The following is a 57,671-nucleotide window of genomic DNA, read 5'->3' on the forward strand; positions in this document are numbered from 1 at the left end:
AATTTCGTCAAAAAAGATCAAGCTGGCTGTCGTCCTTGGCTGGTTTTCCAGACCTGGAGTCCACTGGCTTTGCATGGGCCAGGACCATCTCATCTTCGCTGACAGGACGCTGCACGTCTTCATCGTCATTGACGACCTTGTTCACCCGCGTTGAAACAGGGTCAGCGACCAGAAAGTCATCCTCAACTGGAACCAGAAGTTTCTTTGCCTCACGCACATCCACATTTGCCGTATCAAGCCACACATCAAAAACTTCCGGTTTCAGAATGACCGGCATTCGATGATGAATGCCCGACATCATCCTATTGGACTGCATGGTCAGAATTGCACCGCTATCCATGTCGCCGCCATCAAGGTCTGACCAGGTATCCCAGAGGCCCGCAAATGCCATCAGATCACCGTTGGCAGGGTGGATCCAATAAGGTTGCTTGCCTTCCGGCGTCCGCCGCCATTCATAAAAACCCGACGCTGGAATGAGGCAGCGGTGATGCCTCATCGCTGCGCGGAACGAGGGTTTTTCAGCGGCTGTTTCCGCTCTTGCGTTGATCAGAAGCGTAAAACTGCCAGGGTCCTTGACCCAGGAAGGTATCAGCCCCCAGCGCAATAGGTGAAATCTGCGCTTACCGAAGTCCTGGCGAACGACTGCCAGGGGCTGTGTTGGTGCGATGTTGTATCTGGGCGGAAAGTTCGGCTGGTCCAGATATTCAAAAAACTCCGAACAGCGTCCGGCGGCGTAGTGAGGGCAAGTCGGCCGCACATTTTAGGTATCCCCTATCCGGAACCGGTTCGCGTTCAGAACTCGGCGCTACAAGCTGATGCCAAGTTAGGCAATTGGAAACAAAAAGAAGTAGTCTGATCATCAAGTCAATCACGGGGGACGGGTATGGAGTGTTTGGATCCAGTTTTGGGCGCCGGGGATCTGGCAGCCGAAAGGCTGGAGCAGGCGAATATCAATCCCCAGACTGGTCTGGCAACGGACTACCTCAATCATTTCAACGAAGTGATGATGCTGCTGGAAATGCTTCCGGCAATGCCTGATTGCGCAGAAGATGTTCTCGATTGGGAACCTCTGGACTATGAAGGTCATTTTGAAAATTCGACCTTCAAGGACAAGAATCTGGCCATTGCGGCTTATCACGCCGCGCCCAATTACTTGCGTGAACATCTGGAAGCCCAGGTTGCAGACATCAACAACCTGGTTGGTGAAATTCAGACGCAGCTTCGCGAAGCTGCCGACCCTGCCACCGTTGCTGCGGAAATCGCCGACAGAGCAACCCATGAGATCAAACCGTTGATTTCTGTTGCCGGTGCCGTGATCCACGGTCATGTTGAGCCAGAAGCAACGCAACATGAAGGCGATGGTGCCCAGGCGGAAATCGACGCCCTGTTCGCCTGATCCGAACTACTTTCCCAGGCCGGTATATGTCCCGTTTTTATCCAGATGCGCCCCGTGTCGGTGTCAGTGTACTGTGCGTTAAAGACAACAAGGCGCTCATGATCAAGCGCGGCAAGGAGCCTTACCTTGGTCATTGGAGTCTGCCCGGAGGCCTTGTTGAATTGGGTGAAACCCTGAAACAAGCTGCCGAAAGAGAGTTGCTTGAAGAAACCGGCGTTCAAGCCATTCTCGATGAACCGGTTGAAACCTTCGACTCCATAGTCCGGGACGAGCACGGAAAGGTAGTGACCCATTTCATCCTGACCGTCTTCCGGGGCAGTTATCTCTCCGGGTCGGCTCTGGCCGGCGATGACGCCGCTGATGTTGCGTGGGTTCACATCGACGATCTGGATGACCGACCGACAACGCCTGGTACACCAAAACGAATTCGGCGGCTCATGCAGGTCTGACAGTCGCCTATGCGCTTCACGCAGCTTTGCAAAGACTGTGATTCCATTTCCGCTGAAAAATGTTGGACGATGGCCCAGAAACAACTTGCGTCTCGGAGACACGACCATGTGGCCGTTAGGAACTACTGGAGCAGCGCTCCTGCGATCCATGACACTTGTCAGCCTTCTCGCCCTCGCCTTCTCCAGCTCAGGTCATGCCAGTCCCGAACGATGGCAGCGGGGCGGTTTCACCACTGATTTTTCAAAATCCACCGTCGACTTCAAAGATATTTTTTCCGGTGGCCCACCAAAGGACGGGATACCATCGATCGATGAGCCGCAATTTGAAACGGCCAGCACGATAACCTGGCTGGACGGCAGAGAACCGGTGATCCGTCTGGAACAAGGCGACGTTATCAAGGCCTATCCGCTACAGATCCTCATCTGGCACGAAATTGTCAACGATCGCATTGACGATCTCCCGGTCGCCGTTACCTATTGCCCGCTCTGCAACTCCTCCATCGTCTTCGACCGCAGGCTCGACAGCGAATTACTGGATTTCGGAACAACCGGACTTTTGCGCAACTCTGACCTTGTTATGTACGACCGCCAATCGGAGACCTGGTGGCAGCAGTTTACGGGTGAAGGCATTGTTGGAACGCATGCCGGCCGGGAGCTGAAAATGGTCCCGTCGAGGGTCGTTGCTTTTGCGGACTTCAAGAAAGCGCACCCAAATGCCGAGGTCCTTGCCCGGCCCGTGCCTGCAAGACGCAACTATGGTCACAATCCCTATCTCGGGTATGACAGTCGCTCCGCACCTTATCCACTCTATAAAGGCGATTTGCCGGACGATATCAATCCGATGGCAAGGGTAGTGATCCTACGCAATGGTGACACGCTCATTGCGGCAACGCTGGAACACATCCGCCAAAATGGCTCGCTTGAGCTTGAAGACGGCGTGTCGTTGCGCTGGACAGGTGAAATCTCCTCCATCCTGGACAAAGGCAAAACCGACGCAGGCCGCTCTATCGTGTCTGTCGACGCGGTGAAGACCTCGGGATCTGATGAAGTGCCGCTCGTTCATGACGTAACCTTCGCATTCGTGGTTCACGCCTTTCACCCTGAACTGCCAATTCTTGGGATCAAGTCACCATAGCGCTTGCAGCATGCAGCTCACTTGCGCATGATCCGCTCATGAAGAACGGATGCAAGCGATTTGCCTCGGCCCGCGCTGCCCTTTTTGCGATTCCAATGCTGTCGCTACCTGCACAAGTTGTATTGGCGCAGGAGAGTTCTGTGGACGAGCCGCCCTTTGAACAACAGCTGATGCGCTTGTCAGAAATCTTCGGTGCCCTTCATTTTCTCAGACCGCTATGCGGCGAAGATGACACCCCAAGCTGGCGGGACCAGATGGAAGACTTTCTGGACGCTGAAACACTGGACGAAAACCGGCGCCGACGTTTTATCGAACGTTTTAACCAAGGTTATCGTGGCTTTTCAGTTGCTTACCGGGACTGCACTGACGCGGCGCGTATCGCAATGGGACAGTACCTGAGCGAAGGCGAAACAATTATCACCGACGTCACCAGTCGATACGGCCGATAATTCCACAGAAAACTTTCAAAAGTTACGACTTCGTAAACCTTTTCCATCAAATTTGTGGGTGGACGTTAAGTTTGCGTTCACGGTTACTTATCAGCGCGGTACGCCGTGCTAGGATCGGACTACAAGATTCGGGGCAGGAACACGCTGGAGTTGTTACGCAGCGTACGGAGAGAACCGGTAAGGAAGCGAATGATAAACGACGATTATGCTGATGCGGCAATGGAAGCCGAATTTGCCGAAGACGAAGACATCAGGCGTGCTGCTCTGGGCTTCATCTCCGACGCATGGGCAGAAGCAATTGCCAATGGTGTCGACGCTGACGCAGTAGCGCATGCGGCAATGTTCACAGCTCTCGCGGATCTCGTAGCCGCCTATGGCGAAGACGCTGTTGCCAAGCTTGCCGAAGGACTGCCGGATCGCATCCTGCAAGGCGACTACACTGTGAACCGCGTTCTTCAATAGTCCGCCAGGAATTAGAAAATGAAAAAGGCCGGACAGTCCGGCCTTTTTTGATTCTGTCTTACCTGGCGAAAGGTCCCTATCCGAACGCGTCAAACGCCAGGTTCGCGTAAAGCAACAGACCGAAAGAGATCAGCAAGACACCCGCGATGTGGTTCACCCGATCAAGCCACTTGTCATCAATCGACTGTCTGAAGTGGGATACAGTTGCCGATATGAACACCCACCATGACGTTGCTCCCGCTGCAACGCCGGCGACCATAATCAATGCACCAATATGATCGCCGTGCTGCGGCCGCCAGTCACCCAGGCTGCCGAAGATAAAAATAAAAGCCAGAATCGCTCCCGGATTGGTGATTGCCATGAAAAACGCTGCCGCGGCATCTCCCAGGAACCCTCTTTCGAACCCATTGCCCTTGCCGTTCAGGTGCGGATGGGTGTGCCAGATCTTGAAGCCGAATATGATCAGCAGTGCTCCGCCGACAAGTTCGATCAAACCCGACTGACCCTTGATGAAATTTATGACCGCTGACACACCGAAAATGGCTGCGGCTGCATAAATCGTGTCGGCCACGACTGCGCCAAGACCAACAAAGACACCCTGGCGGAAACCGCTGTGAACGGCGTGCTGGATCGCCATGATGTTGACCGGGCCGACAGGCGCTGTTGTGAGTATGCCGACAACAAACCCGATCAGCGCATATTCAAAAAATGACACAACCGGTCTAACCCCCAGACCTCTGATCTCGCTATCGTGAAGATTGCACTTTTCGATAAACGTCCATCAGCTTGATGACAAGGCGCGAGAAATTCACATTGGCGCTGTTTCCACACTCGCATGAATTGTTTAATGAAAGGCCTATTCAATTCGGGCAGGGCGGCATCGGGAGACAGTCAAAAATGAGACGGATATTCTCGGCAACAGGTCTTGCCCTATTCGCCGCTTTGGGCGCGAACGGCGCCATGGCGGCCAAGGCGCTCACAGTGCAGACGGAAACCATACCGGTCACATCCGGCATTCAGTCGGACACGGCACCGCTTTCTGAAGACGACGTTAAGGTTCCGCAGTCGAGTAGCCCGCCACCGTCCGACGATCCGAAGGTCAAATCAACCGATGCAGGTGCACAGGCCCCGCTGCCGGAAGTTCTCTACAGCACGGACTATCTGCCAAAGCCCGTCGCGCGCATGCATTCACAGTTGAAAGAAGCCGCACTGCTTGGCGACATGAAACGCTTGCGCATGGTTCTTGAAAGCAACGAACTGCCGCCGACATTATCCTTTGGCGAGATCGGTGATCCGATCGAGTTTTTGAAACAGAGTTCGGGCGACGGTGAGGGTTTTGAAATCCTGGCCATCCTGGCCGATGTTCTGGATGCCGGTTTCATTCACGTCGACAAGGGCACGCCCCAGGAAATGTATGTCTGGCCCTATTTTGCCCGCTTCCCGCTGCATGACCTGACAGCTGAACAGAAAGTCGAGCTGTTCCGCATCGTGACGGCTGGTGATTTTGCCGAGATGCAGGACTTCGGAGCCTGGAGCTTTTACCGTGTCGGCATCGGCCCTGACGGCACACTGCACTATTTCGTTGCAGGGGATTAACTGGGATATCCCCGGAAGGCTGACTTCAACACACGCTTTCCATGCACGTTGTCCTTGGTCATACTCGCGACCTTCCTGCTATCGGCCACGAGGCGCAGATTTGGCTATCGAAACCGCAGACTATGAGCCGCACGATCGCGCCTCGCTTGTTCCGATACTTTCAGTGAATTTTGTCGGCACGCTCGGATTTTCAATTGTTGTACCGTTCATGGTTTTTCTTGTGGCCCAATGGGGCGGCAATGCCATCATATATGGGGCGCTGGCTTCAACCTATTCCGTGTTCCAGCTGATCGGAGCCCCTATTCTTGGAAAATGGTCCGATCAGGTCGGCCGCCGAAAGGTCCTTCTGCTCAGTCAGCTTGGAACGATGCTGTCCTGGATCATTTTTCTAACTGCCTTCGCATTGCCGACCGACTCACTTCTTGATGTGGACAATGCCCTTCTTGGACAGTTCAGTCTGACATTGCCCCTGATCATCCTGTTTCTTGCAAGAGCCGCCGATGGCCTTACCGGAGGCAACGTTTCTGTTGCCAATGCCTATCTGGCCGACATTACCGATGACGCGCACCGCACCAAAGACTTCGGCAAGATGGCAATGTCGACAAATGCCGGTTTCATTCTGGGCCCCGCTCTGGCCGGTCTTCTGGGAGCAACCGTTCTTGGCGAGATCGTGCCCGTGGTCGCAGCGCTGGCAATCTCGATCATCGCCAGCGTCCTCATTCTTCTCGGGTTGAAGGAAAGCCATGCCGAGGTCCTGAAATCAAAGCCAGGCCTTCGCAATGCCTGCAAGGTGTTCGGACAGGACACAAAGGAAGTCTACCAACTAAAAGGCCGCGAGGAGACCTCGAACCAGGATATTCTTCGTCTACCGCTGATGCCCGCACTCCTGACCGTCAACTTTCTGGTCATGCTGGGGTTCAGTTTCTTCTATATCGCGTTTCCGGTTCACGCCGCGACACAGCTCGCCTGGACGGTGACCGAAACCGGGGTTTTCTTCGCTGTCCTCAGTTTGTGGATGATGCTCGTTCAGGGGCCCCTGCTCTCTCGGGTATCTGGATTGATACCCCAGCATATTCTGCTTCTGGCGGGCGGACTGATACTGAGCCTCGGATTTGTATGCCTGTTCTGGGAAAATCCAATCACGATTTATCTTGCCGCCCTTTTCATTGCCATTGGCAATGGGCTGATGTGGCCAACTTTCACCGCGGTTCTGTCCGAATTCGCCGGACGTTCGCTCCAGGGCGCTGTCCAGGGCTTTGCCAGCAGCCTCGGGGCCGCGGCCAGCATATTCGGCTTGCTTGCAGGTGGCCTGCTCTACAATTGGGCTGGTGCCTGGGTCTTCCCGCTTGCCGCTGTTGTTATTGCAAGTGCGGCCATGATTTCGGTCAGTTTCAGACGGACCAACGAAAGTGAGGCTGAGACTTCCGGTAAATGAAGCCAGGATTTTGGCCGTTTAGCTTATGGCAAGTCCGCAAAGCTAAGGGTGCCTCAGACCAATTCATGGCGTCATCATGACCCCGCTGCCGAGCCTTCAGTTTGCGCGCGGCGAGAACAGTAGCTTCAGGTAGGTGCGCAACAACATGATTTGTTCCGAAGCGCTGTTGTTCTCGCGAAGGGCCCGCTGAAGAACCAGCCCTCCTTCGACAACGCTTGAAACCATGTCGCCGAGAGCATCAAGATTCACATTCTCGTTTGGCTGGTAGACCAATGCGATCTCTTCAAACATGCCGCGGAAGCGCCGACGCCAGCTCAAGATTGCCTGGCGATTCAGCTCCCGGACACCGTTGTCGAACAGACGGTCTTGATAAGCGGTCGCGGCGATTACGCAGCCAGGATGGCCATTGGGCATATCGGCCAGCATCTCTGCCAGCATTTTCAGACCGATCAGCATTGAATGAAGCGGATCGTCGCTCAGTTCGCGCGCCCGGGCAAACAAATCGTCATAAAGTGCGTCTTCAACAGCGATGTATCGTTCAAGCATTGCGCGTGCCAACGCGTTCTTGTCCTTGAAGTGATAAAAGAAACCTCCGCGGGATATCTGTGCGCCGGCAACGATCTCGTCGATCGACGTCGCCTCGAAGCCTTTTTCAAGCACTGCTGCTTCTGCAATATCCAGGATCCGGGTACGTGTGTCGGATTTTTCGGTCATCTGCCCCTTCCCAACTGTACCGTGAGTCCAGTTCAAGCGTTTCCTACACCTATCGCTGTGACATCAATCTGCCTTAGCCATTGAAATTACTGCACAAAAATAATTTGAGCAACCTGACCACGCGACAACTACCGACGGATCGGCGTGCAGCATACTTCTTGTCCATCAAACAAAGGATGGAATAAATGCGAATTCAATTACTTGCCGAGGCGGATCGATTTTTCCTGACCGACGGCGGCCTTGAGACTTTCATGATTTTTGACAAGGGTCATGAGCTCCCCTGCTTCTCCGCTGCCGTGCTGTTGGATACCGAAACCGGTCGAAATGACCTGACCGCGTATTATGAGACTTTTATTGATCTGGCCCGGAAATCCGGTCGAGGGTTCGTTCTGGATGCCCCCACCTGGCGGGCGGGCCTGGCCTGGGCAGGCCCATTGCAAACTTCCGTGGCAGAAGTCATGGAGACCAATCGCCGTGCGGTTGAATTTGTGAGCGATATTCGCAACACGCACGAAACGGAAGCATTGCCAATTCTTATCAACGGTCTGATTGGCCCAAGCGGAGATGCCTACGCCACTTCGTCCGAACTCACGGCAGAAGATGCGTTCATGATCCATGCACCGCAGATCCATGCACTCGGGCGTGCCGGCGTGGACATGATCAGTGCAATGACACTCACGCACTCAAGCGAAGCAATCGGGATTGCCCGAGCCGCACAAGAGATCGACGTACCAGTTGCCATCGCTTTCACCCTGGAAACAGATGGCCGGTTGCCGTCTGGTCAACCTTTGGGAGAGGCCATCGAAGCTGTTGATCACGCTACCGATGCAGCACCGGTCTACTACATGATCAATTGCGCACATCCTGACCATTTTCAGCATGCACTCGACACCAAAGCCGCCTGGCTCGAGAGAATTGGCGGAGTTCGGGCGAATGCTTCGCGGCAAAGCCATGCAGAACTCGACGCAGCTGAAATTCTGGATGATGGCGACCCTGAGGAGCTTGGCCAGTTGAACCTTCAACTTCTCAAGACACTTCCAAATCTGTGCCTGATCGGAGGTTGCTGCGGCACCGACCATCGCCACGTCACCTGTATCTCGAAACAGGAACTACTTCCGCCGGCGGCTTGAATTCGAACCGAGCGAAACTGAATTTTTTCAGCAATTTCAACCAACACCGACATACGGACACAAAAACCATGATCGACTTGAAACAAATCATTGTTCGGCCTGCGACCTCATCTGACGCGCAGGACCTTGCCAAACTCGTTGATATCGCTGGCGAAGGCATTCCCCACTGGCTGTGGTCACAACATACAGCTGAGAACCGCACACCACTTGAGATTGGAACAGAGCGGGCGCAAAGAGAGAGCGGCGGGTTTTCATACAAAAACGCAATGGTGGCAGAGAATGCCGGACAAGTGCTCGGTATGGTGCTGAGTTACCCGATAGCTGAAGCCCCGGATGAAGACATTGATAGTCTGCCGGACCCAATCGCCCCATTTGTCGAACTTGAAATGAAGTCTGTCGAAACCTGGTACATCAACGCACTTGCCGTCTTTCCGGGTCATCGCTCATCCGGTCTCGGCTCTTTGTTGATGGAGGCAGTTGATACGGCCGCAAGCACATCAGGATTTTCGCGCTTGAGCATTCAAGTCTATAGGCAGAACTCGGGCGCAGCACGACTCTACAAGCGTCTTGGCTTTCGAGAAACCGCAAGATCCCGTGTGAGATTGCACCCGGTGCAACCCTATTACACAGGTGATGTTTTGCTTCTGGAAAAGAACCGATAGCAATTGCTGGGCCTGAAACCTCAAATTCAGACGTATTTCAGGCCCGGATCTGCTAGAACAGGTCGCGATGAGGACGAGCGGAAAAACGGCATGCGACGTCGGGAACTTCTCAAAACGAGTGCAATGCTGAGCACGATCGCATTAACAGGACAGCCACTCTTGGCAATGCAAAAACCCGATTTGTACGTGCCACCGGAAGAAGCGCCACATGAACTGACTTTCATGCAATGGCCAGTCAGCCGACGGGTACACCCGGATACGGCATTTCTGCGTGACCTCAAGCAAACTATTGCTGACATTGCCAATATGATCGCTGCGTTTGAGCCTGTCGTGATGTTGGCTGCAGCGGCAGACCACACAGAGGCTCGCAAGCTCCTGTCGTCGGCTGTTGAACTTTGGGATATTCCGACAGAGGATCTCTGGTGCAGAGATTCCGGTCCCCTATTTGCTTTCAATAGCACGCGGAAACGCGTTGTCAGTCACATCCAGTTCAATGGATGGGGCAACAAACAGGTTCATGAGAGTGATGGCCAAATTGCTTCCCGGGTCGCCGAGCGGCTGGCAATGGAGCTGGTTTCCAGCGGGGTGACCGGAGAGGCTGGTGGGATCGAACACGACGGTCACGGTTTGCTGATCGCCCATGAGAGTTCCTGGGTCAACAACAACAGAAACCCGGGGCTGCCCCGGACCGAGATTGAGAACCTGTTGTTGCAAGCCTATGGCGCAGAACGGTTCATCTGGTCACCTGGCGTCAGGGGCGAAGACATCACTGACTATCATATCGACAGCCTGGCCCGGTTCACTGGCCCTGGACGCGTACTGATCAATCTGCCTGACGAGCCGGATGAGGCCGATCCGTTTCATCAGGCTGCGCTTGATACTCACGACCGGCTTCTTGCGGCTCAGCTGCAGGTGGATGTCATGCCCGAGCCATATGACCATAGGGTACAAACTTTTGATTTCGTCGCCTCTTATGCAAATTATTACGTTTGCAACGGCGGCGTGATAGCCCCTCAATTTGGTGACGCGGAAACCGATGCAATCGCCGTCAAAGCGCTTGAGCGACACTATCCTGGCCGTCAAATTGTCGCGCTGAACGTTGATGCTCTGGGTGAGATCGGTGGTGGCATCCATTGTGCAACACAACAGTTGCCGTCGGCCTGACCCCATCAGTATCCGACCGCCCCGGCCTTCGCCATCCAAATGATGCGTAGATCCGTCATGCAACCTCAGATACATTCACGAAGAGTTGCATTATTCCAGTATCTTATTACAGTTTCCTTAGGGAAGGGATGTTATGGATAGCGCGCTTGCGCGTGCGACCAAGGAAGGAATGAAACATGTCAAAGTTACGAGCCGTTTTAGCGGTTCTGTTGCTAGCCGGCATCGCGTTCCTGGCATCGCCCGTTGTCCGTGCTCAGGCAGACGGAATATTCGATGACGGCTGGACGCTTCAACCCGACGCGTCGTCGCTCAGATTCCAGTCCGTCAAAAACCTTACGCAGGTTGAATCAAGCAGCTTTGCAGAGTTTGAAGGGAAGATCGAAGAGAATGGCGACGCTTCCGTTCGCATCTTTCTTGATTCAATCGATACCAAGATCGACCTTAGAAACGTGCGAATGCGTTTCCTTTTCTTTGAAACATTCGAGTTTCCCTCGGCGGTCATCTCAACAAATATCGATCCGACGGTGTTGAGCGATTTGCCCGAGCGCAAGCGCAAGATTATTCCGCTGACCTTTTCCCTAAAGCTTCACGGTGTCGAGAAGACCCTAACGAGCGAAGTCGCCGTTACGCTGATGAGCGACGATCTGGTCGCCGTGTCGAGTACAGCGCCGATCTCCGTCGCAGCTTCCGATTTTGGTCTGGATAGCGGTGTCAAGAAGCTGGAAGAAGCAGCAGATGTCGTGATCGTACCTTCGGCTACGGTTTCCTTCGATTTCGTCTTTGCCAAGAACCAGGATGATGACGAAGCTCGTACAGCTTCTGCCGAACCCGCCAAACAATCGGAGCTAGCAGCCGCCAAAGCGCTGGAACCAGAGGGCGACTTTGATCTTGAGGCATGCACCGGACGTTTTGAAATCCTGTCGCGCACTGACAACATCTACTTCACCAGCGGCAGTTCCGGTCTTGACCCGAGAAGTGAGCCTTTCCTGAACAGTCTTGTTGACATTGTCGCCCGCTGCCCAGGTCTCGTGATCGAAGTGGCCGGCCATACCGACAGCGTCGGCCGCGCAGCAGCCAATATGAGATTGTCACAACGCCGGGCAACAGCCGTCATGGACTATCTCGTCTCGAAGGACATTCCCGATAATCGGATCAGAAGCGTCGGCTATGGAGAAACCCAACCGGTCGCGTCCAACAACACGCCGGAAGGCAAACGTCGAAATCGCCGAATAGAGTTCTCCATTGTTGAATAGAAACAAAGTCAGCTCAGCTTCGCTAGTTTCGGCCACCTTGATGATCTTGCTGGCCCTGATCTTGCCTGCAAAGGCGGAAGAAAAACGCATTGCGCTTGTCATCGGCAACGCCGGCTACAGCAATGTGACGCCGCTGGACAATCCTCTCAACGATGCCGAGCTGATGGCGTCTTCGCTCGAAGCCGTCGGTTTCGAAGTCATTCTCGTCACCGAAGCAACACAGCTTGAAATGGTTCAGGCAATTGCAAGCTTCGGCAGTAAACTGCGAGACGCTGGCGAAGACGCGACGGGGCTGTTTTATTACGCAGGTCACGGCGTGCAATCTTTTGGCTCCAACTTTCTTCTACCGGTTGACATCGCGCTCAACGATGCCGCCGATCTCAGTCTCGTTGGCGTGCCTGCCCAAGCAGTGCTGTGGCAGATGTTTTCTGCAAAAAACCGAACGAACATCGTCATTCTCGACGCGTGTCGGAACAACCCGTTCACGACAATCGCGGATCTGAACGACAATGGTCTTGCGGAGATGAAAGCGCCCAAGGGCACGTTCCTTTCCTACTCGACCGCCCCAGGTGAAATTGCAATCGACGGTGTCGGTTCAAACAGCCCGTTCACCGAAGCGCTAGCAAAACGAATGACAGAACCGGGGCTCCCGGTCGAGGCACTTTTCAAGAAGGTGCGTGTCGACGTTCTCAGCGAAACCGGCGGGCTCCAGACCCCATGGGACACCTCTTCACTCACCACCGACTTTCAATTCGTCACCGCTGAAGCGCCACCGGCACAACTCCTGCAAATGCGCCAGCTTTGGGACTCGGTTCGTCTGAGCCGTGACCCTGTTCAAATTCTTCTGTTTTTGCGCGCAAATCCGGACAGCGTCTTCACGAAAGATGCCCGGGCACTGCTACAGGAATTGATGCTGGAGGAACTGCAGGCGGAAGCCGGGAAACCCGCACCGGAAACGGAAACTGCCGAGCAGTCGAAACCGGCCGAGCAGCCTGAACCGGTTTCGCCGGGCCAATCGGAGCGCGATCTTATCGAAGAAGCGCGCAAAACCGGCGACGCAAAAGCCTATGAGAACTATCTGAACGCTTACCCCGAGGGCGCGTTTGCCGAACTGGCCCGCCTGGAGTTGCAGTCAATTCAGACAAACGCTCAACGCACGGACCCGATCTCCAATCCTCAGCCTGTCGTGACACAAGAGCCTCAGCAGCCAGCGCCTGATCAGGAGACACGGATCACATTCAATGCTCCATTGGGCATTGGCGATGCCGAAATCGCCACCCGCAGCATAGCCCAGCTCATTCAGGGATCACCTCGCTTTCCACCGATCGAGGGCCTGCCGGAAGACGCCTGGAAAAACAAGAGTTGCGCTTCCTGCCACCAGTGGGAACAGGCCAACCTTTGCGAACAGGCCCAAACCTATTTGAAAGAAAACTCCGAGGCAGCCGACAAAGCTCACCCATATGGCGGCGGATTTAAGTCGGCACTTAGAGACTGGGCACGCAGCGGATGTGAATAGGCCTGTGCGAGAGCCATTCAGGATCGATTGATTGTTTTCTATTCGGCGCTTGTGATTACTGCATAATCTGCATATCCGCGATAGAGCTGGCGATATTCAAGGCCCGCACCTTTTCGTTCTGCAAGAGCCTCAAGTTCCGATTTCAGCTCGCTGCGCGGACTGACGTGGAATGACCGCAGCCACTTGAACAAGGCTTTCCGGAACCAGGCTGGAAGTCGTCCTTGTTGACCGAAATCGACCACGTGAATTCGCCCGCCTTCCGCGAGACACCTGATTCCGGCAGCAAGCGCTTCTCGCCAGACCGGGATCATCGACAGCGTATAAGAATAAATAATCCTGTCGAATGCCGGGATATCCAGACCTTCCGTAGCGAAAGGATCGGCAGCATCGCCTTCAATCAGGTGGACCTGATCGCCGATACCGGCTCTTTTAATGTTCTTCTCTGCGGTTTCCAGCATGTTTCTGGAAATATCGAGGCCGTAGAATCTCGCATCCGGATATCTCCGCGCAGCTGTCACCAGGTTCCGACCCGTGCCGCATCCCAGCTCCAATACCGTGCCGCCTCTCGGCGGTTGCAGATCGCTGATCAGCTGATCGCGCCCGAGAAGATAGTATTTTCGCGTCAGATCATAAAAGTGGCGCTGGTTACGATAGACAGCATCCATCAAACGGGCAGTTTCGACGGCTTCTCTCATTGTCATTTCCGGATCAGCTGACTACCCGTTGAACACATAAAGATGGAACCCGCCATAGATGGAGGAGCGATCCTGCCGACCGAGTTCAAGGCTTTCTCTTTCTTCATAGGTCCAACGATCAAGTATCGCATCAGCAACGCGGCCCGGCAGCAAAGAGGGTTCAGCAGCCGTGCGGAACACGACCCTGGCCCCAGGTCGAGCGGTGCGAGTGATCTCACTCCAAAGGGCATTCAATTGATGATCGGTCATCCAGTCCTGTGCATCGAGAAGCACATAAGCATCCAGCATGTCGTCATCGACGCCTTGCAAGTGCTCGGTGAAGTTCCGGTTCAGGACCCTCACCCTGCCGGCGCGTTCGCGAATTTCTTCAAAATGAGCTCGTTTCAGATAGGGCGGCAAGGGCCCCGATCCTCCAGTGGACCCATCTTTATCCGATGCATATCCGCGCCCGAATGCCTGCCAGGCAAAATAGTTGTCCTGCATGGAAAAATCACAGGCAAGCTTTTCGAGCCTCTGGCGCAGGACCGCTGACATGTCCCCTTCCGCATTGGCTGAGACAAGCGCGTCATACTGTGCCGGTGGAATACCCAGCCCGTAAAGGGACATTTTTTTCGAGGTCGCCCAACGGACAAGTCGCTTGTCAAAGAGGGGCGCCAGCGCCGTATCGAAGAACGAACGTTGCTCCTCAAGCGATTTGGCCTTGACCATGTGCTTGGGGTCGATGCCGTATAGCCGTGCCACAAGGTGACCCAAGCCGATGCAGTATCCGAGGAGACCGTGATGATAGAGATCACGGGAAAAAAGCGTAATGCGTTTCCGGCCCCAATTGGCCAGGTCGCGTCCTTCCCAGTAAGCGATGGTTTCCGGATCAAGGTTGTCTTTGAGGAAACGACGATATGCCGCCACGTTGGCTTTTTCGTCCGCTTCGCCGAAGAAACGGTAGAACGTTTCGTAGTTCGGGAAATACTTGGCTGCGGCCAGTTTCAACCGGCCGAGAGCCACGTGAGCGCGGTTGAGGTCAACCGCGGTGATTTCAGCCGGATTGGCAGTCAGGTAGGACATGACATTACAGCCACCCGAAGCGATTGTGATCATTCTGCTATCAGGGGTCAGTCGCAGAGCCTTCATGTCCACGTCCGGATCTTCCCAGATCTGAGGATAGACAAGGCCCTTGAAAGCGAAGGTGAACAGGCGCTCAAGCATTCCCTCGCGAGAGGTTACCCCGGATCGGTGAACCGCGTTCTTTAGCCGTTTCTTGGACGCCGATAGCGTGCCATTCGCCATTGCCCTCTCCCGAGTCGCCTGTGAAATGAACCTGCTTTCCGATACGGCAGAGACACGACAGTTTGGTGACGTTCCTGGAGAATTATTCGATTGTCCGGGCAATAAAAAATCCCCGCCGGAGCGGGGATCTTCGGTTTCGGATCTGATCGGACAGCCGACTAGCGGGTGACTACGACAAAGTCTGTGCCCAGGCCCGTGTTTCGCTTGAAAGTCCGGTCGGTGATGGTCAGGGATGTCCCTGGCGTCAGCATCTTGGAGATCTCGAGCGCGACCTTTTCCGGCATCACGACCCGGTCAAGCAAGTCTTTTGAGTCGCCGCCGCGGTCGCCTTCTGCTGAGACAGCCATCCAGTCAACAGTCTGGTCGCCCTTTTCAAAATCAAGCGCGGTATAGACGTGCGTACCGATATCCTTGTCTATGTTCTTCAGTGTTACAGGCGCTGAATACACATCACGGAACTTGCGGCGTACGCGAAGCATCGCATTCTGCGGCTTTTCATATCCGGCCTCTGCGTAGATCTTTGCCACAAGCGCATCGGTCACATTGCCGGTCACGGGCAGTTCGGCACCTTCCTGATAAAGGCTCAAAGCAGCCCGTGTCTTGCGGCCGAAGATACCATCGACCGGACCTGCGTCGTAGCCCATCTCATTCAGAAGACGCTGCAGTACTCTCGTGCGGCTCGGCGTTTTCTGAGGTGTAATGATCATCCTCAAAGGCTTGTCAAAATACGGATTTTCCAGCTCGGCAACAGGCAAAGAAGCCTGCAGGTTCGCGGGCTGAATAGCGCCCCGCAGGGCGGGGTCTGCCTGAATGTTCTTGCCGGACAGACTTGCAACCTTGGTCTCGGGAACGAAGGGCTGCGGCAGGACGCTGTGACGGACGCTTTGCGGCTTTGCCGGATCCCTGGTGACGACGACATGCATGCCTCTGTCCGTCATGCTGTAAAGCGACTTGGCAAAGGGACGTGGCATTCGAATGCAGCCATGCGAAGCCGGATAACCGGGCAGCCTTCCCACATGCAGCGCAATACCTGACCAGGTCAGACGCTGCATGAATGGCATTGGCGCATTGTCATAAAGATTGGAAAAATGCTTGCGGCGCTTTTCCAGGATCGAAAAAACACCCGTGGGCGTGCTGTGCCCACGCTTCCCCGAAGAAATCGGCGACGTTTCGATCAGATCGAGCCCGCGATAAACCTGAATCTGCTGCTTGTTCAACGACACCAGCATATGCAACGGTGGCTCGGTTGCCGCTTTTTCGGCATCCTTTGCAGTATCGCGTGCCCATGCACCGGATACGGCGGTAGCTGACAGAAGTGCTGCACTTGCCAGACCCAGCAGAGCGCGTGTCCGCCTTCCGCGGCTATATTGACTAAAAGACGACATCCCAGAGCTCCCCAACGCAAAACCTATCAAGCTCGACCTAGTGTTTAACCGAGATCTTTTTAGATCGGGTTAGGAAACACGGTTACTTATTGGTTTCCTTCACCCTTTCCCCCAATCCGTCGCACACTATCGGGACTCGATCTGTTATTCACATCACAAATTGTACAGCTCTGACTCTAAGAGGTGGGGTTTGCCTCACCTGAGACGCGGGACTTCACGCGTTTCCGATCTATTTCCTGAGGCCGTCCTGAAAGACGACTGCTTCACCACGGGACGGTGTTGTGAGCTCATCTTCCCACATAACACGCTGTCCCCGCACAATGGTTCCAATGGGCCAGCCGGTTACTTCCTTACCGTCATAAGGTGTCCAACCACACTTTGAAGCGATCCATTCGTTCCTGATGGTTTTCTTGAGCTTCAGGTCCACGACAGTGAAGTCCGCATCGTAGCCGATCGCGATCCGACCCTTGCGGGCAGTCTGGAACAATCTAAGTGGGCCTGCGCTTGTCATGTCGACAAATCGGGCGAGGCTCAGTCGACCGGCGTTCACATGATCGAGCATGATGGGAACCAGGGTCTGAACACCTGTCATGCCCGACGGAGAGGCTGGATAAGGTTTCTGTTTTTCTTCCAGCAAATGCGGCGCATGATCAGACCCGAGGATATCGAGAATGCCTTGCTGCAGCCCCCACCACAGACGATCCGAATGATGCGGTGCGCGCACCGGCGGGTTCATTTGAACCAGTGAACCGAGGCGATGATAGGCCTCATCCGTCAATGTCAGATGATGCGGAGTTACCTCGATAGAAGCCACGTCCTTGTGCGCGATCAGATAGTCCACTTCCTCCGCTGTCGAAAGGTGCAGAACATGGATCTTTGCGCCTGTTTCCCGGGCGATCGTGACCAGGCGTTCGGTACACTTCAGGGCTGCAATTTCGTCCCGCCAGATGGGGTGCGAGCTCGGATCGCCTTCAACGCGTTCCCCCTGTCGCTCACGCAAGCGAAACTCGTCTTCGGAGTGAAACGCTGCACGGCGCCTTGTTACCGATAGAATGTCTCTGACACCCTGATCGTCTTCAACCAAGAGATCTCCGGTGGAGGACCCCATGAAGACCTTGATACCTGCTGCTGCCGGGAGCCGTTCAAGTTCGGGAATATCCTTCACGTTTTCGCGGGTACCGCCAACCCAGAACGCAAAGTCGCAATGCATGCGATGGTGCCCACGGCTGACCTTGTCGGCAAGGGCCGCTTCGCTTGTGGTCAAGGGGTTTGTATTGGGCATTTCGAAGACTGTTGTTACCCCGCCCATCGCGGCAGCGCGCGACCCGGTTTCAAGATCTTCCTTGTGCTCAAGACCGGGTTCGCGGAAATGAACCTGTGTGTCCATCACCCCTGGCAAGACATGTAATCCGGTACAGTCAATCACTTCTCCAGCCTGAGCGCTGTCGAATGAGCCGATGCCGGCGATGCGACCATTTCTAATCCCGACATCCCGAACCCCCTCGCCGTCCTGATTGACTACGGTTCCGCCTTGCAGGATCAGGTCATACGTCGCGCTCATTGAGCTCCTCCGGTATCGCGTTCGGGGCATTTTAACTGGTCTCATGGGGCTTATACGCGGACCCTATTAAAAGAGCCAGACACGGCGCCCGGTTTCCACTCTTGCCGGCACCATTGAGAGAGCCTATTTGGGGCAAGGGCGACTGTTCTAATTTCATGTCCGACAAAAGGAAGATGCCGTGCCGTCTGCAACGTATGCTCATCTGACCGATCGTTCGCTGATCAGGGTCGCCGGTGATGAGGCGACGCATTTTCTACAGAACCTGGTGACGTCGGACCTCGACAATCTGGGTCAGCTCGGTGCTGCTTCCGCCGCTCTGCTGACACCCCAGGGCAAGATCCTCTTCGACTTCCTGATCTACAAACTCGACGATGTTTTTTACGTAGACGCGCCAAGTTCCGTAGCCCCCGATCTGCTCAAGCGCCTGACTTTTTACCGTTTGCGGGCGAAAGTCGATCTTGAAGCTGTCGACGCAGAAATTGGCGTCTTCGCTGTTTGGGGAGATGGAAACACAACAAACGAAGGTCTCCTTACGGTCAACGATCCGCGTCTGGAGGACCTCGGTCAACGTGTCGTCGGTCAGGTCGACCTTCTATCGCAATCCCTTGACGGTGCTCCTGCCGATCTTGCTGCCTATGACACCCACCGGATCGCACTTGGCGTTCCGGAAGGGCTGAAAGACTATGACTATTCTGACATCTTTCCTCATGACGCCGACCTCGACCAGCTAAACGGCGTCTCATTTACAAAGGGCTGCTATGTCGGCCAGGAAGTTGTTTCAAGGGTCCAGCACCGTGGCACGGCGCGCAAGCGGTTCGTCAAGGTCGCCAGCGGCTCTGATCTTCCTGCCAAGGGAACAGACCTTACCGCCGCGGGCAAGAGTGTGGGAACGCTGGGGTCAACAGCCATTGGTCAGAATGGGTCGATTGGGTTGGCGCTGATCCGCCTTGACAAGGTTGCGCAGGCCAAGGACAACGGCAGCCCACTTCTATGCGGCGATGTGGAAGTCGGCGTGGCTTTGCCTGACTGGGCTCAATTCACGTGGCCTGAAACGAGCGCCGTGGACTGAAACCGCTCTTTGTCCAGAGGACCGATGCCCGCTGCCCGTTCCGATCAGCCCCCTCGTGCCTGGCAACGCATGTTGTCGGGAAGACGCCTTAATCTGTTGGACCCTTCACCCCTCGATGTCGAGATTGCAGACATTGCGCACGGCCTTGCCCGCGTCGCACGCTGGAACGGCCAAACCTTTGGCGATCATGCATTTTCAGTCGCCGAACACTCACTGATCGTAGAAGACATCGCGCGGCAACTCAGGCCCGACCTGACAGCGAACTGGCGGCTCGCCGTGTTGCTGCACGATGCACCGGAATACGTGATCGGGGACATGATATCACCGTTCAAAGCGGTTATCGGCGAAGCATACAAGGCCGTTGAAACCCGATTGCAAGGCGCAATTCACCTGCGCTTCGGACTGCCTGCTGTAATCCCTGTGACGGTCAAGAAACTCGCCAAACGGGCGGATATCATCAGCGCGTATTTCGAAGCTGTTGAACTTGCCGGTTTCGATGAACAGGAAGCAGCCAAGATCTTTGGACGGCCTCGTGGTTTTCCACTCAACAAGGATGGCAAGCTGCACTATGGACTGGAACCATTACCGGTGGCAAAAGCCCAGGAAAAATTCATGGAGCGTTTCAACGAGATCGAAGCCCTGCGTGAAGCTGGGAACAAACGGAGCGAACGCGAAGCAAACGGGTGACCTTGAGCGCGAATGACCCTAGTTTGTTGGCAGATACTAAAAAGGTTTTGCCATGCTTCACGTGTGCTCCTTATCCAAGTTGACGGATACGGTGAATAAGACCGGCGCAAAAACACTGGTCACGCTAATCAATGCGGAAATGGAAGTACCGACGCCGGCGGGCATTGATCCCGGCAAGCACCTCTTCCTGGCTTTCAATGACATTGTCGACCCTGTCGAAGGATTGATCCCGGCAAGCGAACGACATGTTGAAGACCTGATTGCTTTTGTCGGTTCCTGGGACAGGCAAGCGCCGCTGGTTATTCATTGCTGGGCCGGCATCAGCCGGTCAACGGCAGGTGCCTATGTTACGGCCTGCGCTCTCAATCCAACGGCAAACGAATATGCGCTCGCCGCATTGCTGCGGAAGCGCTCGCCGTCTGCAACGCCAAATGCACGCATCGTGGCCATGGCCGACAAGTTGTTGGGCCGGGACGGGCGCATGATCGACGCCATTCGTGGAATTGGACGAGGTGCCAACGCCTTTGAAGGAACACCGTTTCTCATGCCCATCGATTCTGAGGAGTAGCCATGCCGCACCGGCAAGCCAGCATCGAAATCGGATTGAACGCCGTCATCGTGTCGGTTTCCAACGGCATGCCTCAGATCGTCCATGTGAACGACACGGTGGGTTCACCCCTTAACGGACTACCCTTCGGACCGTTTGACCCGATACGGCATCGCACCTTTGACATCGGCCTGAGGGCCTGGGTGGAAGAGCAGACCGCGTTGCGGCTCGGCTATGTCGAACAACTCTACACTTTTGGCGACCGGGGCCGTCACCGCGTTGCCGGAGATGAAGGACCTCATGTTGTTTCCGTCGGGTACCTGGCCTTGACGCGTCAAACACCCGATTCTGAGGAAACACTGTCCAAGCACAACTCCGCCTGGCATTCCTGGTATGACTATTTTCCCTGGGAAGACTGGAGAAGCGGACGCCCTGCGCTGCTCGACAACGAAATTCTGCCAGCGCTCGACGCTTGGGCCCAGGAACCACCGGCGGCCGGAGAACCGCCAAGGCCACTTGCCCGCAGCGAGCGTATTCATCTTGCCTTCGGCACCGGCACGACAAGTTGGGACGAGGAACGTGCGCTCGAGCGTTACGAGCTGCTTTATGAAGCCGGATTGGTGCAAGAGGCCCGAACGGACGGTCGCGCCGCGGCGCAAGCCCGTGGCGATCTGCCTTTCCTTGGCGTGCCCATGAGGTTCGACCATCGACGCGTCCTGGCAACGGCAATCTCCCGCCTGCGTGGAAAGTTGAAATACCGACCGGTTATATTCGAGCTCATGCCGGAAACTTTTACTCTGACAGACCTGCAAACATCGGTTGAAGCAATTTCCGGGCGTCACCTGCACAAACAGAATTTCAGACGACTAGTAGAAAACGCCGATCTGGTTGAGCCAACCGGAGCAACCTCTACCGCGACCGGCGGGAGACCGGCTGCCTTGTTCCGTTTTCGACATCAATTGATGAGCGAGCGCCCTGCACCTGGATTGCGTGTTGGTGGCGGACGATAGCCGCCTTTTGATCGAATCGTATTTTCATTTGTGCCTAAGACTTTGACGGGTTGGGTCAATTTCCGACACTCAGCTCTGAAAACTACTTAGTAATATTAACCATAACTTCGCGCATTTGATTTCAAACGCCGAGATTTTCCGCGAATTCTTCGCTTATTAACGCTCTTTCAAGGTTAAGCAGACATCTTCAATTGCAGTATTGCCGTTTACACGGCGTTAGCACCATTCATCCGGTGAACCGGGATGATGTGTAACGAGTTGGAGTTGGCTGCGTATGTCTGGCCCAAAGTCCCGCAACAGTAAGCGGTTTTCTGCAAAAGTGATTCAGGAATACGGCCCGGTCCGTGCGCGCATGCGGCGGATCAAATATGTTCTTGTCGCCAGCCCGTTGTTGTTCATCGGGCTTGGCGGGTCGGTTGCCGAGCAGGACATCTTCGCACTCATCAATGCCCGCAACGAAGCCTCCCCACGCTGGATGATGGCTTTGGAACCGGGGAACTTCACCTCCAAGGTCTCACCGCAGCTGTCGCTGGCAACGACGCCTCCACCGAGCCACACCAGTGCGCCCGTTCTGACGCTGACATCAGCAGACAAGGAATTCGAGGCCAAACAGGTTATGGGTCTTGAAGAGGTTGCCAGAAGCGTGCAACCGACTGAAATTCCCGACCGGATTGAGACCAATGAGTCCTCCAAGGGTGACCGGCTGATCACCATGGCTCCCGATCGGCAAATGGTTGATCAGGCCGCCGGGAATGTCTTTGCGATGTCGAGCCTGATCTCGACCGAGAAAAAACACAAAGACCTGCCTCGCGTAGCCTTCGTCAAACCGGAACCGCTCGACAGCAAGGAAACCACCCGGCTGGCCAAGGCCAGCGAAGATGGGCTCCTGGAAGACGGACCGCTCGATCTGCAGCGTGTCATGATGGCACGCAATGCAGCCGCAGCCAGCTTCTCGCTCGTTTCTGCATACGCCCCGGACAGTGTCAAAGAGACCAAAGAACCCTTTAACGCCCTGTTTGGCGCGGCGAAATACGAGCAGGAACTCCCTCCTCCAGAAGACCCCGAAAACCCGCATTGGTGGGCCCAAAAGCCGTTGCCTCTTTCCGTCGGTCAACGCAAGGAGCAGCGCTGCCTAGCCGAGGCGATCTATTTCGAGGCCCGCGGCGAGTCCGAACAGGGACAGGTTGCAGTTGCTCAGGTTGTTCTGAACCGGGTCAAGAACCCGGCCTATCCGAATTCCATCTGTGGCGTGGTCTACCAGAACAAGCACAAGCGCAATCGTTGCCAGTTTTCCTTCGCCTGTGACGGGATCAAGGATCGAATCTCAAGTCCGGCTGCCTGGAAGACGGCACAGCGCCTGACCAAGGACGTTTTGAACGGCAAGCAGTACCTGAAGATGGTCGATGCCTCGACGCACTATCACGCAACTTACGTCAGTCCACGGTGGGCACGGTCCATGGCCAAACGCGGCCAGGTCGGACTGCACATTTTCTACAAGACCTATGCAGGCGGCTGGAACTGATACGGACGCTCAGCCTCGTCAGTCGTTTGACCGGAAAACATTTGTGACCACATAAGTGGCAAGCAAGACGATGTGAAAGCCGAGCAGCGCTGCAACTTGCAGCATGCTGATCTGCGAAAACTCCAGCAGTTCACTCAAGACGTGGATCGACGAGATAATGATGATCGTCGAGACGATCCGGTGTTTCATCCGCCGGTAGGCCCGCTCTCCCTGCTGAATGTAGTCGTCGCCGTGTACCGATTTCTTGAGCCGGTATGTGTTGTAGGTGTTCGTCGCGACCATGATCAGAAGATTGGCGATGAACACCATGTCGAGAAGATTGAGGATCAGCAGGATCGTCTTCTTGCGATCCAGAAACTCGTATGTCTCGACCGCGTGGTAGATGTCCACGAAGAACGTGATCAGAAACAGAACCATGCCGACCGCAAGGCCCAGAAGCATAGGGATCTGCGCATAACGTGTCAGCCGGATGACGAAGTCTTTTTCTACCGTGCTGTTGTTGTGATTATGCTCTTCGCTCATCATGCGCCCTGACGCAACGGATCTGACTTATTGCAACGCACGCTAGAGTGCTTTTTCAAGCCGATCAACCAGCGCCTGTCGGGATCAGGACAGCTCGATGTCCAACCCGAGGTCGAGGACCGGTGCTGAATGTGTGATCCAGCCTGAAGAAATCAAGTCGACACCGCTTTCTGCGACCGCCCTGACCGTGTCGAGTTCTATGCCGCCAGATGCTTCCAAAAGCACCTTGCCGTTTGCGATTCCGACGGCTTTTTCAAGCGTTTCGGGCGGCATGTTGTCGAGCATGACGACATCCGGCGCTGCAGCGAGGGCCTCTTCAAGCTGTTCCAGCGTATCGACTTCCACCTCGATTTTGACAAGGTGCCCGGCAAAGGCCTTGGCTGCTTTGATGGCGTTTGTCACCCCACCGGCAACCGCAATGTGGTTGTCCTTGATCAATACGGCATCATCCAAACCAAAACGGTGGTTGGCACCCCCGCCGCATTTGACCGCGTATTTTTCGAAGGCGCGTAGACCCGGCGTGGTCTTTCGTGTGCAAACAATATCGGCTTTCGTATGGGTGATCTGATCGGCAAACAAGGATGTTGCCGTTGCGATTCCTGACATATGCCCGAGGAAATTCAAGGCAACCCGTTCCGCGGCAAGCAGCCCCCGTGCGGGTCCTTCAATGCGCGCAACGATGTCTCCCGGAGCCAGCCGATCGCCGTCATTGCGGGCAATTTCAAACTGCAACGCTGCATCGGTTTGCCGAAACGCACTTTCTGAACATCCAACGCCTGCAAGCACACCTGGCTTTCGCGCTGCTATCACCGCGCGGGCTGTCGAGGTGGATGGCAGCGTCGCTTGACTGGTGACATCACCCGCCCTGCCCCAGTCTTCAAGCAGTGCGGATTTGACCGCCTCATCGATCATGAGACGCGGGAGTTCAGGCAGTGTGGCGCGAGACATGCGCTCCTCCGGTCAAACAGTTTCCAGAGCTTCGGCGGTCAAGGTCTCGACCTCGCTCAATGTGGTATAAGAGCGCTGGGCAAGATCCGGATTTTCCTGAGGGAAATCCTTGCGGAAATGGCCTCCCCGGCTCTCTTCCCGTTTCAGCGCCGCAGCCGCAATAATCTTTCCGGCGACCATCATGTTCCTGATCGATTGACGTACGCAGATCTTCTCGGCACGCACAATATCACTCAAGGCTTCTTTCAAGCTGCCGGCATCGCGAAGGACCCCGACATTCTTGGACAAGGTCGTTCGCAGAACGGTGATGGCGTCGCGTTCTTCAACGTTGCGCTGACTGGGAAGACCAGGAGCGTCGTCCATTTCGTTCCAATAAGCGCTTCGAGGCGTCGGCATCAATCCCTGGATGTCTTCTGCAATCCTGGCGGCGAACACCACGGCCTCGAGCAGAGAATTGGAAGCAAGACGATTGGCGCCGTGAGCACCGGTTGAGGCCACCTCACCGGCCGCCCACAGACCGTCAAGCGATGTCCGCCCATTTGCGTCTGTCAGGACGCCACCCATGTGATAGTGCTCCGCCGGCGCAACGGGTAGCAAATCTTTTGACGGGTCGATGCCGGCGGCCGCAGCCGCCTTGAAAACCGTTGGAAACTCTTCCTGAAACTTTGCACCGATCGCCTCGCGGCAGTCGAGAAACGCGCCTCGCCCAGCCGAAACTTCCTCATGGATTGCCCGGGCAACAATGTCGCGAGGGGCAAGTTCCAGGTTAGGGTGGACCTTTTCCATGAAACGCTCACCGGCCTTGTTCACAAGAATAGCGCCTTCTCCACGAAGGGCCTCCGTGGCAAGAGGGGCAGGATCTTTGCCGACATCAAGAGCAGTGGGGTGGAACTGAACGAATTCAGCGTCTGCAATAACGGCTCCAGCTCTTGCTGCCATCGCAAGTCCGTGCCCATTGGCCTCGTAAGGGTTTGTGGTCAGGCCGAACAGGTGACCGACCCCACCGGAGGCTAGCACCACCGCTTTGGCCGGGAAAGCCAAACGCTCAATGCCGCCGCGCCGACGTGCCAGGACACCGGTCACATAACGACCTTTGCCCAGAAAACTCTCGCCGATATAGCCTTCAAGAATACGGATGGACGGCGTCTTGCGTACGGCTGAAATGAGCGCATCCATGATTGCTCGGCCGGCCATATCCCCGCGAACCCGAACAACCCTGCTGTGGGAATGGGCCGCTTCGCGCGAAAACTTCAAACGTCCTTCCAAGTCCTTGTCGAATGGCACGCCATAGGAGAGCAGATCGTGGATACGGTCGCTGCCTTCACGGGTCATCTGTTCGACGATTTTCTCCTCGCAAATGCCGCAACCGGCCGCCAGCGTATCGTCGCGATGCTCTTCAACCGAATCCGGTTCTGATATTGCCGCGGCAATGCCACCCTGCGCCCAGGCAGACGAAGCGCCTTGCCCGATGGGGGCATTGGTGATGACGGTTACCGGGCGCGGGCTGAGTTTCAACGCACAAAACAAACCGGCTAGGCCGCCGCCGAGAATGACGACATCATCGACATCCTTGCCAATATAGGCAGGTGCAAAATCCTCAACCGACACTTCCATGGGAACTTCCTGGAACAAATTGGGCATGGCCCGAAAAGCTTCGGATCGGCCGTCGCTTGTTACGCCGGCCGATCCTGAGCAGAACGCTTTATGCGGTTTAGACCGAAGCGGGTCAGATTTTCAAGTTGATCATCCGCTCAACCGCAACCCGCGCTCTTTCCGCAATTGCCGGATCCACAACGACTTCTTCCTTCATCTCAAGCAAAGACTCCAGGATCTTGTCCAAAGTGATCCGTTTCATGTGTGGGCACAGGTTGCACGGGCGAATGAAATCCACATCGGGCGTTTCGCTGGCAACATTATCGGCCATGGAACACTCGGTGATCATCATGACCTTTTCCGGTTGCCTGGTTTTCACCCAGTCGATCATATGTGCCGTGGAACCTGCAAAATCGGCCTCGGCAACAACCTCCGGCGGGCATTCCGGGTGCGCGATGATCTTCACACCCGGCTCGATCTTGCGGTAGTCGCGCAGTTCCTCGGCAGTGAAGCGTTCATGGACTTCACAAGCGCCGTCCCAGATGAGGACTTCCACATCGGTCTTGTTACCGACATTGGCCGCCAGGTATTTGTCCGGGATCAGAAAAACCTTGTCGACACCAAAACTCTCGACGACCTGCAGTGCGTTGGAGGATGTGCAGCAAATGTCGCATTCGGCTTTCACGTCTGCGGACGTGTTCACGTAAGTGATGATCGGCACACCTGGATTTCGTTCCCGAAGCGCGCGCACATCCGCGCCGGTGATGGATTCGGCAAGCGAACAGCCGGCACGCATGTCCGGGATCAGTACGGTCTTTTCCGGGCTGAGGATCTTGGAAGTCTCGGCCATGAAATGCACACCGCATTGAACGATCACATCGGCGTCCGTCCGGGTTGCCTCGATCGCCAGCTGCAGGCTGTCACCCACAATGTCCGCGACCCCGTGAAAGATATCAGGCGTCATGTAGTTGTGTGCGAGAATGACGGCGTTGCGCTGCTTCTTAAGCTGATTGATCGCATGAATTGTCGGAGCCAGGGCCGGCCACTCAATGGCCGGGATGATGTGCTTGACTTTTTCATAGATCGGCGCGGTCGCTTCCGCGACTTCAGGTGTATAGCTCAAATCAGGGCGTTCGATCTTCCCGAAACGCTCCAATGCCGTCGTTCCATTTGCGATCGGTGTTCCGACCGGTGCAGATGTCTGGGCGATGGTCATGGCGACCTCCCTAATGCGCGGGTCTTGCATAAGCACTTTGCCCGCCTTCTATTATACTCAATATGAGCATATATCTCGCAAAAGAAAACGGGCACGGTGACCCTTACCCTTTTGCTCTTTCGGAGTTTATATAGGCCTGTTTTACTCTCAAATCCATCGTTTTTCCTCAAAAACCGGAACTAAATTTCATTCTTGTTAGATTTCAGAGCGTTATCAACAATTCTCCCGCTGCGACAAGTAGCCAGCTAAACACCTGACAGCCAAGTTGTATCCGTTTCAGAACACATTCGGCTCATTGATCAACCTATCAAAAATACGCGTTTTGCGATGACCAACCCCTCACTTATCCTATCGTAAACTCACGATATGAGGTGTCCATGTCTGCCACATCCAGCTTGCCCCGATCGGGTCCCAATATTCCCCTGATCATTGCCTGCGGTTGCCTGATTGCCCTGCTTTCCTTTGGTCCGCGTTCGGCCATGGGGCTCTTTTTCCAACCCATGACGGAAGCACGCGACTGGAGCAGGGAAATTTTTGCCCTGGCCATTGCAATTCAAAACCTCATGTGGGGCATCGCTCAACCGGTCGCGGGAATGGTATCCGATCGGTTTGGCACCTGGAAGACGATGGCATTCGGCTCACTGCTCTATGCCAGCGGATTGCTTATGATGATAGATGCTGAAAGCGCAGTCGCCCTTCATGTTTCTGCTGGTGTCCTGATCGGCCTTGGAATTGCGTTTTCGTCTTTCTCCCTTGTCCTGGCCGCATTTGGACGCGCGGTGTTACCCGAACAAAGATCTCTCGCATTCGGAATTGGAACGGCTTCCGGCTCGCTTGGACAGTTTCTGTTCGCACCTCTTGGAGGGGCGCTCATCGCAAATATCGGCTGGCAACAGACATTGCTTGTCTTCGCAGGCCTGGTTGCGCTTGTCCCGCTGCTGGCCATTGCCTTACGCGGCAAGTCAGATCCGCCACAAGAACAAAACCCGGCGAGTGATCAGAAGCTGAGCGCCGCGGTTGCCGAAGCATTCCGAACCCGCGGTTTCATCTTGTTGACCATCGGCTTCTTTGTTTGCGGCTTCCACGTTGCCTTCATCACCGTGCACCTGCCTCCCTATATTGCCGACCTTGGCCTGGATCCGGCGTGGGGCGCGACGGCCATTGCGTTGATTGGACTGTGCAACATCGTAGGGTCTTTGGCGGCCGGGTACATTGGCGGACGCTATTCGAAGCCGATCTTTCTATCGCTGATCTATATCGGTCGTTCCATTGCGATTTTCACTTTCATCATGCTGCCGATCACACCGTTTTCGGTTTTGGTCTTTGCGGGCGTCATGGGGCTGCTGTGGCTTTCAACGATCCCGCCGACATCCGGGCTGGTAGCCGTGATGTTCGGTCCCCGTTACATGGCGACCTTGTTCGGTTTTGTCTTCCTGTCTCACCAGATTGGCTCATTCCTGGGGGTTTGGCTGGGCGGCAAACTCTATGATGAGACTGGCTCATATGATGCAATCTGGTGGTGCGGTATCGCACTGGGTATTTTTGCGGCCATCGTCCATTGGCCCATCGAAGAAAAACCGGTGCAGCGTCTGGCACAGGAAGCCGCAGAATGAAAAAAGGCGGGCCTCGGCCCGCCTTTTCCAACAAAGGTATCGGAGATTTTATCCAGTTACTTTCGAAAAATCCGCGACAACGTGTGTCGCGTCCCTGATCTCGGCGAGCAACTGCAAACGGTTGGTTCTCAAGACCTGATCTTCCGCATTGACCAGAATATCCTCAAAGAACCTGTCTACCGGTGCGCGCAGCCGTGAAAGCGCTTCCATGGCACCTTCGAAATCCTCGTGTGCGACAGCTTCCGCCGCATCGGCGCGGGCCGTGTCGATGGCAGCAGCCAGGTCGATCTCGGCCTGCTCCTGAAGATGATCGGCATGAGGCTTTCCGGTAACCGGTGTTCCGTCCTTCTTCTCTTCCGCACGCAGAATGTTTACCGCGCGCTTATACCCGGCAAGCAGGTTGGTACCATCGTCGGATGAAATGAACTTACCCAGCGCGTCGACACGTTTTACCACCATCAGAAGATCGTCCCGGCCTTCCAACGCGAAAACCGCGTCGATCAAGTCATGTCGGGCCCCTTCGTCTTTCAAGTGAACTTTCAGTCTGTCGCCGAGAAACGCCAGCAGATCTTCCGTCATACCGTCAGGATCGCTGATCGGGACAGAATTCAAGCCAGCCGCTGACAGGATTGCTTCGCCAAGTCTGACACGAATACCATTCTCCAGCACAATTCTGATCACGCCAAGGGCGGCGCGCCGAAGTGCATAGGGATCCTTGGATCCGGTTGGCTTCTCATCGATCGCCCAGAAGCCGGCGAGCAGGTCGAGCTTTTCCGCCAGAGCGACAGCAATCGCCACCGGGTCCGTCGGCACTGTGTCGCTTGGACCCTGCGGCTTGTAGTGTTCCTCGATTGCCGCAGCGACCGATGCGTCCTCACCTTGCGCCTCCGCGTAGTAGCGCCCCATCAGACCTTGCAGCTCCGGAAACTCGAACACCATTTGCGAAACGAGATCGGCCTTCGCCAGTTCCGCACCCCGCCTTGCTTTGGCGTCGTCGGCGCCGACAATCGGTGCGAGTTGAGACGACAAAATCATCAGTCGATTGACCCGGTCTCCAACGCTGCCCAGCTTTTCGTGAAACTTGACTTCACCCAACTTCGGCAAATTATCCGAGAGCTTGGATTTCAAGTCCGTCTCCCAGAAGAACCTGGCATCCGACAAACGGGCCCGGATGACCTTTTCATTGCCCGCAACAATCAGTTTGCCGCCATCTTCCGCGACAATGTTGGAGACCAGAACAAATTGGTTCGCCAGTCGCCCCGTTCCCGGGTCCTTCATGACAAAGCACTTCTGGTTCACCTTGATCGTAAGCTGGATACACTCATCTGGGATTTCCAGAAATGCTTCATCGAAACTACCCGTCAAAACAACGGGCCACTCAACAAGCCCCGCGACTTCCTCTAGAAGTCCAGGATCTTCGACAAGATCAAGTCCCAGCGCCAGTGCCCGGTCCTTGGCATCGTTGAGAATAATTTCTTTGCGGCGGTCTGCCTCCAGAACCACTTTGTGCTTGTCAAGGCCGGTCGCATAGTCGTCGAACCTACGCACATCGAACGACCTGTCAGCCAGAAAACGATGGCCACGTGTGGTCTGACCTGACCGAATGCCGTCAAATTCAAAGCGAACGACATCCGGTTCTTCCGTTTCGGGACCAAATGTTGCAACGATCGAATGTAAAGGCCGGACCCAACGTGTCGGCCTAGTTCCCCAGCGCATGGATTTTGGCCACGGGAAATTTCTCAAGAGACCCGGCATGAATTCGCCAATGATATCGAGCGCGGTCCGGCCTGGTTTTTCAATGACGGCGACGTAAAAGTCGCCTTTCTTCGGGTCGTTATGAATTGAAGCTTGATCAATTGAAGACAGTCCTGCTCCGCGCAGGAAACCTTCCAATGCCTTTTCCGGTGCCCCGACGCGCGGACCCTTGCGTTCTTCACGCGTCGCCTTTGATCCGACCGGCACACCGGCCACATGCAATGCCAGGCGGCGTGGCGTCGAAAATGCCTTGGCGCCTTCATAGGGCAGACCGGCCTCCACCAGAGCGTTGGTCACAAGGGATTTCAGGTCTTCAGCCGCCTTACGCTGCATACGGGCTGGGATTTCTTCGCTGAAAAGCTCAAGCAGAAGATCGGGCATGGAATTTCGGACCTTTGGCATTGGTGAGACATCACCGGACATGTGTGAGCGTCCGTTAGCAAGACAGCAGCCTCTTGTCACCCCTTTTCCCGGCAAACGTATCCTAAGTACTTCTGACGAGCATTGGGTGTTTCCAGACAAATGCTTCATTCTTCTTCAAGAAATGCATGTGAAACTCGAGCTACATTAAATAATTTGATGTATTGAGGCTCCTCAAGTGATAAAACGAGAAGTTGCGAACAACCGTTACCTGGCACGATCAATGGTTGTATTACTTGCACTTGTACTTGCGAGTTTTATTTCCTTGCAAATTTTTCCTGATATTTTTTTCAATCTGGAAACAAACAACGATCAATTTCTCCTCAAGATCATCACCAGTTCCCTGTTGGCCGTCGCCTTTGTCGGACTTGCCGTTGGAACCTGGGCAACGCGCCGTCTGCGCAAAGAACTGAAAGCACGTTCCTCCGCACATAGTGAAGCCCTGGCTCTGGCGCAGCACGATCCCCTTACAGGGCTTCCCAACCGCCGCAGGTTGCTGGAGGCTTTCAGCGACCTCAGCAGAGACCTTAAACCGGACAGTTTCCGCGCGATCATGATGCTTGATCTGGATGGATTCAAACCGATCAACGATGTCTATGGTCATGCATTCGGCGACACGCTGTTGCGCAGCTTTGCGGACCGGCTGGCCGAAACGCTCGGCAAGGATGGGATTGTAGCCCGTATCGGCGGCGATGAGTTTGCAATTGTTTCGCCTGTCTTCAAGGACAAGTCGGAAGCAGCAGGCTTTGCCCGCCGGCTCCTGACGCGCATCAACGACCGGTTTGAATTCGGTGAACGACAGATTTCAATAGGGTCCGGCATCGGCATTGCACTTTATCCGCATGACGGGCACGCCATCACGGAATTGTTGCGCAGGGCCGACATCGCGCTCTACAGGGCCAAGTCCTCGGGCCGTTCGACCTATCGTTTCTTCGAAGTCGACATGGATGCATCCATCCTTCATCGGACACTCCTGGAACAGCGCTTGCGCAAGGCAATCGCCGACAAGGAAGTCAAAGTCCACTATCAGCCTATTCTGGAAATGACATCTGGTCGTATCGCAGGCTTTGAAGCCCTTGCCAGATGGACAGATGCGGACTTCGGACAAGTTCCGCCTCTGCAATTCATTCCTATTGCTGAAGACTGCGGAATCATCTCGGAGCTGACACAGCACTTGCTTGCTGAAGCCTGCAGTGTCGCAAAGACCTGGCCGGAAGACCTTTACCTGTCTTTCAACCTCTCTCCCGTGCAACTGCAAGACCCGGCCTTGCCAGACCAGATCCATTCGATCCTCCAGGCCTCGGATTATCCTCCCAAGAGCCTCGTTCTGGAAATCACGGAAACGTCCTTGGTGAAAAATCCTGAGTCTGCAAAGCGGATACTTGGAGAACTGACCGAGACCGGTGTCTCCATCGCCCTGGATGATTTTGGGGCCGGGCACTCCAGTCTGAGTTATTTGCGTGACTTCCCAATCCAGAAGGTGAAGATCGACAAGTCCTTCACGGAAAGGATGCTCGTCGACAAGCAGTGTGCGGCAATCGTTGAGGCAATCCTCGTGCTGTCAAAAGGGCTCGATATCGATGCGGTCGCCGAGGGCGTAGAGGAAAATGACGTCCACGAAGCCCTCAATTCCAATGGCTGTCACTATGGCCAGGGGTTTCTTTATGCAGCTGCAGTAACCGCCGAAAACGCTGCTTCGCTATTGGAATCACAGACCGATGGACGGTTGCCCTTCACCAGCAAAACAAGTGCGGCTTGAATCCAACTCCCTTTGACGCCTCAATGCACAGCCACCTCGGCGATCATCCGCCAAGAAACAGGATGATAATCGCCGCATTCGCAAGATCGACGAAGAAAGCCGACACAAGAGGCAAGATCAAGAACGCCTGTGTGGCCGGGCCATAGCGTTTGGTTACAGCTGTCATGTTGGCAATCGCCGTTGGAGTTGCGCCGAGGGCAAATCCGGCAAATCCTGCCCCCAGTACGGCTGCATTGTAGTTCCGCCCCATCATCGGATAGACCACCAGAACGATGAAGAGAGCAGCCACCACAATTTGCGTCGCGAGGATAAGCATCATGGGCCCGGCGAGACCTGCAATCGTCCAGAGCTGTAAACTCATGAGCGACATGGTCAGGAATATGCCCAGCGCTAGGTCCGAAAGGACGGCCAGCGACTGACTTCTGGCTGGCCAGGTCATTTTCTTGAATACCAATGGAACGGTGTTGGAAAGAACGATGCCGCAAAAAAGACAGCAAACAAAAATCGGCAAATCGAGACCGATCCCGGTCACCAGTGCCTCCTGAAGACCAACACCCAAGGCAATGGCGATATTCAGGACAAGCAATGAGCGCATAAGTCCGGTGTGAGTAACCTGCGCAACGGCTTCCCGCTCGGTTTCAATGCCGATCATCGGTGCTTCTTCCGGCCGGTCCGGATCTGGCTTTGCACCTTTTCGTTCAATCAGATAATTGCCGACCGGACCACCGAGCAAACTCGCTGCAATGAGACCGAGCGTAGCTGTCGCTGCACCTATTTCAACGGCGCCGACAACGCCATAGTCTTCAACCAGTTTCGGCCCCCAGGCGATGGCTGTGCCGTGACCTCCGACAAGCGAGATCGTTCCGCCAAGCAGCCCAAACCCGGTTGGCAGCCCGAGTGCGGCTGCAATCCCGGTCCCCACGGCATTTTGGAGCAACATGTAGCCGACGGTCAGGCAGAGCAAAATCAACAGCGGCTTGCCGCCTTTGGCCAGATCGGCAAATCGAGCATTCAGGCCAATTGCAGTGAAGAAGACAAACAGCAGATAATCTCTGGATTGCAGCGAAAACCCGATTGCCTTGTCGAAGGCGAGATAGACAATCAACGCCAATGCGGCGACCAGAAGTCCTCCAGAGACGGGTTCCGGTATGTTGTAGTGGCGCAGGAACGGGATTTTCTTGTTCAGTCTGACACCCAGGAAATAGACCAGGATAGCCAGATTGAAACTTACGAATTCGTCGAATGACAGTGCGTCGCCAGTCATTGCATTCCCTGCACAGCTAGTAGACCTGACGGCCCGAGATGTAATTTCATTCAAACCTCTGCGGAGGTGAAGTCAAGTTTGGCTACCAGCCACCGCCGCCGCCGCCGCCGCCACCGCCGCCAGACGACCCACCGGACGAACCGGAGCTCGACGAAGAAGGGGCAGGCAATGAGGACTGGAAGGACCCTGCCATTGCGCTTGCGGTAGCTCCGACGCTTCTAGAGATATCATGGGCGTCAAAGGATCTGCCGGAATACCAGTGAGGGTTATAGGACGCGGAAGTTGCTGAACCGGCGGCACTCGAAAGCCAGCGTTCAAACGCCTCGGCCCAGGGTTTTTCAACGTCCAGAGCAACTGCGTAGGGTAAGAGCGCTTCAAAGTGCACCGTGCTCATGTCCGGAACGCCTGACATGTTGAGGCGGTCTTTTTCAGCAACCGTCAGATAGAGCCGCAAGCCTTCAATTTCATCCAGCATGGAACGACCTTGCCGCGTTGGCGCACCGATTATGGAAAAGAAAAGAATATTTCCTGAAATCAAGAGTGCGACGACGACGGGAACGGCCTGCATGGTACCCAATGCGCCGGTCACAAGACCCGCCAAAAGCGATGCGCCCAATAGAGCCACGCCCAATATCGCGAAGGTGAGCATCAATCTCCAGATCAGCCGAGCCCCCTCCAAGACAAGAAGACCGATGACCGCGGCAAACGCCGTGGCAAATACGGAGAAGAAAAGGAGCATAATAAGGAATTCCCTTTCGTTCTCTGCAACCGGAACAAACACAAACAGGCCTGCAATGGTGAGAAGGCTCAAAAGAACACCGGGAAAAAGATAGCCACCATTATTCCTGAAGTAGACGTTGTGGTTCTCGGAGACGATAGCATTTGTAAATGTGCTGCCCAGCAACTGGATCGATTTGCCATTCCGCTCATTCAGCGCGAGTGGCGCGTCTCTGCGATGCAGCCATTTTTCAAGAGCAGCTTCCCCCTTTGGCAGTCCTTCGCCCGGCTTTCGGCCGTCCGGTCCCTCCGATATCAGAGAGATCGTCATGTCACCGTCGCTATCATCAAGCCGCAAACGCTTTTTCACAGCCAAGTTGAGACAGGCTGCAGACAGCGCCACCCAACCACCACCGAGACCACGCTTATAGACATATCTCATAAGTGCTGGAGACATTCCTGCCGGTGGCTTGAACCTGGGAAAGATAACGCCCTTAGCCGGGTCACGCCCAGCCCTGAACCAAGCCCAAAGGTAATAGATCCACACCAGAAATACGCCCGCACCGCCGATCAGCTCGGTCCTGAAGTCGCCGGCAATCTGCAGCAGTTTCCGGGTTCCGGTTGGTTGCGCTATAGACCCGACCGGCATGGTCACCACGACCGTCAGCCCTTCTTCAGGTGAAAGCGGGGCCGTCGTGCTGAAAACTATCTCATGGCCATTATCGCCTGGCTGTGCCGAATAGTCCTGTCCGGTTGCTCCGAAGAAACCGGTATACCCGGTCCAGTCGGTGGCCCTGACCCCTTCCGGCAAAACGACGCGTGCCGATGCCTCGTCAATTGGAAATGCCCATTCATTGCCGGTAACGTTCCAATAGAGCTCATCATGAGATGAGAAAAAGCGTATCTGCCGGTCGGTTTCGTACTGGATCGTATAGGTGTAGGTTCCAGGCCTTAGCAGGATGCTCTCTTCACCGATATAGATCCGGACCCCGGCTCCATTCTCCTTGGTAAAATGCGCTGCTGAACGTCCATCCTGCATAACGGAAAGCAGCTTGAAACCGACCCTGTAGCTGCGCCCTCCTGCGCTCTTGGCAGTCAGTGGGATGTCCCGGAAAATGCCGCGCTTGATCTGATCACCTTCCGCCCGAACCGTAATCGTTTCAGTCACGGTCAAGGTGCCGCTCGCTGCAACTTCTATGTCTGAGACATAATTCAGGATTCTTTCGTCCGCACCGGCACTCGCCATTGCAACAAGAAGCCCGACCCATGCAAGACCGGTAGCAATAAGGCTCTTCATCATCCTGTCCACGGTTCAGAAAGAAACCTTGGGAACCGCGCGTTCGGCGTCATCTTCGATCTCAAAATATTCAGCCTTGTCGAACTTGAATTGGCTGGCGATCAGGTTCGACGGGAAGCTTTCAACAGCGACATTCAATCCTCTGACCGCGCCGTTGTAATACCGGCGTGCCATTTGGATGGCATTCTCGATCTCATCCAGTGACTGATGCAAATCAGTGAAGTTCTGGCTCGCCTTCAGGTCAGGATAGGCTTCCGCAACAGCAAACAATCGCCCCAACGCTTTCGAAAGCTCGCCTTCCGCCTTTGCCCGGCCTGCTATGTTGCCCGCCGGAATTGAACTTATGCTCGTGCGCAATTGCGTCACGGTGTCGAGCGTTTCCTGTTCGTGGGATGCGTAGCCTTTGACCGTCTCAATAAGGTTTGGAATAAGATTGCTGCGGCGCTTGAGCTGGACTTCGATACCACTCCAGCCTTCCTCTACCATCTGACGCTTTTTCACGAGCGCGTTGTGGAGAAAGATGACAAGTACAGACAGCGCGATCAAAAGCGCCAGGAAAAACCAGGCCATATTCAAAACCTCCTAAAAAGTCTCGCGGAGGCTATCCGTTGCGACACGGATTGTCATCACGCAGAGTGAATGGACAGGGATGCAGCCGATGCATTCTGTTGCCAGCAAGAAGCCTCAATTCGGCATCGGCATATATCAATTGCCAACGAGCTGGCCAGAACGCGTGATCATTCGTCCACCCGCTCCGAAATCCCTGTCTTGCAGACGCAGAGAAATATTACTCAGCAGCCTGATTGTGATAGCCGACGCCACCGGCTTCTGTTTCCAGGAAGGCAGCACCGCATGCCTTGGCCAACTCGCGAACGCGCAAGATGTAACTTTGGCGCTCTGTTACGGAAATAACACCACGTGCGTCCAGAAGATTGAAGGCATGACTTGCCTTGATGCACTGATCATAGGCCGGTAGCACGACCTGATGAACATTGGCTCCAGCCACTTCACGGGCCTTCGCGCCCGCGTCGAGCAGCGACCGGCACTCCGTTTCCGCGTCCTTGAAGTGCCTAAACAACATTTCCGTATCAGCGTGTTCAAAATTATGCCGGGAATATTCCTGTTCCGCCTGCAGGAAGACATCCCCGTAGGTGACTTTTTGGTCGCCTTCCATGCCGTTGTAGTTCAGCTCGTAGACGTTATCGACGCCCTGGATATACATTGCGAGACGCTCAAGACCATAGGTCAGCTCCCCGGAAACAGGCGAGCATTCAAAACCGGCGACCTGTTGGAAATACGTGAATTGCGAGACTTCCATGCCGTCGCACCAGCATTCCCAACCAAGACCCCAAGCGCCCAATGTCGGGCTTTCCCAGTCGTCCTCGACAAAGCGAATGTCATGTATCTTGGGATCCAGCCCGATCGCATAAAGCGAGTCCAGGTATAGCTGCTGCAGATTGTCGGGAGACGGTTTGAGGATAACCTGGAATTGGTAATAGTGTTGCAGCCTGTTCGGGTTTTCTCCGTAACGACCGTCGGTTGGCCGGCGCGAAGGCTGCACATAGGCAGCTTTCCAGGGCCGTGGTCCAAGCGAACGCAAAGTGGTTGCCGGATGAAAAGTTCCCGCGCCGACTTCCATGTCATAGGGCTGCAGAACCACGCAGCCCTGGTCTGCCCAAAAGCGCTGCAAAGTCAGGATCAGGCCTTGAAAGGAATTTTCCGGGCGCATGTGCGCCGGCACGGTTTCTGTCGACATGGATATTCATTCCGCAAGAGGCTTTTGGCGGCAGGACATCCCGCCGATGCGGTGCGAGAGGTGCCACGATGTGACCTCTAGGTCAAGGTGAGTGCAACACAGCTGTTATGGAGCAACAGGCCGCTCCTCCCTTACCAGGGGTTGACGGTTCCCGGCGGACAAACTACCAACGGGTCCGGCTCCAGGCGCCAGCTGCTCGCGGACTAAATGTCTTGGTGAAGATCTGGAACAGACGACTTTCGTTCCTCCACGCGTTTCGTGAAGGCGGCAATGCGAGCCCCCTCTCCCGTGAAACGCCAGATTTTGGAGAACGGAATGTCGACCGACATGTCCCAGACCAATGCGTTTACGCAAGGGCCCCTTGTCCCCACTCTTTTGAAAACTGCTTTACCAATCGTTCTGGTCATGAGCACAAACGGGCTTTTGACCGTTGCCGATGCGATGTTTCTTGGCCACTTTGTCGGACCGGAAGCGCTTAGTGCCGTTACTTTGATGTTTCCGGCCTACATGCTGCTCGTCGCAGCAGCGACGCTCATTTCAGGCGGAATGTCGAGTGTCCTCGCCCGCGCGCTCGGGGGTGAGCAAATACGTCTCGCCCAAGGCGTTTTTGTTGGCGCCCACGGTCTTTCGCTGCTTGCGGGCGCGACGGCGCTCCTCCTTTTCACAATGATCGGGTACCCGCTCATTCTCAAAGCGGCGGAAGGATCTGAGCCGATAGCCCGGATGGCCCATATTTATCTCGCGATTACAATATGGACCTCGCCTCTCCTGTTTGTACTGTCTGTGCAGTCAGATGCCCTGAGGTGCGAAGGCTATGTCATTCAAATGGCAGGCGTCAGTCTCTTTGTTTCGCTGTCCAATATCGCGTTCAATTTTCTGCTGGTCGCCATATTGGACTTTGGCGTTGCCGGAACGGCGTGTGGAACAGCGATCGCGCAAGTTTTGGCGTTTGTCTTCGTGATTGGCTTTCGCATGCGCACCAACAGCATTTTGAAACCTCAGGTTCTTCGCAGTCATTCGTTGACTGCACACTGGGTTTCAATTCTCAAACTCGGCGCTCCGCAAAGCCTCAACTTTGCAGGAATTGCCCTCGGATCGGCTGCAACCTTTGCTTCCCTTCAGCATTTCGGGTCGGCGGGTTACGAAGCCACTGTCGCCGCATTCGGTCTCATGACCCGCATCATGACGTTTGTGTTCTTGCCTCTTCTGGGGTTGACCCAAGCGCTGCAAGCCATGATCGGCAACAACTATGGTGCTGGAAAGTGGCAGCGGTCGGACAACACACTGCGTCTGGGGCTCATGATTGCGTTCTTCTATTGCCTTAGTGCCCAGGTCTTGCTGACACTTTTTGCCCGCCAAATAGGTTTCTTGTTTGTCGAGGATGCGAGGATCGTTGGCGAGTTGGACAGGATCATGCCGATCAACATCGCGATGATGCTGGTAACAGGGCCATTCTTCGTTATTGCGACCTATTTCCAGGCACTCGGCGATGCTGGACGCGCAGCATTGATCAGCCTGATCAAGCCCTACTTTTTCTTTCTGCCGCTGTTGTTCGTGTTACCTCAGTATTTCGGAGAAATCGGCATCTGGCTCGCCGGTCCTGCAGCCGAATGTCTGCTGCTTTTGCTGACGGTAGCCGTTCTTTGGTCAACTGCCAGAACAAACTCCACGCGCTGGGGATTGTTTGTCGCTTCGGCAGCAAAATAACGTCAAGACCAATTGTAGGCGGGGTATTTCGCTCCGCCTGCTTTCTCTAATTGCTGGGCCGGTACTTTCCGCTCACCGGGTCGCGCACCAGCTTGGTACCACGTCCATTCGGATCTGCGTTGGCAGCAGCTTTGGAGATCCGATTTTCAACTTCGGCCATCTTGCGCTTGACCCGTTGAACAATCCAGTAGCCGCCAACGGCCAAAGCTGCCACTCCAATCAATTCCGTCATCTTCTGTTCCCCTTCTTGCCCGGAAGATCACACTTGTATTGTGCCTTTTTAAAGGCCGTAGCGCATCCAGAGCGCTCGTTCCTCAACGGCGGAAATAAGGTCCTGTCCGAGCCCTTCCGTCAAAGATTTACCTGACAGGGCGACACCCAGTCCGGCTTTCCTTCCGAACAGTCCTCGCGGTGCTGCCACGAGTTTCGGCTCGGTCTTGTCGCCATACCGGTCCCTGATAACGCTGCGCAAATCGCCAATTCCATCGACCAGGCCAAGTTCGACCGCTTTGCGCCCTGTCCAGAATTTGCCGCTGAACAGATCCGGATCGTCTGTCAGAATATCCCCCCGGCGCGACTTGACGATGTCGATGAAGGTGTCATGGATTTCCTGTTGCAGTGTCTTCAGATATTCGATGTCCTCAGGCACTTCAGGTTGGAAGGGATCGAGCGTGACCTTCTTTTCCCCGGCTGTGTAAACCCGGCGGTCAACTCCCACTTTCTTGATCAATTCCGTAAAGCCGAAGCCGGCAGCGACGACGCCAATCGAGCCGACGATTGAAGAGGGGTCGACAAAGATTTCATCGCCGGCCAGTGAAATCATGTACCCGCCGCTGGCGGCAACATCCTCGACAAAAACCAGAACGTCCTTTTCATTTTCCTTCGCAAGATCGCGAATGCGCTTGAAAATCAGCCTTGATTGAACCGGAGATCCGCCAGGCGAATTCACAATTATGGCAACCGCAGGCGCTTTCTTGAACGAAAAGGCTTTTTCCAGCGGCAATGCGGTTGTCGCGAGAGAAAGGCCAGTGCGCATCGGGCTGTTCATTCCGATGGCCCCTTGAAGGCGGACGACCGGAACAACCAGCTTTTCGTTTCGGAAACGTTTGGGGAGATAGCGGCGAAGAGAAGAAAGCACGCGCAATTGGTCCTGACAGAGTTCACAAACTCCTCCCGATATATGTATCGGGAACTGACTTTCAAAGGTTGTGATGCCGGGAAAATCAGCCGGACAGTATCAGCTTAGGCTCATGCACCGAATGCACTGATCTTCTTTTTCCGAACCGGTTTCGGTTTCGGCTCGGCTTTTTCTTCCTGAAGTTTTCGGATCAGCTCATTCGGCTCAGGGGCCGGTTCAGTGGCAAATGGCCAGCTGAGTTGAACCCCCGCCTGCCCGTTCTTGTGCCACACTATCCGTCCCGCTACCGGCAAATCCAGACCGGGTATGGATATGTCGATGTTGTCGGGCAGACGGGTGAGATGTTCCCCTTCCAGGCGGCAGCCGGACCGGCTGGCATCGACAATCCGGCACTTCATTGAAACAGGGTTGGACTTGCCGCAAACTATGGCGGTGATCCAGACCGGACGACGGATTTCGCGGCGCTTGTCATCTGAGGCAGGTTTGTTGACCTCAAACGAGATCTGCGCTTCGTTGTCGCCATAGGCGATAACCGCACCATGCAACAGCTTGTCAAAACCGTCGATGCGAAGCCCGACCTCTTCTTTAAGAAGGTCAACCTTATCTGAAACGATCCAACAACCGGTGTCCGTCAACTCGCGAGCAGCAACTTCGAAACAAGACATATCTGCAAGATCGACGACGAGCGCAGACATGCCTTCCGCAGCATTCGTCGCAATGGCCAAATGGTTCAATTTATCCCCCGCAATATTGACAGGGATATTACAAATCGAAGCTGAATTCCGAGTTAACGCAAGGAGATAACACACTCTTTCAAGCCTGATCTGAGCTTGGTGCTTTCGGTTCAAGCGCAGCGTTTCAGATATAGCCGGCCCACCGCAATTCCCCTTTGTTCAGCAAGCGACTGCGGGACGAAAAAAACCTCAGTCAGGTCCCTTCCGGCGCTTGACCCCAAAACCACTTGAGTTGCTCTTGGCTTTGTCCTTAACACCCGCTTTTCCAGCGAGATCCGGCGGCTTGATACGCGTTTCTGTGTTGTCACCGTCATTGGCGAATTGCCAAGTGAGCTTCACGCCGGCAAAGCTGGAATTTCGCCAAACAATTTCGCCTTTGACGGGCATATCGAGGCCGGCAATCTGCAGCTTGATGTTTTCTGGGAGAACTTCGAGACCTGTGCTCGACAATCGGCATCCGGATTTGCTGGCGTCGACGATGTCACATCTGACGCCATCATCAGACTTATGACCGCTGACCCAAGCAGGAATGGATACCGACTTGCGCGGCTCCCTGCGTTTCTCCACCTGGCTCTTGTCTTCAACCTTGAAGGATACATAAACGCTGCCGTCTTCGACTTTCTCGACGCGGCCTTTGATCATCTGCTCCATGTCGGCAAGGCGAATTCCAACCAATTGACCGATCTCGGTCAGCTTGCCCGAGCGGATCTCGCAACCGGACTTGTTGAACTTCGACGCGGTGGTTTCCTCACATGCGAGCGTGCCGAAATCGAGAACAAGAACCGGCTGACCTGTGACTTCAGGACCGTCTTTGACTGTCTCAGACAACGTGCCCTCCCTAGTCCTGGCGCACGAGCATGCCGCGCGCGGGCGGAAGAGTTTCAAGCGTCAAATATTAGGTCACATCCGATTTAACAGGACCTAAATATTTTCGCGGACTGGACAGTTAAACTTGGCAAATTGCGACGAAATACGAATCCCTACAGAGATTCCTTCAAGACGATTTCAAATTGATCCGTTCAACCAACTTTTAACTAGAAGAATTGCCTAGGGAATAACGCACTCAAATTTGAATTTTGACTTTATTTTTTCAGGCTCTGACTGATCGCCAAAAAATCCCGCCAAGAAAGACGCTTCTCAAGGGGACTGCGAAGCAGATATGCCGGATGATAAGTCGCTATCGCGGCAATTTCCTTGCCGCTTCCGGGATAAGCCATCCAACGGCCACGCATCTTGCGAATACCCTCCTGAACGCCAAGCAAGGTCTTGGCTGAGGCCGCTCCGAGGAACACGAGCACATCCGGGTTCACAAGTTCAATCTGCCGCTTGATAAACGGTTTGCAGATCTCGGTTTCCTGAGGTGTGGGCGTCCGGTTTCCAGGTGGGCGCCAGGGCACTACATTGGCGATATAGGTTGACGATCGCTCCATGCCGATCGCGTCAAGCATGCGATCAAGGAGCTGTCCAGACCGGCCCACAAAAGGCTTGCCCTGCAAATCCTCATCCCGTCCAGGTGCTTCACCGACGAACATAAGCCTCGCCTCAGGGTGACCATCGGCAAACACAAGGGTCTTGGCTGTCAGTTTCAAATTGCACCCGTCAAAGGCTTCCAGACAGGCCCGCAACTCCTCAAGCGATGTCGCGGATGCTGCGATATCCCTGGCTGCCGCAATAATTTGAGCATCAGGCAGCACAGCACTCGGCTGCTCACCTCGCGTCGCCGCCGGTGCGGCTGGAGTTGCTGGCGGCTGGGCGGGACGTGCGTCCCTCGGTCGTTCCGGAGCGACCAGGGTGGGCGCAACACTTGGCGGACCTGCGACCGTTTTCTTTTGACGAAACTGCTCCGCCTGCTTGTTGGTCAACTCATACCAGTCAAGTGGCTTGTCACCCATGAAACAGTCCACACCGGCGCTGGAATAGAAATCCAGCAGAGCTTCCAGGTGAGACATGTCGATTGGGTTTTGCTGCACTACCATTACCTCCGGCGGACGAGTTTAATCAGCTAATGCAATAGAACAAGAGAGCTCCTCGCCACAACGAGGGCCGATCATCGTTATCCAACGGGTATGCACAATCTCAGGCCAAATTTGTTTATTACGTTTACGTAAACGTAATTTTCCACTCTTGACGCCCAGACCCCGCTTTGGTCTATCTGAACCTCAAATGGTGAGAACTGAACTCAAATTGCCTCTTAAAGACAAAAATTGTCGTGTTTTGCGCTGCAAAATGAGGCAAAAGGGCGATATGGGCGAAGCCGTGCCCCTTTTGGGCGGAGGGAGAAAAAGATGAGCGAACAAGACGCGCTTGGCGAACGCGAGAGCATGGATGTCGATGTCGTGATTGTGGGTGCAGGCCCTGCAGGTCTTGCAGCTGCAATCAGGCTGAAACAGCTCGCCAACGAAAAAGGCGAGGAACTAAGTGTCGTGGTCCTGGAAAAGGGATCGGAAGTCGGCGCTCATATTTTGTCGGGCGCTGTGATCGACCCAGTCGCGCTGGACCAGCTTCTTCCGGAGTGGCGGGACGAGGACACGCCGATAAAAACGCCCGTCACCGCAGACCACTTTCTGGTGCTCGGACCGGCCGGTTCGATGCGTTTGCCAAATATGTTCATGCCCAAACTCATGGGCAACCATGGCAATTACATTGTTTCGCTTGGCAATGTCTGCCGCTGGCTTGCCGAGAAAGCGGAAGCTCTTGGCGTGGAGATTTACCCCGGATTTGCCGCCGCGGAGCTGCTTTACGACGAGAGCGGAAACGTTGTCGGTGTTGCCACTGGTGACATGGGTATTGGCCGCGACGGAAAACCGAATGCCATGTTCACCCGCGGCATGGAACTCAGAGGCAAATACACGCTGATCGGTGAAGGTGCGCGCGGATCGCTTGCCAAACAACTGATTGAGAAATTCGATCTCGACCGGGAGAGCGACGTCGCGAAATTCGGTATCGGCATCAAGGAACTATGGCAGGTTGACCCTTCGAAGCATCGACCAGGCCTGGTTCAGCACTCGTTTGGGTGGCCGCTGGACGGCAAGACCGGTGGTGGCTCGTTCCTCTATCATCTGGAAGACAACCAGGTGGCGGTCGGCTTTGTGGTTCATCTCAACTACGAAAATCCATGGCTCTCGCCGTTCGACGAATTCCAGCGTTTCAAAACGCACCCAGCCATTTGCGATACTTTCGAAGGCGGCAAGCGCATTTCCTATGGCGCACGCGCGATCACGGAAGGCGGCTTTCAGTCCGTGCCGAAGATGTCGTTTCCAGGAGGCCTGCTAATGGGATGCTCGGCCGGCCTCGTCAACGTGCCCAGGATCAAGGGCTCACACAACGCGATGCTGTCTGGAATGCTGGCGGCGGAAGAAGTGATGTCGGCCATCGGGCGCGGGGAAGCTCATTCGGAACTGACGAATTACGATGCGGCATGGCGCAACAGCCCGATTGGCGACGACCTGAAAAAGGTACGTAATGCAAAGCCACTTTGGTCAAAGTTCGGCACCTGGCTTGGCATTGGCCTTGGTGGCCTGGACATGTGGACCAACGAGTTGTTCGGTTTCTCGTTCTTCGGAACAATGAAACACGGCAAAAAAGACTCCGAGACACTGAAACCGGCCAAAGACTGCAAGAAGATCGACTATCCGAAGCCAGACGGCGTAGTTTCCTTCGACAAGCTTTCGTCTGTGTTCCTGTCCAATACCAACCACGAAGAAGATCAGCCGATTCACCTGAAGGTGAAGGACGACGTCCTCCAGAAGTCTTCCGAGCATGACATCTTTGAAGGGCCCTCCAACCGTTACTGTCCGGCCGGCGTTTATGAATGGGTGGAAGAAGGTGAAGACGCTCCGCGATTCCAGATCAATTCGCAGAACTGCGTTCACTGCAAGACCTGCGATATCAAGGATCCGAACGGCAATATCACCTGGACCGTACCGGAAGGAGCTGGCGGGCCCAATTACCCGAACATGTAGGTGTGATTTCCGATGACCAAGTTTGAGCCACGGCAAGTCCGTGGCTTTTCTATTTTCGAAGACCCTTTTCCCAAAAACAAAACAGCACCGGAAAGACGTCTTTCCGGTGCTGCAGTCTTGCGGCCGATGGGTCGTATCAAGCCGGTATCAGTGGGGGTCCGGCTTGTTGCGGTTGTCCATTGCGTAACGCTGAGGAGCGGAAAGCCCACTCCTTCGCATGTCACGCAAACGCCCGCGCCACAAGGTCTTCGCCAGCGTTCATGACGACAGGCGATTATGTCGTGAGGTCGAAGGTCCAGATGGAGCCAACGTGCACAATATCCCAGATTTTGTCTGGATTATTTGGGTTTGGCCGAATAATTAAATTCGATTAACCAAACCTCATTGGCCGCTGATGTAGCTTCACGTTACGGAAACGTCAACCGGAAATTTCACGGGATAAAAACTAATTATAACCCCAGAAAGTCTCTTTATACCAATTGGTCAAATTTTACCCCTGACCAAGTGTGAGATGACCTCCTGCTTCTCTGCATCTGAAGCTCCCGGCGAAAAGCTGCCGTAAAGGTTACTTGGCACTATTTACAGTACGCACAACTGTTTTTCCCTTTAATTTACAATCACATAGAGAAATGCATGTCGCATGTTTTGCCCATAAATTTTTTTATATCACAATAGATTACAGAAATACTAAGTGCAATTCTTTGAATTTACAGCACTTATTCAATGTAGAAACGCTCGCAAGTCGCCTGCTTGCGCGGCGCACTTCACCACAATGACGCCCATCTGCACGATAACTATTTGTTTTTATTTATCTTTATACTTATCCACACCCAGAGGCATCGTGGAATAGTTATGATTGCGCAGTAGGGATGGTTAATTTAGTTTTACTTTTAACGGGGCTAATTTGATTTGTAATAACGTTCAAAGCGTTACCAGCAATCTCCTCGCGGTGTTCCCGCGGCAATCCCCAAATACGATCAAGAGGTCGGACCGCACAATGCGGTTGGATACCTTGTGGACAGGAGGGACATTAAGTCTCGAGCAAGGACGCGGCGGTTCTGGCTCAGGAATTAAGAAACTCCGACAATTTCATTCAGAAAAGCCTGTGCTCTTCTGAAACCCATCGACCACAAGGACAGCACCGGGAAGGCCACTTCCCGGTGCTTTTTCATGAAATCAAGACATCTTGGCGCAAACACAAATTCCCAAGACAGGAATACTAGGCTGCGTTTTGCCGATTTGACGTCCGTCTACGGCGTGAACGCCTGGAATGTGCCCTGTTGTCGTTATCGCCTGAAGCGGATTGTTTGCGGTACGGCTTCTTGGCCGAAGGCTTGTTGCCCCGATTGCCTCCACCACGCTTCGCTTTGCTTGCTGCTGACATGGGGGGAACTTCTCCACCAGCCACCGCAATCTCGATACCGATCAGTTTCTCGATCTGCCTGAAGAGACCGATTTCTTCCGGTGCACACAAGGCAACAGCTTCACCTTCCGCGCCTGCACGTGCTGTCCGGCCGATCCGATGCACATAGGCCTCGGCAACCTCAGGCAACTCGAAGTTATAGACGTGACTGACACCAGGGATATCGATCCCTCTTGCAGCAACATCCGTTGCGACGAGAACATTGATGGCGCCGGACTTGAGATCCCGGATTGCGCGTTCGCGCTGGTTCTGGCTTTTGTTGCCATGGATGGATCCTGCGGAAATGCCGGACTGCGCCAGTTTTCTCATCAGACGCTCTGCACCGTGTTTGGTACGGCAGAAAACCAAAGACATGCCATCCGGCTTGGCTTTCAGTTGACCGACCAGGAAATCGCCCTTGGCTTTTTGGTCCATGAAGTGGACCGACTGCGTGATCTTGTCGGCTGTCTTTCCAGCCGGTGCGACTTCAACCCGCTCCGGATTTCTGAGGTAGGACTGGGCAAGTTCATTGATCTGTTTCGGCATCGTGGCGGAAAACAGCAGTGTCTGGCGTTCATCGGCCACAAGGCCGGCAATCCGGCGAAGCGCGTGAATGAAGCCGAGATCCAGCATCTGATCTGCTTCGTCGAGAACGAGATAGGACGCGGTACCAAGATCAACGGCTCCACGGTCCACCAAATCAAGCAGACGGCCCGGCGTCGCCACAAGAATGTCCGTTCCCCTGGAAAGGCGTTTGATCTGGCCATTGATGGACACACCACCGACAACAGAGGTGACCCGAAGTGGCGTCTTCTTCAGGAACGAAATCAGGTTCTTTGCAATCTGATTGACAAGTTCGCGTGTCGGCGCCAGCACCAGCGCGCGCGTTCCCCGCGAGCGAGGCTGGGTTCCATCGGCCACGAGCTGGTCGATCAGGGGAAGTCCGAAAGCGGCGGTCTTGCCGGTACCCGTTTGAGCAAGACCCATCAGGTCCTTGCCCTCAAGAATAAGCGGGATTGCCTTTTGCTGGATCGGCGTCGGTGTCGCATAGCCATTTTCAGAAACGGCAGTAAGCAGGTCGCCGGAAAGTCCCAGGCTGTGAAAATCGGTCAAATTGAATTCCTTGACTGCAAGCGCTACGAAACACGCTTGCGGTACCGCACGGCACCTGCCCTGCGGTTTGTTATGAAGCGCGGCAGCCGGAATCAATACAATGAAGGCTCCATGCCGCCAGACCCTCGCGTGAATTGGGAACTGTTTGAGCCCCTCATTAGGCTCATGTTTGGACAATCGGAAGCGGCAGCCAGGAAACCAGTCGGTTTCCAAATTTTTCGGCGCGCTGTCTGCTCACGCGGCAGCGATTGCTGGCTGCTATATCGTCTTAGCAGCCGCAAAAGTCAAGCCAAGCAGCTTGAAATCCCTTTAATGATCAAACCATTCGTTAACGTGTCAGGGAACCAGCCGGATAAGGCGGCCCTCATCGCTGTCGGTCAAAACATAAATGAAACCATCAGGACCCTGACGCACATCACGGATTCGCTCGCCAAGATCCGTCAGCAACTGCTGCTCCCCAACAATTTCGTTTCCGCTCAAATCCAGTTTGGAAAGATGCTGGCCACGCAACGCCCCAACCAGAAGGTCGCCTTTCCAGTCAGGGTAGGTATCGCTCGTAACAAAGGCCATGCCTGAAGGCGCGATGGACGGATCCCAATAGTGAATGGGTTGCTCCAAACCAGGTTTGGAGGTGCCTTCGCCAATCTTGCCGCCCGAATAATGCCGTCCGTAGGAAATAATCGGCCAGCCATAGTTCTTGCCCGCCTCAGGAATGTTGATTTCATCCCCTCCCCGGGCTCCGTGCTCGACGGTCCAAAGAACACCGGTTGCGGGGTTGATCGCAGCACTTTGCGGGTTGCGATGACCAATTGACCAGATTTCCGGCTTGTAGCTGTCGTCGCCGACAAAGGGATTGTCAGATGCCGGAGTGCCGTCTGAGGTCAGTCGCAAGACGGAACCTGTGTGGTCTGAAGTCACTTGAGCCCTGTCGCCGTCTCCCCTGTCGCCGATCGTCATGAACAACGTGCCATCCGGCGCGAATGCGATCCTGGAGCCGAAGTGTCGCCCGCCATACGCCTTGTTGTTGCCTGCAAAGATCGTCTCGCCTTCGAGCGCATATCCGCCGCCTTGCGATTGACCCAGCACCGCTTTGAACAAAGATGTGCCGGCTCCTTCCGGAGACCCTTGCGAGAAGGTCAGGTATACCGTGGCATCGTTCTCAAAATCCGGGCTGAGGACAACATCCAGAAGACCACCCTGACCTTGCGCAAACACGTCCGGCACGCCTTCGACCACCTGTTGATTGCCTTCTGCATCGACGTGTTTCAAGACACCGTCGCGCTCAGTTACCAAAAAGCCGCCGTCCGGCAGCATGGCAACGCTCCAGGGATAGGAAAGTCCCTCTGTAACCGTCTCCAGATTGAACGAAGATTGAGCTGCCACTGGAAGCATCGTGGCACCTGTCATGGAAAGGGCCATTGCAGCAATTGCAGGCAGGCAAAACGTCCTGAAATTCATGAGGTGTTCCGTCCTTGAGCTGACCAACAAGTGACCACATAGGTAGGCACTTTGCTGGCGGTTGACAGCGTCAAACGTGCAAAAAACGGAAATGTCATTTCAGGAGGTTATAGCGCCGCCTTCCAATCGCGCGGAAATTGCCCGCTTTTCATAAGCGACATTCCAATCAATCAGAGTGCGCCAGATAAGCTCGGCCTGGTCACTTTCCAGACCCAGCTCCGCTGCCCGCGCTCTGATTGCTGCAACCATGGTTTCAATACGCTCATGGTCGAAGGCTTCTTCAGGCCGATTCTTCAATTCCGCCATGCGGCGCACATATCCTTGCCTGCGGGCAAAAATTTGAAGGAGGTCTTCATCAAGCCTGTCGATGGCTGTGCGGATGTCGGATTTGTTGACGCAATCTGCTGGGTGTTTCACTTGGTTCACGCTTTGGTGGACAGAACAGAAGCGAACCGGATGTACCGGTTCGCATCAGGAAAGGGAATGCGCAAATTGAAGCAGCTATCAGCTCGTCCGGGTCTGCGCTTCCACGCTGGCAAGCGCTGACATGTTCACGACACCCCGGGAGGTTACGGACGGCGTCAGAATATGAGCCGGTCGCGCCGTTCCCAGAAGGATCGGCCCAACGTGGAGAGCTTGCGTGGCCACCTTCAAAAGATTGTGGGCAATGTTGGCGGAATCGAGGTTCGGAAACAGCAACAGGTTCGCTTCGCCCGTAAGCTTGCTGTTGGGCATGACACGTTCACGCAAATCGGTACTCAGAGCAGAATCGCCATGCATTTCACCGTCGGCTTCCAGTTCCGGATGCCGTTCCCAGATAAGTTCAAGGGCTTCGCGCATCTTGCGCGAGGACGCTGTTTCACGAGAACCAAAATTGGACATCGACAGAAGAGCGATTTTGGGTTCGATACCAAACCGGCGAATTTCCTGGGCTGCCAGGATTGCCATTTCGGAGATCTCCTGAGCCGTTGGATCTTCGGTCACAAAGGTATCGGACAGGAACAGAGCGCCCTGGCTGTTGATCAACAATGACATGGCCGAGAGATCGCGTGCCGTTTCACAAACACCAATGACCTGCTTGATGTCTCTCAGGTGGCGGGTGTAGCGCCCTTCCAGTCCACAGATGACAGCGTCCGCCTCGCCCCGCCGGACCGCGAGTGCGGAAATGACGGTGGCGTTCGTGCGCACGACGGTTCTTGCCGCATCAGGCGGCAGACCGAGGCGACCGACACATTCGAAATACTCGTCGACATATTCGCGATAACGGGGATCGTCCTGCGGGTTGACGTATTCGAAATCGACCTCCGGGCGGATTTTCAATCCGAACCGTTCGCAGCGCTGCTGAAGAACATCGGGCCGGCCGACCAAAATGGGTTTCGCAATCTTGTCCTCAATCAGAACCTGCGCGGCTCTCAAAACCCGCTCGTCTTCTCCTTCCGCGTAAATGATCCTTTGCGGATCCTTGGTAGCGTTGTGGATGATCGGTTTCATGATGAGACCTGACCGGAACACGAAGCGGTTCAGCCGGTCATAATAGGCAGCAAAATCCTCGATCGGACGCGTTGCAACACCGGTGTCCATGGCTGCCTTGGCAACAGCTGGTGCAATGCGCAGGATAAGACGCTGGTCGAATGGTGACGGTATGAGATAATTCGGGCCGAAGATTTCGGTCTTGCCGCCGTAAGCGCGCGCGGCCACATCGGAGGGTTCTTCCTGCGCAAGGCCTGCAATTGCCTCAACCGCAGCACGTTTCATTTCTTCATTGATTGTGGTCGCGCCAACGTCGAGTGCACCACGGAAGATATATGGAAAACACAGAACGTTGTTGACCTGGTTCGGATAGTCGGAGCGCCCGGTGCACATCACGACATCACTGCGCACTTTCTGCGCCTCTTCCGGCATGATCTCCGGGTTGGGGTTTGCAAGAGCAAGGATCAAGGGTCCCTTGCCCATCTTCTCAACCATATGTGGTTTCAATACACCGCCTGCGGACAATCCCAGGAAGACATCCGCACCATCAATCACCTGATCAAGCGTGCGCAAATCTGTCTTTTGCGCAAAAGCGGACTTCCACTCATCCATGAGAACTTCGCGTCCTTCATAGACGACACCCTCAATGTCAGTGACCCAGATGTTTTCACGTTTTGCGCCAAGGGATATCAGCATATTCAGACAGGCGAGCGCGGCAGCACCGGCCCCGGAGGCAACGATGTTGGCATCTTCAATCTTCTTGCCGGCCAGCTGCAGACCGTTTCGAACCGCCGCTCCGACGATGATCGCCGTGCCGTGCTGATCGTCGTGAAAAACCGGGATGTTCATTTTTTCGCGCAACTTGGCTTCGATCATGAAGCATTCAGGCGCCTTGATGTCTTCCAGGTTGATTCCACCGAACGTCGGCTCCAGAACCGAAACGGCATCGACGAACTTGTCGACATTGTTTTGCGCAACTTCGATGTCGAACACATCAATGCCGGCGAATTTCTTGAAAAGAACCGCCTTGCCTTCCATCACCGGCTTTGAGGCAAGCGGTCCGATGTTGCCAAGTCCAAGAACAGCGGTTCCGTTGGAGATCACAGCGACAAGGTTGCCCCTGGACGTGTAATTGGCGGCCTTCGCGGGATCCTCGGCAATTTCAAGGCAGGGTGCGGCAACGCCCGGAGAATAGGCGAGAGCCAGGTCGCGCTGGTTGCCCAATGGCTTGGTGGCCTGGATTTCGAGTTTGCCAGGCCTTGGATGTTCGTGAAAATACAGGGCGGCTTCTGTCAGATCGCTTTCGTTGGATTTGCTGTCGCTCATGACTGTCCCTGTCTCCCTGGCATATTCCGTTAGGTAGTCTTTTTCTGCAATTCGCGGCGGCATGGCCCCCTGCCAACTATTGCAGCGATTTGATGAATTGTCTCTGAGCTTTATCTGGCGCGATGCAAAATGAGAACCCGCAACAGTCCAAAGAGCACAATGCTGTTCAGGATATGCCACAGGAAATGCGTTCCCAAGGCAAATTGGTTGCAGATTGGCTCATCCAACATGCGGAAAGTCAATGAAAGCGCGAAGACAATGCCCGTGATCAGCACCTGTGCGCCGAGGCGGCTGTTTTGCCTTCTGAACAAAGCGCCCACGACGAAAATCGCGAGCAGCGCCGGCACATATCCCGCAGAAGAGCCGACCAAAGGTGCGATCACTTGAGCGACAAACGGTGTTGCCAGAAAAAACCCGACAACAATCAACAATGCGAGCCACCAGGTGACTGCAAGAAACCGTTTCAGTGCAAAAAACAAATAGACATGAATGAATATGGCAATTGGCAATATGTCAGCGAGTGCTGCCCATCTGGTTGCGAAGGTGTGAAACAGGAATGAGCCGACACCTATTACAAAAACAACGCCAATCAAAACAAACGCCGGCCAGTCATCCGGTGTTTTTCGCCGCCACAAGAAAAACGCGACAATTGCGGCGACCAGAAAGGCAGCGTTTGTGATGGCGTTGACCGGTTCAGACCAGAAATCGGGCCCAACCCGCTCGCAATAATTGTCGACCTGTTCATTCAATGCCATCTGCAACGCACCAATCTACTGCTTCTTTTCAGATCTAACTACAGCCTGGACGTGACAGTTTCAGCAATCAAGCGGGCCAATCGCGAAACACCTTCTTCGATTTTCCGTTCATCAGCGCAGGAAAAACTCAGCCGCATCGTGTTGGCACCGCTTCCATCGGGATGGAACGCTCTTCCGGGAACAAAGGCGACTTTGGCCTTTTCAACAGAGCTCTGCAGCAGTTCGGCAGCATCACACGCAGTCGGCAATTCCACCCAGATAAACATGCCGCCTTCCGGTCTGGTCCAACGGCACTCCGCCGGCATGTGCTTTTCCAATGCTTCCAGCATGGCATCGCGCCGCGCCCGGTAGATCCGATTTGTTCGGGCCGTGTGGGTGGCGAAGTCGCGTTCAGCAACGCGTGCCATGGCATCCTGGTTGAGAACGGGCGTGTTGAGATCGCTTGCCTGCTTGATCAACACAAGCCTGGAAATCACTTCAGAGGCCGCACAGATCCAGCCAAGCCTCAGACCTGGGGACAGGGATTTGGAGAAGCTGCCACAATAAAGCGTCCGGCTGTTCTCGATACCGCCGGAGTTTTGACAATCGAGTGCCAGCATCGGCTCAACGGCTTCACCGTCGTATCGCAGACTTTCATAAGGAGCGTCTTCGACAATTGCGCAGGATAATTTCTCAGCCAAAGCCAAAATGCGGCGCCGGTCTTCAAGGCCAACAGTCAAACCCGTTGGATTGGCGAAATCAGGAGACAGGTATGCGAACTTGACCTGCCCACCGAATTCATCAGCCTTTCTTGCGTAGTCTTCCGCGGCACGGTTGGTTCCAGGATCCAGCCGGTCGAATTGCAACTCATATGCGTTGAAGGCCTGAACCGCGCCGAGATAGGTTGGCCATTGGACAAGTGCAGTGTCCCCCGGGGACAAAAACAGCTTGCCGAGATAGTCCAGTGCCTGTTGCGATCCAGAGGTGATAAGAATGTTTTCAGGTGCGCATTCCACACCGAGTTCGCGCATGTGGGCGACAATCCACATTCTCAAGCGCAAGCTGCCTTCGCTCACTCCGTATTGAAGCGCCCTGGATGCCTCCGGACCGCCCAGGATCTCCTCATAGGCTTTCTGGAAACTCTCAGTGGGAAACAGCTCGGGGTCGGGAATACCGCCTGCAAATGAAATCACATCCGGGCGGTCCAGCAACTTCAGCAATTCGCGAATTTCCGACGCGCGCATTCGACTGGCACGCTTGGCGTAAAGACTTTCCCAGGTGGTCATGGCGGGCTCACTGGCTTTCAAAAGAGACAAATTAAGTCAATAATACTGACCTATATATTTTGCAAGTGTCTCAATCTTTTTATTTTTTGTAATTTTATTGCGCAAACAATCCTCCAAACCACGCAAATACGGCTGAGCTGGACCCGAGGGTCCTGAGTGCCTAAGTGTTGATGCAAAGGAGTTATTCATGTCACGTCTCGATCAAAGCCGCCCGTTCATTCCGCTCAATATTGCCGTTCTGACGGTGTCCGACACACGTTCATTGGATGAAGACAAGTCGGGCAAAACGCTTGCAGACCGGATCAAAAGCGCTGGCCATACCCTGGCAGACCGCAAGATCGTCAAGGACGACGTTCCGGCCATTCAAGAGATCGCAAGAGCCTGGATTGCGGACAAGGGAGTTGACGTCATTGTCTCTACAGGTGGGACCGGGTTCACCGGCCGGGACGTAACACCTGAGGCCATGGAGCCGCTGTTTGAAAAGCGCATGGACGGTTTTTCCGAAGTGTTCCATCGCATTTCCTATGACAAGATTGGAACGTCGACTATCCAGTCCCGGGCAACAGGCGGAGTGGCCGGCGCAACGTACATTTTCGTGCTCCCCGGATCGACAGGGGCCTGCAAGGATGCGTGGGACGGAATTTTGAAGTGGCAGCTCGACTATCGCCACATGCCCTGCAACTTCGTTGAAATCATGCCGCGGCTCGATGAACACTTGAAACGCGGCAAACTCCAGGAGGCTTGAGAATTGCCGTTTCTCATTCGATCAGCAGTCCTGGACGATGAGCGCGCTGTTTCGGCATTGCTCCTCAAAAGCTACACAGCGCTGCTCAAAAGTGCTTACGATGCAGCAACACTTGCCAAGGCTCTGCCATTGATCACGCGTTCAAGGCCGGAGCTCCTGACCTCCGGCAGCTATTATCTGGCGCAAACTGAAGACGGCCAGCTGGTCGGCGCAGGAGGCTGGACAAAGGCATCCCCGACAGGGCTCGAAGAGACGGAAAACAACGGTAACATTCGCCATTTCGGCACAGATCCAGAATTTGCCGGCCGGGGAATTGGGCGTTTGTTGATGCAACGTTGCTTCGAGGACGCGAAATCTGGCGGCCTTTCAGAGCTTAATTGCTATTCGACGCTGAATGGCGAGAGTTTTTACCGCGCCTGCGGTTTCAATAGCATCGAACGATTTCTCGTTCTCCTGCCCGGGAACGTCGAATTTCCATCCATCCGCATGACCTGCCCTCTGTAACTTCGGCAGAAACGGCCTAATTCAGCCGGAAAGGAGAAAAGAATGGGTATGCTCGTCGATGGCAACTGGGATTCCGATGCAACAGGAGACAGCGTTGATGGCGATCGCTTCGAAAGATCGAAAGCACAGATCCGGAATTGGGTCACACCAGACGGCTCCGCAGGCGCAACGGGGAAAGCTGGATACCACGCTGAAAGTGGCCGTTACCATCTCTACGTTGCCTGGAACTGCCCCTGGGCGCACCGCACGTTGTTGATGCGTGCGGTGAAGGGTCTTCAGGATCACATTGGAATATCTGTCCTTGCGCCGAAACGCACAGAAGACGGTTGGGTGTTTGACCCGAAAAACGGCTATACCGATACCCTCGCTGGCGCTGCGGCCCTGCACCAGATCTATGCGAAAGGCACCTCTGACTATACAGGGCGGGTCACAGTGCCCGTTCTGTGGGACACCAGAACCGATACTCTGGTGAGCAACGAGTCGGCTGAAATCATCCGCATGCTCAACAGTGCCTTCCAGGGCATTGCCGAAAACCCGGCCGACTTTTTCCCAAGCGAGCTGCAGAACGACATCGACGACTGGAATGCCTTCATCTATCCGAAACTCAACAATGGCGTTTATCGTGCAGGCTTTGCGCGCTCACAAACAGCTTACGATGAAGCCGTTACCGAGGTCTTCGAAGCGCTGGACCGGATCGAAAGCGTGCTTGAGACACGTTCCTGGTTGACTGGGGAGAGCATCACGGAGGCCGACATTCGTCTTTTTCCGACACTGGCGCGGTTTGATACCGCTTATTGGAGCGCCTTCAAATGCAATAAACGCAGGCTGATCGACTACCCGCATCTGTGGGCCTATGCCCGCCGGTTCTTTGCCCTTCCAGGCGTCGCCGACACGGTAAAGCTCGACATTTACAGGCGAGGCTATCACTCAAAAAGCGAGCTGCGAAATCCGAACGGCATCGTGCCGCTTGGACCGATTGTCGACTTTTCAGAGCCGCTTGAGGCAGCCTAGGCTGCAGCCTCTCTGGCGCGTTGCCAAAGCAGAATGGCAACAGGCTTGACGAAGGCGAGTAAGAATTGGCGCTTTTAACCGCCATTCGGCGTCGGAGAAGGCCGTCTCATTCTCAGCGCTCGTTTGTAGAGCTTCAATCGTACAGACATACCGAACTTCAATGTCTGCTTTGCGCCCAAAACACTGCGGCTTGGTCCGTTTGGTCGGCCGGCGTCTTGGAGCCCAGAGTGTCCGATGCTGCGTTCCAGGCAAATGTCCGCAATACACGTCAGGCCGATTGATGAAGCAGCAGGAGAATTTCTAGTCCTTGATCTCCCATGGGGCTGTTGTCGCGAATGCGCCTCGAAGAGTATCTACGAACTCTTCGGCTCGCCGAGACAGCGGCCGGGCAGCCGGCCGAACCAGTTTTGCGTCTCGTCCATATGTGCGGTGATCGTTCAGCACTGTCTCCAAAGTGCCCTCTAGAATTGCATCGTTACAAACGAAACTGGGTTCCAGACAAACGCCCAGACCCGCTTTAGCCGCGTCAACCAAGACAGTACCATTATTGGTGACAATGCGCGGTGACAGTTGCACGTCCAGTTTTTGACCGTTCGGGCGCGAAAATCGCCAGCGCGCGGGATCCGGTCCAACACGATACGCGAGCGCCGGAAAACCGGTTAGATCTTCTGGTGTACCTGGGCGGCCATACTGATCCCAAAAGGCCGGGCTGGCTGCGACGACATAGTGGACAGAAAAAGGGGTTCCGAGGTCAGCGCCGGATCATCCAAATGCCCGAGACGTATTGCAAAATCAAATCCCCCTTCGATCAGGTCGACGGGCCGATCACTTAATTCCATGTCGAAATGAATCTCGGGATTCGACGCTGCGAATTGGTTGGCGAGTGGTGCCAGATAGCGCAAACCGAATGCGGGCGGGCAAGCGACGCGTATGAGACCTTTTATCGGTCTGTCTTGACCGGAAATCGCGCTGTCTGCTTCGTTCAGATCAGATAAGAGCCGCAGACAGTGAGCGTAATATTCCCGGCCTCTTTCGGTGGCCTTTACTCCACGCGTCGAGCGGAGTGTAAGTCTGACGCCAAGGCGTGCTTCCATTTCGTC

Annotated in this window: 51 protein-coding genes and 1 pseudogene (1 of these 52 cut by a window edge); 24 read left to right on the forward strand and 28 right to left on the reverse strand. The window is 54.8% G+C overall.

The genetic code is table 11. The features are described 5' to 3' along the window. Positions 1 to 7: 7 nt before the first annotated feature. A complete protein-coding gene (locus tag ACZ1HV_RS08975; protein ID WP_472717875.1) occupies positions 8 to 757 on the reverse strand; it encodes an SOS response-associated peptidase in 750 nt (249 codons plus the stop codon). Positions 758 to 883: 126 nt separating this feature from the next. Here ACZ1HV_RS08975 and ACZ1HV_RS08980 point away from each other — a divergent pair, with 126 nt between their 5' ends. The 5 genes from ACZ1HV_RS08980 (at position 884) to ACZ1HV_RS09000 (ending at position 3,891) form a co-directional block, all read left to right on the forward strand. After that, positions 884 to 1,396, forward strand: a complete 513-nt coding sequence (locus ACZ1HV_RS08980) for a hypothetical protein (RefSeq protein ID WP_298958953.1) — start codon at positions 884 to 886, stop codon at positions 1,394 to 1,396. Positions 1,397 to 1,422: 26 nt separating this feature from the next. Further along, the gene (locus tag ACZ1HV_RS08985) at positions 1,423 to 1,845 is read left to right on the forward strand and encodes an NUDIX hydrolase (protein ID WP_472717876.1); all 423 of its coding nucleotides are present in this window, start codon (positions 1,423 to 1,425) and stop codon (positions 1,843 to 1,845) included. 106 nt (positions 1,846 to 1,951) lie between these two features. Continuing rightward, positions 1,952 to 2,980 carry a DUF3179 domain-containing protein gene (locus ACZ1HV_RS08990; RefSeq protein ID WP_472717877.1) on the forward strand — a complete coding sequence of 343 codons (1,029 nt, stop codon included), beginning with the start codon at positions 1,952 to 1,954 and terminating at the stop codon, positions 2,978 to 2,980. Between the two features lie 95 nt (positions 2,981 to 3,075). Further along, complete coding sequence (locus ACZ1HV_RS08995) at positions 3,076 to 3,429, forward strand: TIGR02301 family protein (RefSeq protein WP_298814051.1); 354 nt, start codon at positions 3,076 to 3,078, stop codon at positions 3,427 to 3,429. A gap of 189 nt (positions 3,430 to 3,618) precedes the next feature. After that, the gene (locus ACZ1HV_RS09000) at positions 3,619 to 3,891 is read left to right on the forward strand and encodes a hypothetical protein (RefSeq protein ID WP_006933467.1); all 273 of its coding nucleotides are present in this window, start codon (positions 3,619 to 3,621) and stop codon (positions 3,889 to 3,891) included. A 76-nt stretch (positions 3,892 to 3,967) separates the two neighbouring features. Here the strand turns inward: ACZ1HV_RS09000 and ACZ1HV_RS09005 are convergent, their stop codons facing one another. Next, positions 3,968 to 4,606, reverse strand: a complete 639-nt coding sequence (locus ACZ1HV_RS09005; RefSeq protein ID WP_298958945.1) for a LysE family translocator — start codon at positions 4,604 to 4,606, stop codon at positions 3,968 to 3,970. 182 nt (positions 4,607 to 4,788) lie between these two features. Here ACZ1HV_RS09005 and ACZ1HV_RS09010 point away from each other — a divergent pair, with 182 nt between their 5' ends. Both ACZ1HV_RS09010 and ACZ1HV_RS09015 read left to right on the forward strand, forming a co-directional pair. Continuing rightward, positions 4,789 to 5,487, forward strand: a complete 699-nt coding sequence (locus ACZ1HV_RS09010; protein ID WP_472717878.1) for a hypothetical protein — start codon at positions 4,789 to 4,791, stop codon at positions 5,485 to 5,487. Beyond that, entirely contained in the window at positions 5,435 to 6,922 is a 1,488-nt protein-coding gene (locus ACZ1HV_RS09015; RefSeq protein WP_472717879.1) for an MFS transporter, read from the forward strand. Before ACZ1HV_RS09010 ends, ACZ1HV_RS09015 begins: the two co-directional genes overlap by 53 nt. A 96-nt stretch (positions 6,923 to 7,018) precedes the next feature. Here the strand turns inward: ACZ1HV_RS09015 and ACZ1HV_RS09020 are convergent, their stop codons facing one another. Next, positions 7,019 to 7,636, reverse strand: a complete 618-nt coding sequence (locus tag ACZ1HV_RS09020; RefSeq protein WP_298813729.1) for a TetR/AcrR family transcriptional regulator — start codon at positions 7,634 to 7,636, stop codon at positions 7,019 to 7,021. 185 nt (positions 7,637 to 7,821) lie between these two features. On the opposite strand from ACZ1HV_RS09020, the gene ACZ1HV_RS09025 reads away from it, so the two are divergent. The 5 genes from ACZ1HV_RS09025 to ACZ1HV_RS09045 all read left to right on the forward strand — a co-directional run bounded on the left by ACZ1HV_RS09025 (position 7,822) and on the right by ACZ1HV_RS09045 (position 13,361). Further along, positions 7,822 to 8,766, forward strand: coding sequence for a homocysteine S-methyltransferase family protein (locus ACZ1HV_RS09025; protein WP_472717880.1), 945 nt, complete (start codon positions 7,822 to 7,824; stop codon positions 8,764 to 8,766). 68 nt (positions 8,767 to 8,834) lie between these two features. Next, a complete protein-coding gene (locus ACZ1HV_RS09030) occupies positions 8,835 to 9,428 on the forward strand; it encodes a GNAT family N-acetyltransferase (RefSeq protein ID WP_472717881.1) in 594 nt (197 codons plus the stop codon). A gap of 90 nt (positions 9,429 to 9,518) precedes the next feature. Further along, positions 9,519 to 10,592, forward strand: coding sequence for an agmatine deiminase family protein (locus ACZ1HV_RS09035; RefSeq protein WP_472717882.1), 1,074 nt, complete (start codon positions 9,519 to 9,521; stop codon positions 10,590 to 10,592). A 176-nt stretch (positions 10,593 to 10,768) separates the two neighbouring features. Next, complete coding sequence (locus tag ACZ1HV_RS09040) at positions 10,769 to 11,845, forward strand: OmpA family protein (RefSeq protein WP_298958924.1); 1,077 nt, start codon at positions 10,769 to 10,771, stop codon at positions 11,843 to 11,845. Between the two features lie 40 nt (positions 11,846 to 11,885). Beyond that, the gene (locus ACZ1HV_RS09045; RefSeq protein WP_472717883.1) at positions 11,886 to 13,361 is read left to right on the forward strand and encodes a caspase family protein; all 1,476 of its coding nucleotides are present in this window, start codon (positions 11,886 to 11,888) and stop codon (positions 13,359 to 13,361) included. A 38-nt stretch (positions 13,362 to 13,399) separates the two neighbouring features. On the opposite strand, the gene ACZ1HV_RS09050 is transcribed toward ACZ1HV_RS09045, so the two are convergent. From ACZ1HV_RS09050 to ACZ1HV_RS09065, 4 genes are all read right to left on the reverse strand, one after another. Continuing rightward, the gene (locus tag ACZ1HV_RS09050; protein WP_472717884.1) at positions 13,400 to 14,056 is read right to left on the reverse strand and encodes a class I SAM-dependent methyltransferase; all 657 of its coding nucleotides are present in this window, start codon (positions 14,054 to 14,056) and stop codon (positions 13,400 to 13,402) included. Between the two features lie 21 nt (positions 14,057 to 14,077). Further along, entirely contained in the window at positions 14,078 to 15,340 is a 1,263-nt protein-coding gene (locus tag ACZ1HV_RS09055; RefSeq protein ID WP_472717885.1) for a BtaA family protein, read from the reverse strand. A gap of 158 nt (positions 15,341 to 15,498) precedes the next feature. After that, complete coding sequence (locus tag ACZ1HV_RS09060; protein ID WP_298983530.1) at positions 15,499 to 16,725, reverse strand: L,D-transpeptidase family protein; 1,227 nt, start codon at positions 16,723 to 16,725, stop codon at positions 15,499 to 15,501. 229 nt (positions 16,726 to 16,954) lie between these two features. Further along, positions 16,955 to 18,286: a dihydroorotase gene (locus ACZ1HV_RS09065; RefSeq protein ID WP_298983529.1), complete on the reverse strand. Its 1,332-nt coding sequence runs from the start codon at positions 18,284 to 18,286 to the stop codon at positions 16,955 to 16,957. Positions 18,287 to 18,464: 178 nt separating this feature from the next. Between ACZ1HV_RS09065 and ygfZ the strand changes: the two genes are divergently transcribed. From ygfZ to ACZ1HV_RS09090, 5 genes are all read left to right on the forward strand, one after another. Then, positions 18,465 to 19,355, forward strand: coding sequence for a CAF17-like 4Fe-4S cluster assembly/insertion protein YgfZ (ygfZ, locus tag ACZ1HV_RS09070; RefSeq protein WP_472717886.1), 891 nt, complete (start codon positions 18,465 to 18,467; stop codon positions 19,353 to 19,355). A gap of 24 nt (positions 19,356 to 19,379) precedes the next feature. Further along, positions 19,380 to 20,042, forward strand: coding sequence for a YfbR-like 5'-deoxynucleotidase (locus tag ACZ1HV_RS09075; RefSeq protein ID WP_472717887.1), 663 nt, complete (start codon positions 19,380 to 19,382; stop codon positions 20,040 to 20,042). 52 nt (positions 20,043 to 20,094) lie between these two features. After that, positions 20,095 to 20,610, forward strand: a complete 516-nt coding sequence (locus ACZ1HV_RS09080) for a tyrosine phosphatase family protein (RefSeq protein ID WP_298958904.1) — start codon at positions 20,095 to 20,097, stop codon at positions 20,608 to 20,610. A gap of 2 nt (positions 20,611 to 20,612) precedes the next feature. Then, entirely contained in the window at positions 20,613 to 21,599 is a 987-nt protein-coding gene (locus ACZ1HV_RS09085) for an NUDIX hydrolase (RefSeq protein ID WP_298813753.1), read from the forward strand. A 274-nt stretch (positions 21,600 to 21,873) separates the two neighbouring features. Then, positions 21,874 to 23,121 carry a cell wall hydrolase gene (locus ACZ1HV_RS09090; RefSeq protein ID WP_472717888.1) on the forward strand — a complete coding sequence of 416 codons (1,248 nt, stop codon included), beginning with the start codon at positions 21,874 to 21,876 and terminating at the stop codon, positions 23,119 to 23,121. Positions 23,122 to 23,139: 18 nt separating this feature from the next. On the opposite strand, the gene ACZ1HV_RS09095 is transcribed toward ACZ1HV_RS09090, so the two are convergent. The 4 genes from ACZ1HV_RS09095 to nadA all read right to left on the reverse strand — a co-directional run bounded on the left by ACZ1HV_RS09095 (position 23,140) and on the right by nadA (position 27,400). Continuing rightward, a complete protein-coding gene (locus ACZ1HV_RS09095; RefSeq protein WP_298813757.1) occupies positions 23,140 to 23,643 on the reverse strand; it encodes a YqhA family protein in 504 nt (167 codons plus the stop codon). Positions 23,644 to 23,727: 84 nt separating this feature from the next. Continuing rightward, positions 23,728 to 24,591, reverse strand: a complete 864-nt coding sequence (nadC, locus tag ACZ1HV_RS09100; protein ID WP_298983527.1) for a carboxylating nicotinate-nucleotide diphosphorylase — start codon at positions 24,589 to 24,591, stop codon at positions 23,728 to 23,730. 12 nt (positions 24,592 to 24,603) lie between these two features. Then, complete coding sequence (locus ACZ1HV_RS09105; RefSeq protein ID WP_472718420.1) at positions 24,604 to 26,205, reverse strand: L-aspartate oxidase; 1,602 nt, start codon at positions 26,203 to 26,205, stop codon at positions 24,604 to 24,606. A gap of 112 nt (positions 26,206 to 26,317) precedes the next feature. Continuing rightward, positions 26,318 to 27,400: a quinolinate synthase NadA gene (gene nadA / locus ACZ1HV_RS09110; protein ID WP_298813761.1), complete on the reverse strand. Its 1,083-nt coding sequence runs from the start codon at positions 27,398 to 27,400 to the stop codon at positions 26,318 to 26,320. A gap of 377 nt (positions 27,401 to 27,777) precedes the next feature. On the opposite strand from nadA, the gene ACZ1HV_RS09115 reads away from it, so the two are divergent. After that, positions 27,778 to 29,013, forward strand: coding sequence for an MFS transporter (locus ACZ1HV_RS09115; protein ID WP_472717889.1), 1,236 nt, complete (start codon positions 27,778 to 27,780; stop codon positions 29,011 to 29,013). Between the two features lie 48 nt (positions 29,014 to 29,061). Here the strand turns inward: ACZ1HV_RS09115 and glyS are convergent, their stop codons facing one another. Next, a complete protein-coding gene (glyS, locus tag ACZ1HV_RS09120; RefSeq protein ID WP_472718421.1) occupies positions 29,062 to 31,149 on the reverse strand; it encodes a glycine--tRNA ligase subunit beta in 2,088 nt (695 codons plus the stop codon). Positions 31,150 to 31,411: 262 nt separating this feature from the next. On the opposite strand from glyS, the gene ACZ1HV_RS09125 reads away from it, so the two are divergent. Then, complete coding sequence (locus ACZ1HV_RS09125; protein WP_298958895.1) at positions 31,412 to 32,947, forward strand: putative bifunctional diguanylate cyclase/phosphodiesterase; 1,536 nt, start codon at positions 31,412 to 31,414, stop codon at positions 32,945 to 32,947. A 43-nt stretch (positions 32,948 to 32,990) separates the two neighbouring features. Here the strand turns inward: ACZ1HV_RS09125 and gltS are convergent, their stop codons facing one another. The 4 genes from gltS to ACZ1HV_RS09145 all read right to left on the reverse strand — a co-directional run bounded on the left by gltS (position 32,991) and on the right by ACZ1HV_RS09145 (position 37,954). Then, the gene (gltS, locus tag ACZ1HV_RS09130; RefSeq protein ID WP_298958893.1) at positions 32,991 to 34,211 is read right to left on the reverse strand and encodes a sodium/glutamate symporter; all 1,221 of its coding nucleotides are present in this window, start codon (positions 34,209 to 34,211) and stop codon (positions 32,991 to 32,993) included. Between the two features lie 82 nt (positions 34,212 to 34,293). Further along, positions 34,294 to 36,225: a DUF2207 domain-containing protein gene (locus ACZ1HV_RS09135; protein WP_472717890.1), complete on the reverse strand. Its 1,932-nt coding sequence runs from the start codon at positions 36,223 to 36,225 to the stop codon at positions 34,294 to 34,296. Between the two features lie 15 nt (positions 36,226 to 36,240). Continuing rightward, on the reverse strand, positions 36,241 to 36,795 hold the full coding sequence (locus ACZ1HV_RS09140; RefSeq protein WP_472717891.1) for a LemA family protein: 555 nt from the start codon (positions 36,793 to 36,795) through the stop codon (positions 36,241 to 36,243). Positions 36,796 to 37,012: 217 nt separating this feature from the next. After that, a complete protein-coding gene (locus ACZ1HV_RS09145; RefSeq protein ID WP_472718422.1) occupies positions 37,013 to 37,954 on the reverse strand; it encodes a glycine--tRNA ligase subunit alpha in 942 nt (313 codons plus the stop codon). 342 nt (positions 37,955 to 38,296) lie between these two features. Between ACZ1HV_RS09145 and ACZ1HV_RS09150 the strand changes: the two genes are divergently transcribed. Beyond that, positions 38,297 to 39,688, forward strand: a complete 1,392-nt coding sequence (locus ACZ1HV_RS09150; RefSeq protein ID WP_472717892.1) for an MATE family efflux transporter — start codon at positions 38,297 to 38,299, stop codon at positions 39,686 to 39,688. Positions 39,689 to 39,734: 46 nt separating this feature from the next. Here ACZ1HV_RS09150 and ACZ1HV_RS09155 read toward each other — a convergent pair whose 3' ends face one another. The 5 genes from ACZ1HV_RS09155 to ACZ1HV_RS09175 all read right to left on the reverse strand — a co-directional run bounded on the left by ACZ1HV_RS09155 (position 39,735) and on the right by ACZ1HV_RS09175 (position 43,536). After that, entirely contained in the window at positions 39,735 to 39,920 is a 186-nt protein-coding gene (locus ACZ1HV_RS09155) for a hypothetical protein (RefSeq protein ID WP_472717893.1), read from the reverse strand. A gap of 48 nt (positions 39,921 to 39,968) precedes the next feature. Next, positions 39,969 to 40,826, reverse strand: a complete 858-nt coding sequence (locus tag ACZ1HV_RS09160; protein ID WP_298813777.1) for a S49 family peptidase — start codon at positions 40,824 to 40,826, stop codon at positions 39,969 to 39,971. A gap of 110 nt (positions 40,827 to 40,936) precedes the next feature. Continuing rightward, positions 40,937 to 41,560: a PilZ domain-containing protein gene (locus ACZ1HV_RS09165; protein ID WP_472717894.1), complete on the reverse strand. Its 624-nt coding sequence runs from the start codon at positions 41,558 to 41,560 to the stop codon at positions 40,937 to 40,939. A gap of 189 nt (positions 41,561 to 41,749) precedes the next feature. Beyond that, on the reverse strand, positions 41,750 to 42,388 hold the full coding sequence (locus ACZ1HV_RS09170; RefSeq protein WP_298813781.1) for a PilZ domain-containing protein: 639 nt from the start codon (positions 42,386 to 42,388) through the stop codon (positions 41,750 to 41,752). Positions 42,389 to 42,642: 254 nt separating this feature from the next. After that, a complete protein-coding gene (locus ACZ1HV_RS09175) occupies positions 42,643 to 43,536 on the reverse strand; it encodes a uracil-DNA glycosylase (RefSeq protein WP_298813782.1) in 894 nt (297 codons plus the stop codon). A 309-nt stretch (positions 43,537 to 43,845) separates the two neighbouring features. Here ACZ1HV_RS09175 and ACZ1HV_RS09180 point away from each other — a divergent pair, with 309 nt between their 5' ends. Next, on the forward strand, positions 43,846 to 45,522 hold the full coding sequence (locus ACZ1HV_RS09180; protein WP_472717895.1) for an electron transfer flavoprotein-ubiquinone oxidoreductase: 1,677 nt from the start codon (positions 43,846 to 43,848) through the stop codon (positions 45,520 to 45,522). A gap of 1,219 nt (positions 45,523 to 46,741) precedes the next feature. Here ACZ1HV_RS09180 and ACZ1HV_RS09185 read toward each other — a convergent pair. From ACZ1HV_RS09185 to ACZ1HV_RS09210, 6 genes are all read right to left on the reverse strand, one after another. After that, positions 46,742 to 48,037, reverse strand: coding sequence for a DEAD/DEAH box helicase (locus tag ACZ1HV_RS09185; protein WP_298958875.1), 1,296 nt, complete (start codon positions 48,035 to 48,037; stop codon positions 46,742 to 46,744). A gap of 336 nt (positions 48,038 to 48,373) precedes the next feature. After that, entirely contained in the window at positions 48,374 to 49,495 is a 1,122-nt protein-coding gene (locus ACZ1HV_RS09190) for a PQQ-dependent sugar dehydrogenase (RefSeq protein ID WP_472717896.1), read from the reverse strand. Between the two features lie 99 nt (positions 49,496 to 49,594). Next, positions 49,595 to 49,912 (reverse strand): chorismate mutase, encoded by a 318-nt coding sequence (locus tag ACZ1HV_RS09195; RefSeq protein WP_472717897.1) that lies wholly within the window; start codon positions 49,910 to 49,912, stop codon positions 49,595 to 49,597. Between the two features lie 87 nt (positions 49,913 to 49,999). After that, positions 50,000 to 52,291 carry an NADP-dependent malic enzyme gene (locus ACZ1HV_RS09200; protein ID WP_472717898.1) on the reverse strand — a complete coding sequence of 764 codons (2,292 nt, stop codon included), beginning with the start codon at positions 52,289 to 52,291 and terminating at the stop codon, positions 50,000 to 50,002. Between the two features lie 110 nt (positions 52,292 to 52,401). Continuing rightward, positions 52,402 to 53,046 carry a ceramidase domain-containing protein gene (locus ACZ1HV_RS09205; protein ID WP_298958866.1) on the reverse strand — a complete coding sequence of 215 codons (645 nt, stop codon included), beginning with the start codon at positions 53,044 to 53,046 and terminating at the stop codon, positions 52,402 to 52,404. A gap of 38 nt (positions 53,047 to 53,084) precedes the next feature. Further along, on the reverse strand, positions 53,085 to 54,311 hold the full coding sequence (locus ACZ1HV_RS09210) for an aminotransferase-like domain-containing protein (RefSeq protein WP_472717899.1): 1,227 nt from the start codon (positions 54,309 to 54,311) through the stop codon (positions 53,085 to 53,087). Positions 54,312 to 54,498: 187 nt separating this feature from the next. Between ACZ1HV_RS09210 and moaB the strand changes: the two genes are divergently transcribed. Genes moaB through ACZ1HV_RS09225 form a run of 3 tightly spaced genes read left to right on the forward strand, consistent with a single transcriptional unit; the run spans position 54,499 to position 56,571 of the window. After that, on the forward strand, positions 54,499 to 55,056 hold the full coding sequence (gene moaB / locus ACZ1HV_RS09215) for a molybdenum cofactor biosynthesis protein B (protein ID WP_298984932.1): 558 nt from the start codon (positions 54,499 to 54,501) through the stop codon (positions 55,054 to 55,056). Positions 55,057 to 55,059: 3 nt separating this feature from the next. After that, positions 55,060 to 55,560 carry a GNAT family N-acetyltransferase gene (locus ACZ1HV_RS09220; RefSeq protein ID WP_472717900.1) on the forward strand — a complete coding sequence of 167 codons (501 nt, stop codon included), beginning with the start codon at positions 55,060 to 55,062 and terminating at the stop codon, positions 55,558 to 55,560. Positions 55,561 to 55,602: 42 nt separating this feature from the next. Continuing rightward, complete coding sequence (locus tag ACZ1HV_RS09225) at positions 55,603 to 56,571, forward strand: glutathione S-transferase family protein (protein ID WP_472717901.1); 969 nt, start codon at positions 55,603 to 55,605, stop codon at positions 56,569 to 56,571. Positions 56,572 to 56,871: 300 nt separating this feature from the next. Here the strand turns inward: ACZ1HV_RS09225 and ACZ1HV_RS09230 are convergent. Further along, positions 56,872 to 57,671, reverse strand: a pseudogene (locus ACZ1HV_RS09230) (LysR family transcriptional regulator) (it continues 111 nt past the right edge of the window).

It is taken from the genome of Roseibium sp. JB4-4 (assembly GCF_055693425.1).

Coding starts and splice junctions, on each gene's coding strand:
- nadC (WP_298983527.1), bottom strand. CDS start 24,591: ATGTCTCGCGCCACACTGCCTGAACTCCCGCGTCTCATGATCGATGAG.
- ACZ1HV_RS09055 (WP_472717885.1), bottom strand. CDS start 15,340: ATGGCGAATGGCACGCTATCGGCGTCCAAGAAACGGCTAAAGAACGCG.
- ACZ1HV_RS09095 (WP_298813757.1), bottom strand. CDS start 23,643: ATGAGCGAAGAGCATAATCACAACAACAGCACGGTAGAAAAAGACTTC.
- ACZ1HV_RS09060 (WP_298983530.1), bottom strand. CDS start 16,725: ATGTCGTCTTTTAGTCAATATAGCCGCGGAAGGCGGACACGCGCTCTG.
- ACZ1HV_RS09225 (WP_472717901.1), top strand. CDS start 55,603: ATGGGTATGCTCGTCGATGGCAACTGGGATTCCGATGCAACAGGAGAC.
- ACZ1HV_RS09090 (WP_472717888.1), top strand. CDS start 21,874: ATGTCTGGCCCAAAGTCCCGCAACAGTAAGCGGTTTTCTGCAAAAGTG.
- ACZ1HV_RS09205 (WP_298958866.1), bottom strand. CDS start 53,046: ATGGCATTGAATGAACAGGTCGACAATTATTGCGAGCGGGTTGGGCCC.
- ACZ1HV_RS09000 (WP_006933467.1), top strand. CDS start 3,619: ATGATAAACGACGATTATGCTGATGCGGCAATGGAAGCCGAATTTGCC.
- ACZ1HV_RS09145 (WP_472718422.1), bottom strand. CDS start 37,954: ATGCGCCCGGAAAATTCCTTTCAAGGCCTGATCCTGACTTTGCAGCGC.
- ACZ1HV_RS09105 (WP_472718420.1), bottom strand. CDS start 26,205: ATGGAAGTGTCGGTTGAGGATTTTGCACCTGCCTATATTGGCAAGGAT.
- ACZ1HV_RS09115 (WP_472717889.1), top strand. CDS start 27,778: ATGTCTGCCACATCCAGCTTGCCCCGATCGGGTCCCAATATTCCCCTG.
- ACZ1HV_RS09125 (WP_298958895.1), top strand. CDS start 31,412: ATGGTTGTATTACTTGCACTTGTACTTGCGAGTTTTATTTCCTTGCAA.
- ACZ1HV_RS09040 (WP_298958924.1), top strand. CDS start 10,769: ATGTCAAAGTTACGAGCCGTTTTAGCGGTTCTGTTGCTAGCCGGCATC.
- ACZ1HV_RS09200 (WP_472717898.1), bottom strand. CDS start 52,291: ATGAGCGACAGCAAATCCAACGAAAGCGATCTGACAGAAGCCGCCCTG.
- ACZ1HV_RS09150 (WP_472717892.1), top strand. CDS start 38,297: ATGTCGACCGACATGTCCCAGACCAATGCGTTTACGCAAGGGCCCCTT.
- ACZ1HV_RS09085 (WP_298813753.1), top strand. CDS start 20,613: ATGCCGCACCGGCAAGCCAGCATCGAAATCGGATTGAACGCCGTCATC.
- ACZ1HV_RS09140 (WP_472717891.1), bottom strand. CDS start 36,795: ATGGCCTGGTTTTTCCTGGCGCTTTTGATCGCGCTGTCTGTACTTGTC.
- ACZ1HV_RS08995 (WP_298814051.1), top strand. CDS start 3,076: ATGCTGTCGCTACCTGCACAAGTTGTATTGGCGCAGGAGAGTTCTGTG.
- ACZ1HV_RS09080 (WP_298958904.1), top strand. CDS start 20,095: ATGCTTCACGTGTGCTCCTTATCCAAGTTGACGGATACGGTGAATAAG.
- ACZ1HV_RS09025 (WP_472717880.1), top strand. CDS start 7,822: ATGCGAATTCAATTACTTGCCGAGGCGGATCGATTTTTCCTGACCGAC.
- ACZ1HV_RS09045 (WP_472717883.1), top strand. CDS start 11,886: ATGATCTTGCTGGCCCTGATCTTGCCTGCAAAGGCGGAAGAAAAACGC.
- ACZ1HV_RS08990 (WP_472717877.1), top strand. CDS start 1,952: ATGTGGCCGTTAGGAACTACTGGAGCAGCGCTCCTGCGATCCATGACA.
- ACZ1HV_RS09210 (WP_472717899.1), bottom strand. CDS start 54,311: ATGACCACCTGGGAAAGTCTTTACGCCAAGCGTGCCAGTCGAATGCGC.
- ACZ1HV_RS09135 (WP_472717890.1), bottom strand. CDS start 36,225: ATGAAGAGCCTTATTGCTACCGGTCTTGCATGGGTCGGGCTTCTTGTT.
- moaB (WP_298984932.1), top strand. CDS start 54,499: ATGTCACGTCTCGATCAAAGCCGCCCGTTCATTCCGCTCAATATTGCC.
- ACZ1HV_RS08980 (WP_298958953.1), top strand. CDS start 884: ATGGAGTGTTTGGATCCAGTTTTGGGCGCCGGGGATCTGGCAGCCGAA.
- ACZ1HV_RS09020 (WP_298813729.1), bottom strand. CDS start 7,636: ATGACCGAAAAATCCGACACACGTACCCGGATCCTGGATATTGCAGAA.
- ACZ1HV_RS09190 (WP_472717896.1), bottom strand. CDS start 49,495: ATGAATTTCAGGACGTTTTGCCTGCCTGCAATTGCTGCAATGGCCCTT.
- ACZ1HV_RS09035 (WP_472717882.1), top strand. CDS start 9,519: ATGCGACGTCGGGAACTTCTCAAAACGAGTGCAATGCTGAGCACGATC.
- ACZ1HV_RS09030 (WP_472717881.1), top strand. CDS start 8,835: ATGATCGACTTGAAACAAATCATTGTTCGGCCTGCGACCTCATCTGAC.
- ACZ1HV_RS09155 (WP_472717893.1), bottom strand. CDS start 39,920: ATGACGGAATTGATTGGAGTGGCAGCTTTGGCCGTTGGCGGCTACTGG.
- ACZ1HV_RS09010 (WP_472717878.1), top strand. CDS start 4,789: ATGAGACGGATATTCTCGGCAACAGGTCTTGCCCTATTCGCCGCTTTG.
- gltS (WP_298958893.1), bottom strand. CDS start 34,211: ATGACTGGCGACGCACTGTCATTCGACGAATTCGTAAGTTTCAATCTG.
- ACZ1HV_RS09065 (WP_298983529.1), bottom strand. CDS start 18,286: ATGAGCGCGACGTATGACCTGATCCTGCAAGGCGGAACCGTAGTCAAT.
- ACZ1HV_RS09075 (WP_472717887.1), top strand. CDS start 19,380: ATGCCCGCTGCCCGTTCCGATCAGCCCCCTCGTGCCTGGCAACGCATG.
- nadA (WP_298813761.1), bottom strand. CDS start 27,400: ATGACCATCGCCCAGACATCTGCACCGGTCGGAACACCGATCGCAAAT.
- glyS (WP_472718421.1), bottom strand. CDS start 31,149: ATGCCCGATCTTCTGCTTGAGCTTTTCAGCGAAGAAATCCCAGCCCGT.
- ACZ1HV_RS09175 (WP_298813782.1), bottom strand. CDS start 43,536: ATGGTAGTGCAGCAAAACCCAATCGACATGTCTCACCTGGAAGCTCTG.
- ACZ1HV_RS08985 (WP_472717876.1), top strand. CDS start 1,423: ATGTCCCGTTTTTATCCAGATGCGCCCCGTGTCGGTGTCAGTGTACTG.
- ACZ1HV_RS09050 (WP_472717884.1), bottom strand. CDS start 14,056: ATGAGAGAAGCCGTCGAAACTGCCCGTTTGATGGATGCTGTCTATCGT.
- ACZ1HV_RS09180 (WP_472717895.1), top strand. CDS start 43,846: ATGAGCGAACAAGACGCGCTTGGCGAACGCGAGAGCATGGATGTCGAT.